This window comes from Delftia acidovorans NBRC 14950 (genome assembly GCF_001598795.1).
Classification (GTDB): domain Bacteria; phylum Pseudomonadota; class Gammaproteobacteria; order Burkholderiales; family Burkholderiaceae_C; genus Comamonas; species Comamonas acidovorans.
On the sequence record NZ_BCZP01000023.1, the window covers coordinates 1 to 54570 of the forward strand.

Sequence of the window (54570 nt, forward strand, 5' to 3'; positions counted from 1 at the left end):
GGCTGCTAGGCCAACCTCTTTGGAAAAAATGGTGGGTGATACATGGATCGAACATGTGACCCCTGCCGTGTGAAGGCAGTGCTCTACCGCTGAGCTAATCACCCGTGAAGCTGGCTGCTAGGCCAACTTCTTTGGAAAAAATGGTGGGTGATACATGGATCGAACATGTGACCCCTGCCGTGTGAAGGCAGTGCTCTACCGCTGAGCTAATCACCCATATGTCGTTACTGCAACAAGACTTAGATTATGTCATAACTTCTAGGACTGATTTTCGAAGCCGCGCCAAATTGTCTTGCCGCCGCTCGATTTGTCCATCTGCACCATCACATCCTCGTGTGCGGCCAGCTCCTGATCATTGGCGTGCACCACGCGCAGCTTGAAGCTGGCCAGATCCACCTGCGCCACGACCAGTCCACCCTCGGACTGGACAGGCTCTTCCGCCATCAACAGAGCCTCCTGGCCCCGCGTGAGGTTGATGTAGACATCGGCCAGCAGCTCCGCATCCAGCAAGGCGCCGTGCAGCGTGCGCCCGGAGTTGTCCACCTCCAGGCGATCGCACAGCGAATCGAGCGAGTTGCGCTTGCCAGGGAACATCTCCTTGGCCATGACCAGGGTGTCGATGACCCCGCTCACGCACTGGCGGATCGGCGGGCGGTTGGCAAGCTCCAGCTCCTTGTTCAGGAACCCCAGGTCAAAGGGCGCGTTGTGGATGATGAGCTCGGCGCCCTGCAGGTACTCCCAGATCTCCTCGACCTTGTGCTCGAAGCGCGGCTTGTCCTTGAGGAATTCGGTGGTGATGCCGTGCACGCGCAGCGCGTCCGGATGGCTGTCGCGCCCCGCATTGAAATACAGATGCAGGTTGTTGCCGGTCAGCTTGCGGTTGACCATCTCCACGCAGCCCAGCTCGATGAGCCGGTCGCCGTTGTCGGCTGACAGGCCAGTGGTTTCAGTGTCGAGAATGATTTGACGCGACATGTGCTGGCCCTCAGTGGTTTTCCTTGGCGTGATTGAGCGAGTACTTGGGAATCTCGATGGTCACGTCCTCGCGTGCCAGGATGGCCTGGCAGGACAGGCGGGACTGCGGCTGCAGACCCCAGGCGCGGTCCAGCAGGTCTTCTTCCTCTTCCTCGGCCTCGTTCAGCGAGTTGTAGCCCGCCTTGACCACTACATGGCAGGTGGTGCATGCGCAGCTCATGTCGCAGGCATGTTCGATCTTGATGTTGTTGTCCAGCAGGGCCTCGCAGATCGAGGTTCCGGCGGGCGCCTCGATTTCAGCACCCTGGGGACAGTATTCGGCGTGGGGAAGTATTTTGATAACGGGCATGACGGATCTGCTGTCGGATCAGAAATCAGGAAAGGGATTGCACGCTCTTGCCGGCCAGGGCCTGCTGGATGCTGCGGTTCATGCGCTCGGCGGCGAAGGACTCCGTGCCCTTGGCCAGCGCTTGTGTCGCCGCCTCGATGACGGCGGCATCCTCGGAGCCCACGCTGGCGCGCAGGGCGTCGATCAGCGCATCGATGGCTGCGCGCTGGTCCGCGGCGAGCACATCGCCATCGGCCTGCAGAGCGCTCTCGCTGGCCATCAGCATGCGATCGGCGTCGACACGTGCCTCCACCAGTGCGCGGGCCTGCATGTCCTGCTGGGCCGTGGCAAAGCCGTCCTGCAGCATGCGGGCAACCTCGTCGTCCGACAGGCCGTACGAAGGCTTGACATGGATATGGGCCTCGACGCCACTGGTCTGCTCCTTGGCGCCTACCGACAGCAGGCCATCGGCATCCACGGTGAAGGTCACACGGATGCGGGCCGCGCCGGCCGCCATGGGCGGGATGCCGCGCAGCTCGAAACGCGCCAGGCTGCGGCAGTCCGCCACCAGGTCGCGCTCGCCCTGCACCACATGGACGGCCAGGGCCGTCTGACCATCCTTGTAGGTGGTGAAATCCTGGGCACGGGCTGTGGGAATGGTCTCGTTGCGGCTGATGATTCGCTCGACAAGGCCGCCCATGGTCTCCACGCCCAGGGACAGAGGAATCACGTCGAGCAGCAGCATGTCGCCGCTGGAGCTGTTGCCAGCGAGCTGGTTAGCCTGGATGGCGGCCCCCAGCGCAACGACTTCGTCGGGGTTGAGATTGATGAGAGGATCGCGGCCAAAGAACTCGGCCACGGCCTCGCGCACCTGGGGCATGCGGGTGGAACCGCCGACCAGCACCACGCCCTGCACTTCGTCGCGCGCCAGCCCTGCGTCCTTGAGCGCGCGGCGCACGGCTGCCAGCGAACGTGCCGTCAGATGGGCCGTGCTCGCATCGAAATCGCTGCGCTTTACATCGAAATGCACAGCGCCGGTAGACAGCTCGGCCGTGAGCGTTGCGACCTGTGCATCCGTCAATGCCTGCTTGCAAAGGCGCGCCGCCATGCGCCAGCGGGCCTTGTCCTCGGCCGTCTGGGGAACCACGCCGGTCTGCTGGGCCACCCACTCGGCCAAAGCCGCATCGTAGTCGTCGCCCCCCAGGGCCGAGTCGCCACCAGTGGAGACGACTTCGAACACACCCTGGGACAGACGCAGGATAGAAATGTCGAAGGTGCCGCCACCCAGGTCATAGACGGCGTAGACGCCTTCGGAGCCGTTGTCCAGGCCGTAGGCAATGGCTGCAGCCGTGGGCTCGTTGATCAGGCGCAGCAGGTTGATGCCGGCGAGCTTTGCCGCATCCTTTGTTGCCTGGCGTTGTGCATCGTCAAAGTAGGCGGGCACGGTGATGACGGCGCCATGGATGTCGTCATTGAAGGTGTCTTCGGCACGGAAACGCAGCGTGGCCAGGATCTCGGCGCTGACCTCCACGGCTGTCTTGGTACCATCGACGGTCTCGATCCCGATCACGCCACGGCCGGCCTCCTGCTCCGCAAAGCGGTAAGGCAGCTTTTCCGGCGCATCGATGTCAGCCAGCGTGCGGCCCATGAAGCGCTTGGCCGAGGCAATGGTGTTGCCCGCATCGGTAGACAGTGCAGCCTGGGCGGCGTGGCCGATCTCACGACGGCCCTGGGGCAGATAGCGCACGACAGAAGGCAGCAGCACTCGGCCCTGGTCATCCGGCAGGCATTCGGCCACGCCATTGCGGACAGCGGCGACCAGCGAATGCGTGGTGCCCAGGTCGATGCCCACGGCAATGCGCCGCTGGTGGGGATCGGGGGACTGACCGGGTTCGGAAATCTGCAAAAGCGCCATGAAAATACTCGGGGAAATTGCAGGTCCGGGCCGGCCGGCCTGCCTTGTGAATGAGGGTCTCTCGTGGGAGGTGCGGATCGCGGGTTATTGTCCCAGTTGATCGCGGCGACGCTCTATGTCCTGCGCAAATCGCGCAACAAACATGAGGGCTCTGACCTGCTGCACAGCCGCCTGCGCATCGTGCAGCTCATCCAGCTGACGACCACATTCAGCCAGCATGCTCTTTCTCGCCTGCAGCACCTCGTCGTCCAGCGCATCCAGAGCGGCCTCGTCCTGCGCCTCTTCCAACGCCTCGCGCCACTCCATTTGCTGCATCAGAAAGGCAGTGGGCATGGACGTGTTGTCCTCGGCACGCACGGGTGCACCCTGCAATTCGCAGAGATACGCTGCGCGCCTGAGTGGCTCTTTCAACCGCTGGTAGGCCTCGTTGATGCGCACCGACCACTGCATGGCCACGCGCTGCGCGGCGGCTCCCTGCGAAGCAAAGCGGTCAGGGTGGGCCTCGCGCTGCAACTCCTTCCAGCGCGCGTCAATGGTGCTGCGCTCCTGCGCAAATTGGCGCGGCAGCGCAAACAGCTCGAAATCGTCCGATTGCAGGTTCATGTCGATAAAAAGCCGCCAGCACCGAAGCGAAGGCGGCCTCTTGAGGGAGTAGAAGAAATCAGGGTCTGCCGGGCATGCCTCCAGGCCACAAAGGCCCGGCCACCCGGCAAATGCCGGTCAGATGCGAAAGCTCTCGCCGCAACCGCAGCGATCACGCTCGTTGGGGTTGTGGAACTTGAAGCCTTCGTTCAAGCCCTCACGCACGAAATCCAGCTCCGTGCCGTCGATATAGGCCAGGCTCTTGGGATCGACCAGCACCTTGATGCCGTGGTCCTCGAAGATCACGTCCTCGGGCAATTGCTCGTCCACATACTCCAGCTTGTAGGCCAGGCCAGAGCAGCCCGTGGTCTTGACCCCGAGGCGCACGCCGATACCCTTGCCGCGCCGCGACAGGTAGCGGCTCACGTGGCGTGCCGCAGAATCGGTCAGCGAGATCGCCATATCAGGCGGCCACCACCGCAGTGCGCTTGGCACGGTAGTCATCGACTGCTGCCTTGATGGCGTCTTCGGCCAGGATGGAGCAGTGCACCTTGACGGGAGGCAGAGCCAGCTCTTCGGCGATCTGGCTGTTCTTCAGCGCAGCCGCCTCATCCAGCGTCTTGCCCTTCACCCACTCGGTCACCAGCGAAGACGAGGCAATCGCGGAACCGCAGCCATAGGTCTTGAAACGCGCATCCTCGATGACGCCGGTTTCGGGGTTGACCTTGATCTGCAGCTTCATCACGTCGCCGCAGGCAGGAGCGCCGACCATGCCGGTGCCCACCGATTCGTCGCTCTTGTCGAACGAGCCCACGTTGCGGGGATTTTCGTAGTGGTCTACCACTTTGTCGGAATAAGCCATGATGTCTACCTCTTCAATACTTGATTCGCGTGCCGACCAATGCTCAGTGAGCCGCCCATTGGATGGTGCTGAGATCGATGCCGTCCTTGAACATCTCCCACAGCGGGCTGAGTTCGCGCAGCTTGACCACATTGGTGCGGATGGTGCTGATCGCGTAGTCGATTTCCTCTTCGGTCGTGAAGCGGCCGATCGTCATGCGCAGGCTGCTGTGCGCCAGTTCGTCGCTGCGGCCAAGTGCACGCAGCACATAGCTGGGCTCCAGGCTGGCCGACGTACAGGCCGATCCCGAGGACACCGCCAGACCCTTGATGCCCATGATGAGCGACTCGCCTTCGACGAAGTTGAAGCTCATGTTCAGGTTCTGCGGCACACGGTGCTCCATGCTGCCGTTGATGAAGACCTGCTCCAGATCCTTCAAGCCGTTGAGCAGACGCTGCTGCAGCGCGTAGGCCTTGGCATTGCTTTCAGCCATTTCTTCCTTGGCAATGCGGAAGGCCTCGCCCATACCGACGATCTGGTGCGTAGGCAGCGTGCCCGAGCGCATGCCGCGCTCATGGCCACCACCGTGGATCTGAGCTTCCAGACGCACACGCGGCTTGCGGCGCACATACAGGGCACCCACGCCCTTGGGGCCATAGGTCTTGTGCGCGGTCATGCTCATCAGGTCCACCGGCAGCTTGGACATGTCGATCTCCACGCGGCCCGTTGCCTGCGCGGCGTCCACATGGAACAGGATGCCCTTCTCACGGCACAGCGCGCCGATGGTGGGAATGTCTTGGATGACGCCGATTTCGTTGTTCACGAAGAGCACGCTGACCAAAATGGTGTCGGGGCGCAGCGCGGCCTTGAATGCCTCGATGTCGAGCAGGCCATCAGGCTGCACGTCCATATAGGTCACCTCAAAGCCCTGGCGCTCGAGTTCACGCATGGTGTCGAGCACGGCCTTGTGCTCAGTCTTGAGCGTGATCAGGTGCTTGCCCTTGCCCTGGTAGAAATGCGCCGCGCCCTTGATGGCCAGGTTGATGGACTCGGTGGCACCGCTGGTCCAGACAATCTCACGGGGATCCGAGCCGATCAGGTCTGCTACCTGGCCGCGGGCCTTCTCGATGGCCTCCTCGGCTTCCCAACCCCAGGCATGACTGCGCGATGCGGCGTTGCCGAAATGCTCACGCAGCCAAGGAATCATGGCGTCCACCACGCGAGGGTCCACGGGGGTGGTCGCGCCATAGTCGAGATAGATGGGGAAATGCGGGGTCATGTCCATGACTGGCTCTTATCAAGGTTCAGGCTGGCAAAAAAACGGGAAGGCGATGAACTCCGGTGAATCCATCCAGGCGGACAACACCGCGCCACACAGCCATGCGCGGCGGTGCCCTGCCCTCAGGGTGTCAAAAGTCGATCAGGACTTGGCGAAGGCGTTGCCCAGCGCGAATACCGAGTTCGGGGCATTCACACGGATGGGCTTGACCACGGGAGCCGTGGAAATCGCGCGACGCACCACGGGCTTGTCCTCGATCTGGATGCCCTTGGCCAGTTGTTCGTCCACAAGCTTTTGCAGCGTCACGGAATCGAGGAACTCGACCATGCGCTGGTTCAGTGCGGCCCACAGCTCATGCGTCATGCAGCGGCCGGCTTCGCCCAGGCAATTTTCCTTGCCGCCACACTGGGTGGCGTCAATGGGTTCGTCCACGGAGACGATGATGTCGGCCACGGTGATGTCGCCAGCCTTGCGGGCGAGCGTGTAGCCGCCGCCGGGTCCACGGGTGGACTCGACGAGTTCATGGCGGCGCAGCTTGCCGAACAGCTGTTCCAGATACGACAGGGAAATCTGTTGCCGCTGGCTGATGGCTGCCAGCGTGACAGGGCCATTGTTCTGGCGCAGGGCCAGATCGATCATGGCAGTGACCGCAAAACGGCCTTTGGTGGTGAGACGCATTACGAGCTCCTTCAGTCAGGCTTGTACGTTACAGAAACACCCGCTCCAGCGATTTGACTGGAGTTGGGCACAGTCTCCGCCCTTACTCCGTCCTGTTCAAAAGGTTCAGAGCCCTTCTTTTCATCGAAGTTTTTGTTGTTGTTGAGTGTTGACCCTTAGTGTACCACATTCCCCATCAATTTTGTCGGGTAACAGGAGCTAACGGGCTTCAGACCAGGCGCCGCCTCAGGAAACCTGCACGGATGAGCCCCCGAACAGTTGCTCCTTGAGCAGCGCCAGCTGATCGCGCACCCGCGCAGCCTGTTCGAACTCCAGGCTGCGCGCATGTTCGAGCATCTGCTTCTCCAGACGCTTGATTTCCTTGGCCACATCTTTTTCGGACATGTCCTCGACACGCGCTCTTTCGAGTTGATTGGCCTGCAGGCGTTCCGCTTCCTTGCCACTTTTTTCGCTGTAGACACCATCAATCAGGTCTTTCACCCGCTTGACAATCTGCTTGGGTTCGATTCCGTTTTCCTCGTTGAAGCTTATTTGCTTGGCACGGCGGCGCTCGGTCTCGCCAATGGCCTTCTTCATGGACTCAGTGACACGGTCCGCATACAGGATGGCCTTGCCATGCAGGTTGCGCGCGGCGCGGCCGATGGTCTGGATGAGACTGCGTTCGGCGCGAAGAAAACCTTCCTTGTCGGCATCGAGGATGGCGACGAGCGAGACTTCGGGGATGTCCAGCCCCTCGCGCAGCAGGTTGATGCCCACGAGCACGTCAAAGACACCCAGGCGCAGGTCACGAATGATCTCCACACGCTCCACCGTTTCCACGTCGGAGTGCAGATAGCGCACCTTGACGCCGTTTTCACTCAGATAGTCGGTGAGTTGCTCGGCCATGCGCTTTGTCAGCGTGGTGATGAGAACGCGCTCCGTGCGTTCGACGCGCAGGCGGATTTCCTGCAGCACGTCGTCCACCTGATTGGTGGCCGGGCGTACTTCGATTTCAGGATCGATGAGACCTGTGGGGCGAACGACCTGGTCCACGACCTGGCCCGAGTGGGTCTTCTCGTAGTCTGCCGGCGTGGCGGAGACAAAGATGACCTGGCGCATGCGCTGCTCGAATTCCTCGAATTTGAGCGGCCGGTTGTCCAGCGCCGAAGGCAACCGAAAGCCGTACTCCACCAGCGTGGTCTTGCGCGAGCGGTCGCCGCTGTACATGGCGTTGAGCTGGCCGATCATCTGGTGACTCTCGTCCAGGAACATGAGGGCGTCGCCGGGCAGGTAGTCGGTCAGGGTGCTGGGCGGCTCGCCGGGTGCGGCGCCTGAGAGGTGGCGGGTGTAGTTCTCGATGCCCTTGCAGTGACCGACCTCGGTGAGCATCTCCAGATCGAAGCGCGTGCGCTGCTCCAGGCGCTGGGCCTCGACCAGCTTGCCGTCTCCCACCAGTTGCTTGAGCCGCTCGGCCAGCTCCAGCTTGATGGTTTCCACGGCGGCCAGCACCTTGTCGCGCGGCGTGACGTAGTGGCTGCTGGGGTAGACCGTGAAGCGCGGAATGCTCTGGCGCACGCGACCCGTCAGCGGATCGAACAGCTGCAGGCTTTCGACCTCGTCGTCGAACAGTTCGATGCGGATGGCCAGCTCGGAATGCTCGGCGGGGAAGACGTCGATGGTGTCGCCGCGCACGCGGAACTTGCCCCGGCTGAAGTCCTGGTCGTTGCGCTGGTACTGCATGCGGATCAGTTGCGCAATGACGTCGCGCTGGTTGATGCGGTCGCCGGTGCGCAGCGTCATGATCATGCGGTGGTAGCTTTCGGGCTCGCCGATGCCGTAGATGGCCGAGACCGTGGCGACGATGACCACGTCGCGCCGCTCCATCAGGCTTTTGGTGCATGACAGCCGCATCTGCTCGATGTGCTCGTTGATGGCGCTGTCCTTTTCGATGAACAGGTCGCGCTGGGGCACATAGGCCTCGGGCTGGTAGTAGTCGTAGTAGCTGACGAAGTATTCGACGGAGTTCTTGGGAAAGAACTCGCGGAATTCGCTGTACAGCTGCGCTGCCAGCGTCTTATTGGGCGCAAAGACAATGGCCGGGCGACCCATGCGGGCGATCACGTTGGCCATGGTGAAGGTCTTGCCAGAGCCCGTCACGCCCAGCAGGGTCTGGAAGGATTCGCCGTCCTGGATGCCTTCGACCAGCTTTTCAATGGCTGCGGGCTGATCGCCGGCCGGCGGATAGGGCTGGAACAGCTCGAAGGGGGAGTCCGCGAAATGCACGAACTGGCCGGAGGCCCCAGGTGCTGGAGAGGAATCAGAGACTTCGTGCATGACGTGGGTTCGCAAAAGTGAGTATCGGCCGGCGAGATCGCTAGAATTCATGGGTTAACCCGAAAGCCTACCGTAGCTTGGGGCTAGCCGCGTTTTTTCCACCTCCCAAGACATCCCAAGGACGCTTCATGTCTCTGTTTACCGCCGTCGAAATGGCCCCCCGCGACCCCATCCTGGGTCTGAACGAGCAGTTCGCTGCCGACACCAACCCCAGCAAGGTGAATCTGGGCGTGGGCGTGTACTTCGACGACAACGGCAAGTTGCCCCTGCTCGAATGCGTGCAGGCCGCCGAGAAGGCGATGATGGACAAGCCCACGGCCCGCGGCTACCTGCCCATCGACGGCATCGCTGCCTATGATGCCGCAGTCAAGGGCCTGGTGTTCGGCGCCGAGTCCGACGTCGTCAAGTCCGGCCGCGTGTCCACGGTGCAGGCCATCGGCGGCACCGGCGGCCTGAAGATCGGCGCCGACTTCCTCAAGAAGATCAGCCCCACCGCCAAGGTGCTGATCTCCGACCCGAGCTGGGAAAACCACAAGGCCATCTTCACCAATGCAGGCTTCGAAGTGGGCACCTATGCCTACTACGACGCGGTCAACCGCAAGGTGAACTTCGAAGGCATGCTGGCCGACCTGAACGCGGCCGCCGCCGGCACCATCGTGGTGCTGCACGCCTGCTGCCACAACCCGACCGGCTATGACATCACGGCCGAGCAGTGGGACCAGGTGATCGCCGCCGTCAAGGCCAAGGGTCTGGTGGCCTTCCTCGACATGGCCTACCAGGGCTTTGGCCACGGCATTGCCGAAGACGGCGCCGTGATCGGCAAGTTCGTGGCCGCCGGCCTGAACATTTTCGTCTCGACCTCGTTCTCCAAGAGCTTCAGCCTGTACGGCGAGCGCGTGGGCGCGCTGTCGGTGGTGGCCAACGACAAGGAAGAAGCGGCCCGCGTGCTGAGCCAGCTCAAGATCGTCATCCGCACCAACTACTCCAACCCGCCCACCCATGGTGGCGCCGTGGTGGCAGCCGTGCTGAACAACCCCGAGTTGCGCGCACTGTGGGAAAAGGAACTGGGCGAGATGCGCGTGCGCATCAAGGCCATGCGCCAGAAGCTGGTTGATGGCCTGAAGGCTGCCGGTGTCCAGCAGGACATGGGCTTCATCACCACCCAGATCGGCATGTTCAGCTACTCCGGCCTGAGCAAGGACCAGATGGTGCGCCTGCGCACCGAGTTCGGCGTCTACGGCACGGATACGGGCCGCATGTGCGTGGCCGCGCTCAACAGCAAGAACATCGACTACGTCTGCCAGTCGATCGCCAAGGTGGTCTGACCCCCACCCCGGCTGCCCGGCCATGCGCCGGGTTTGCAGACATGCCGCCAACGGTGCATTGCCCTGGCGGCATTTTCTTTTTCCGGGCGGCTTTTGCATCCTCACCGTCCGGTATGCGCCAGGCCCTTGGAGGCATGGGTGCGATCATGCGGGCAGTTGAAACACCGAATGCACACTGAGACGCTCGATACCCATGCCCGATCACGCGCCCCTTGACGCTATTGCGCTACCCGCGTCCCTCCCATCTTCCCCCATCAACGGGCTGCCGTTGTCGGGCGTGCGCATCCTGAGTCTGGCCCTGAATCTGCCCGGCCCCGCCGCCCTGATGCGCTGTGCCGCCATGGGCGCGCAGTGCAGCAAGCTGGAGCCTCCGTCTGCACAGCCCGCTGCGGCCGGTGCAGCCGGTGTGGCCGGTGCAGACCCGATGGCGCACTACAGCCCGCAAGCCTATGCCGACATGCACCAGGGCGTTGCGGTCTGGCAGGCACAGCTCAAGAGCGAGGAAGGACAGGCGGCGCTGCACGATGCGTTGGATGCGGCCGATATCCTGCTCACCTCGTTCCGCCCCGCCGCACTGGCCAAGCTGGGGCTGGACTGGGCGTCGCTGCAGCAGCGCCATCCGCAGCTGTCGCTGGTGCGCATCGTCGGCAGCGCGGGAACCCTGGCCGATGTGCCAGGACATGACCTGACCTACCAGGCCGAGGCGGGGCTGGTACAGGGCGGCGCCATGCCACCCAGCCTGTTTGCCGACATGGCCGGTGCGCTGATGGCCAGCGAAGCCGTGCTCAAGGCCTGGCTGCTGCGCCAGCGCAGCGGCCACGGCAGTCTCCAGGAAACAGGCCTGGCCCAGGCCGCGCAGTGGCTGGCTTTGCCCTGGCATTGGGGCCTGACCCGACCCGATGGCGATGTGGGCGGCGCGCACGCAGGCTATCGCATCTACGCCTGCGCCGATGGATCGGTGGCCGTGGCGGCCCTGGAGCCGCATTTCGCGGCCCGCCTGTGCGCCGTGGCGTCGGTGAATGGCGATGGCAGCATCGCCAGCATGCGCAGCCCCGCCATGCATGCAGCCCTGCAAGCCTTCCTGGCCCCCTTGTCCTGCGCCGAGCTGGCAGACCTGGCCGAGCAGCACGATCTGCCCCTGCACCCTCTTCCCGGCCAACCCCAGGCACGGCCTCGCTTGTAGGCGGACACCTAAAAGCACCACCTGCCCGCAACCTACAAGCCGCGCAGGTCATGGCTGGCAGCAGCATGCGGGCACGCTGCGGCCAATGACCCTCTTTACCGTAATAGCCCGCTCCTCTTAAATCGGAGTTGCGCATACAACCGGACAACCCGAACACATCTGGAAACACCCATAATCGGCTTATCTGGAGGCAGCCCCATGGTTCGAGAACATCCATCAACCGCCCGGATATCCGGGACGCGTCAGCCACCCAGCCATTCGGCGCCAGTTCTGCAGCGCATTGGCGCCAGCGCCTGAGCCGCCCACACGGCCAACCCTCCCCTGCTCCGCCCATGCAAAGCCAGCCCCCAGCCCATGTGCCGGTACTGCAGCTGGTGCAGCGCATCTGGCCCCTGGTGCTGGTGGTCGTGGTGCTGGTGGTCATGGCCAGCGGCAGCCTCTACCTTGTGTCTGCGGTGCGCGCCTTCGTGGCCGGGGAAAGCCTGTGGTCCAAGGCACAGAAGGACGCCATCTACGCCCTGAGCCGCTATGTGGACAGCGGCTCGGCGCGCGACATGGCGCGCTTCGAGCAGGCCATGGCCATTCCCGCGGGCGACTGGCAGGCGCGCATGGCGCTGGACGATGTGCCAGCCAGGGTCAAGGATGCGCGTGCCGGCATTCTTCTGGGAGGCAACCACCCTGACGATGCCGAGGCGCTGATCTGGCTCATGCAGACCTTCCGCCATGTCGAGCTTCTGGAAGAGCCTTATCGCTACTGGAAACAAGGCGATCAGTATCTGCAGCAGCTCGACAGGCTGGCCCAGGAGATAGAGCAGCGCCACGCAGTGGGCAGCGTCAGCGCCGAGGACGCCATCACCTGGAAGCGCGAGATCGAGCAGATCAACGCCGGCGTCACACCGGCCACCCAGCAGTTCAGCGCCTCGCTGGGCCGCAGTTCACGGCAGATGGTGATGTGGCTGCAGGGCATCCATCTGGTGCTGGGTGTGGCGCTGATCCTGGTGGCGCTCTGGCATACGCGGCGCATGCTGCAGCAGCGCCAGCAGGTGCAAAACGACCTGCTGACGGAAAAGGAAAGGGCCCAGACCACGCTGGCCTCGCTGGGCGACGCCGTGATCACCACGGACGCCCAGGGCGTGGTGGACTATGCCAACCCCGCCGCGCTGGGCCTGCTGGGCAGCAACGAGCAGCAGATCAAGGGCCAGCACCTGGCCAAGGGCCTGCATTTCAACAGCATTGACGCCACCCAGACCGCGGAAAGCCTGCTGGCCCATTTGCTGTCGGGCCAGCAATTGCGCGAGGAGCACACGCGCTGGCTGCGGCGCCATGACCGCAGCATCGTGCCGGTCAAGCTCATGGGGTCGGCCATCAGCGGCGGTGGGGAGCGCCCGGCCGGTGCGGTGATCGTGCTCAGGGATGTCTCGCGCGAGCAGCAGTATCTGGACCAGCTGTCTTGGCATGCCAGCCACGACGGGCTGACCGGGCTGGAGAACCGCGTCGAGTTCGAGCGCCGGCTGCAGCGCCTGCTCAACCAGGGCCAGCACAGGCTGCGGCCCTCGGCCGTGCTGTACATGGACCTGGACCAGTTCAAGCTCATCAACGAGACCTGCGGCCACCCGGCGGGCGATGAGATGCTGTGCGAGGTCAGCCGCCTGCTGCTGCACAACCTGCGCGAGACCGACACCCTCGCGCGGCTGGGCGGAGATGAATTCGGCGTTCTTCTGGAGAACTGCCCGCCCGAGCCCGCCCTGCGCATTGCCGAGAAGCTGCGCCAGGCGACCGAGGCCCTGCACGTGCACTGGGGCAAGCAGGTGCTGCGCACGGGGCTTAGCATCGGCCTGGTGCACATCGGCGGCGAGGTCCAGTCGGCCCAGGACCTGCTGCGCATGGCCGACATGGCCTGCTACCGCGCCAAGGAGCGTGGCCGCAACCGCATCTACGTCTACCGCAGCGACGATGGCGAGTACACCCGCCACGTCAGCGAGATGGAATGGGTGACACGCATACGTATGGCACTGGAGCAGGAGCGCTTTTGCCTGTACGCCCAAAGCATTGCACCACTGCAGCCCGACGGTCAGCGGGGACTTCATTTCGAGGTGCTGCTGCGGCTGCGCGACGAGCAGGGCCAGATCATCTCGCCAGCCACCTTCATTCCCGCGGCCGAGCGCTACGGCATCATGCCCACGGTGGACCGCTGGGTGATCGCCAGAACGCTGGCCACGCTGGCCCAGCATCCGGCCGCACTGCGCCACATCGACACCTGCGCCATCAACCTGTCAGGCCCCAGCCTGGATGACGACGGGCTACTGGACTTCGTGCAGAAACAGTTGAGCACACACGGCATTGCGCCGCAGTTGCTGTGCTTCGAGATCACGGAGACCAGCGCCATCGCCAGCCTGTCCAGTGCCACCAGGCTGATCCAGGCCCTGCGCACCCTGGGCTGCCGCTTTGCGCTGGACGACTTTGGCGTGGGCATGTCCTCGCTGACCTATCTGAAGCAGCTGCCCGTGGACTATCTGAAGATCGACGGCGGCTTTGTGCGCGACATGCTCCAGGACCCCAGCAACCACGCCATGGTGGAGATGATCAACCGCATAGGCCACATCCTGGGCAAGCGCACCGTGGCCGAGTATGTGGAAACCCGCGAGATCGCCCAGGCCCTTCAGGCCGTGGGCGTGGACTATGCACAGGGTTTTGCTCTGGCACGGCCCGTGCCGCTGGACACGCATTACTTTGAAAGCGGCGCCCAGGCCGCCCGCCGCGAATGGCAGGGCACGCTAGCGCCGGCCGCCAGCTAGAGGCAAAGGCGCGTCAGCGCGGCTTGCGACCGCCCGGCGCCGCCTTGCGGCCCGAACCGGCAGCGCCCGCAGAACGGGAAGGACCACCCACACCGGGGCGCGGCGGCAGGCCCGTGTGCTGGGTCAGCATGCGGCCCGGCTGGGGCTGGCTGGAACGGAAACGCACATCGCCCGCAGGCTCGCGCGACTCTGCCAGCACCTTGCCCGGCCCGGCATTCTTGCCGCCGGCCTTGTTGAGGGCGTAGGCCTTGCCTTGCTGGGATACCACGGCACGTGCGGCCACGCCCGTGCCCTGCGTGCTGTTCTTGCGGCGCGCGCTCTGGTAGCCGCCATCGACCAGGGGCTGGAAGGTGGGGATCAGGTGCTGCTTGCCGTTGCCGATGAGGTCGGCACGGCCCATGGCCTTCAAGGCCTCGCGCAGCAGCGGCCAGTTGTTCGGGTCGTGGTAGCGCAGAAACGCCTTGTGCAGGCGTCGGCGCTTTTCACCGCGCACGATGTCCACCGACTCCTCGTTCACGTCGCGCATCTCGCGGCGCACCTTGGTCAGCGTGTTGCGGCCCGAGTGGTACATGGCCGTGGCCGTGGCCATGGGGCTGGGATAGAAGGTCTGCACCTGGTCGGCGCGGAATCCGTTCTTCTTCAGCCAGATGGCGAGGTTCATCATGTCCTCGTCGCTGGTGCCCGGGTGGGCCGCGATGAAGTACGGAATCAGGTACTGCTTCTTGCCCGCTTCCTCGCTGAACTGCTCGAACATCTGCTTGAAGCGGTCATAGCTGCCGATGCCCGGCTTCATCATCTTGGTCAGCGGCCCGGACTCGGTGTGCTCGGGCGCAATCTTCAGGTAGCCGCCCACATGGTGCTGCACCAGCTCCTTGACGTACTCGGGCGACTTCACGGCCAGGTCGTAGCGCAGGCCCGAGCCGATCAGGATCTTCTTGATGCCCGGCAGATTGCGCGCGCGGCGGTAGATCTTGACCAGCGGGGCGTGGTCGGTGTGCAGGTTCTGGCAGATGCCGGGGAACACGCAGCTGGGCTTGCGGCAGGCGGCCTCGATCTCGGGGCTCTTGCAGCCCAGGCGGTACATGTTGGCCGTGGGGCCGCCCAGGTCGGAGATGGTGCCGGTGAAGCCCTTGACCTTGTCGCGGATGTCCTCGACCTCCTGGATGATGGACTCCTCGGAACGGCTCTGGATGATGCGGCCCTCATGCTCGGTGATGGAGCAGAAGGTGCAGCCGCCGAAGCAGCCGCGCATGATGTTGACCGAGGTGCGGATCATCTCCCAGGCCGGGATCTTGGTCTCGCCTTCATGGCTGCCGCTGGCGTCGGCATAGCTGGGATGGGGGCTGCGCGCATAGGGCAGGCCGAAGACCCAGTCCATCTCGGCCGTGGTCAGCGGAATGGGGGGCGGGTTCAGCCACACATCGCGCGCGGTCACGCCCTCGCCGTGGGCCTGGACCAGGGCACGGGCGTTGCCGGGGTTGGTCTCCAGGTGCAGCACGCGATTGGCGTGTGCGTAGAGGATGGGATCGGCCTTGACCTGCTCGTAGCTGGGCAGGCGCAGCACGGTCTTGTCGCGCGGCGGCTGCTTGCCCTTGCCGCGCAGCGACGGGTTGGGTACGAACTGGATGGTCTGAACGGCGGCGACCGAGGCACCGTCCGGCTTCGCGGCGGCATCACCCTCTTCCTTGGAGCAGGTCTGGCCCTGGGCCTCGGCCTGCTCGCTGGTGGTCATGTAGGGGTTGATGTGGGGCTCGACCACGCCGGGCTCGTCCACCACGGAGGAGTCCAGCTCGAACCAGCCCGCCTCCGACTCGCGGCGGAAGAAGGCCGTGCCGCGCACATCGGTAATGCTTTCCACGGGCTCGCGCGCGGCCAGGCGGTGGGCCACCTCGACCAGGGCGCGTTCGGCGTTGCCGTACAGCAGGATGTCGCACTTGCTGTCCACCACGATGGAGCGGCGCACCTTGTCGCTCCAGTAGTCGTAGTGGGCGATGCGGCGCAGGCTGCCCTCGATGCCGCCGAGCACGATGGGCACGTCCTTGTATGCCTCACGGCAGCGCTGGCTGTAGACAATCGCCGCGCGGTCAGGGCGCTTGCCACCCACGTCGCCCGGCGTGTAGGCATCGTCGGAACGGATCTTGCGATCGGCCGTGTAGCGGTTGATCATCGAATCCATGTTGCCCGCCGTCACGCCCCAGAACAGGTTGGGACGGCCCAGGGCCTTGAAGGCCTCGGCGCTCTGCCAGTCGGGCTGGGCGATGATGCCCACGCGAAAGCCCTGCGCCTCCAGCACCCGGCCGATCACCGACATGCCGAAGCTGGGGTGATCCACATAGGCATCGCCCGTCACCAGGATCACGTCGCAACTGTCCCAGCCAAGCTGGTCCATCTCGGCCCGGCTCATCGGCAGGAACGGGGCCGTGCCGAAGCGCTTGGCCCAGTACGGTCGGTAGCTGGTCAGCGGCTTGGCAGCGCGATGGAAAAAGGAAACGTCAACGGGGGCGTTCATGATGGGCGGTTCGGCTTCTGGGAGCCTGTGCGGAAGGAACCGGCCAGTGTACGTTTCGGCACTCAACCCTGCTGGCTAAGGGTCTTGCTCCAGCCCCCTGATACGGCCTTCCTGCTGCTGCCAGCCCGACCTCTTTGCGGCCTCCTGCGCCAGATAGGCCTTGGGCGTATGCCCGGACCAGCGGCGGAAGGCCCGCGCAAACACCTTGGGAGAGTCGTAGCCCGCGTTCTCTGCGATGCGGGCCGATGACAGCCCGCCGGCCTCCATCTGCTGGGCGGCCAGCGCCATGCGGTGCGCCGTCAGGTAGCCGATGGGGGTGGCGCCCACCAGCTGCTTGAAGCGCATGCTGAAGCGGGTGCGCGACATGCCGGCCTCGGCCGCCAGCGTCTCCACGCTCCAGCTGCGCTGCGGCTCCCGGTGCATGCAGACGATGGCGCGGGCAATGCAGGCATCGCCCAGGCCCCGCAGCCAGCCTTCACCCACGGCGGCCTCGCGCGCCAGATGCTCGCGCAGGATGTTGACCAGCAGCAACTCGCCCATGCGCGCGGCCGACAGGCGCCAGCCCGGACGCCGCGCCAGCGTCTCCAGAGTGAGCGACTGCATGGTGGCGGCCAGGCAATCGGCCAGCGGCAGATCGCTTGCGCGGATATGGATCAGCGGCGGCAGGATGCGGAACACCGAATGCCGGCAATAGGCTGAAAACCACAGCAGGGCCGAAAACATGTCGGTCGCCTCGCCCCCGCCGCCATGGCTGAAGACCAGCGGATTTTCGTCCTGCGGGCCTTCGGCATGGCGGGAGATCAGCCGCGAGAACAGCTCGCAGGCCGTGCCCAGGTCCGAGGCCACCACATGTGCCGCGCCCATGGGCAGCATGATCAGGTCGCCCGGCTCGACCCGCAGCGGCTGCATGCCCTCCACCTGTATCCAGTAAGGCGCGCCGCGCGCCATGCGGATCATGGCGCCCGTGACGCCCGTGGACTTCAGGCTCCACGGCGCGGTCAGCGCAAAACGCGCCGTCACGGCGCGCTCTGACCGGCAAATATCGAGAACTTCGCTCAGCACATCCATGGGGTCGTGGCATCCTTGATTCCGGGCCGATGTTAGCCAGCGCCGGCCACGCAACCACCCGGCAGGGCTAGCGGTTTACCCTAGGCTGAAGATCCTGCCGCGCCGCCTGCACCAGCTCGGAGAACTGCTGGGCGCTGCCCAGCCGCTCGGCCGCCAGCAGCGCCAGCTTGACCAGAAACAGCTCGGACTGCTGCGGGCCTGCCGCGTCAATGGCCGTGGCCAGTTGGTCGTAGACGGCCTCCAGACCGGCGATATCCAGGGTGCCGGGCGATTCAAGCGTGTCGGGCGATGTGTGTGCTTGGCTCATGCCTGGGCTCCTTGCGTGCAGGTGGCGTTGTCGAGTGCGGATTGCAGGCGCCGCGCATCCAGCGCCAGCCAGCGTGCGCAGACATGCTGGTCGGGCCGCAGCAGGTAGGCGGCGCCAGAAGGTGGATCGGCAGGCACGCCATGGCGTTCGCGGCAGCGGCCCTGACTATCGGAAAGGGTCAGGTCAGCGCCCTGAACTGGCTGCGGCTCCGCCTGGCTGGAGATGGCCACGATGCGCAGGCCCACGCCGCGGCCGCGCACCACGCGGGCAACCTCGCTCAAAGCGGGTGGCACGGCCGAGCCATCGGTGAAATACAGCAGGTCGAAGCCGCCGCCCAGGTGATCCAGCAGATAGTCGTCCGGCGCCAGGCACACGTTCTGCGGCGGCGCGCCATGGGCGGGGCCGCCCTTGAACAAATGGTTGTCGTCGTCCCTGCTGTTGAGAGGCGAGCGGGCGTACTCATGGGGGCGAGATGTACGCCAGTGGTACAGCGGGCGCACGAAGGCCTGGGTGAGCGACAGCGACAGCACGGCATCGCGCAGCAGCCGGAAGCCGCGGGAAGGCGGCGCCATGAAGCGCGTGCTCTTGCCGGCCTCTTCGACAATCTCGCGCGCAGCGCCCACGCGCTCGCTGCTGTAGCTGTCCAGCAAGCGGGCCGGCGCCACGCCCCGCGCCACCAGGGCCAGACGCCAGGCCAGGGCCTGCGCATCCTGAAAACCCGTGTTGGCGCCGCGCACGCCGAAGATGGGCAGCATGTGGGCCGCATCGCCCGCGAAGATCACGCGGCCGTGCACATAGTCCGGCAAGGTCAGCGCGCGGGCCGAGTAGACCGAACTCCAGTCCATTTCCCAGGGCGTGCCGCCAAAGCCGATCATCTCCAGTTGCGCGTCGATGCGCGCCTTGAGCGATTCGGGCTGCAGTGCCTGCCGCGGATCTTCGCCTGCTGGCAACTGGTAGTCCACGCGCCAGATGCCGTGCGGCTCGCGGTGCATGAGGATGGTGTTGCCGGGATTCCACACCGGATCGAAGAAGGCCAGGCGCTCGGTGGGCAGCGGCAGGTCGATGCGGATGTCGGCAATCACGAAGCGGCCTTCGTATGACGCCCCTTCCATGACCAGGCCCATGGCCGTGCGTATGCCCGAGCGTGCGCCATCGGCTGCGACCAGCCAGTCGGCTTCCAGCGCATACGGCCCCTCGGGCGTGTCCACCTGCAGCCGCGCTTTTGCAGCGGCGCCTTCGCCAAACTGCTCCACCCGCTCCACGCGGTTGCCCCAACGCAACTCGATCAGCGGATGGGCCAGCACGGCATCGACCAGGTACTCCTCCAGGTACTGCTGCTGCAGGTTGATCATGGGGAAGAAGCGGTCGTCCTCGCTGTGCGGTGCTTCCATGCGAAACACGCGCTGGCCCCGGTAGAAGGAGTTGCCAAAGCGCCATGGCAGCCCGCTGTCGCTGACCCGCCCGGCCACGCCCACCTGCTGGAGGATCTCCATGGAGCGGCGCGTGAAGACGATGGCGCGGCTGCCTTCGGATACCTGCAGCTCGGACTCCAGCAGCACGCATCGCTGCCCGTGGCGCGCCAGCTCCAGTGCCGTGGTCAGGCCTACCGGCCCCGTTCCGACGATGACGACGGGGTGCCGCTGCATCCCCGGATGCTCCGATGGCAGCCAGGGCCGATGCACCTGGTAGCGGTAGTAGATGGACTGCCTGGGCTGGGCATGGGGCTGGTGCATGGGGGTCTCCGTCGTGCGTCTTGTTCAGGGCGCAGTGTAGGCAGCACCGGCCATGGCGATGTCCCCAGATGGGGACAGACTGCGGCGCCCACCTCGGGGGTTCAGGACAGCGCTTCGGGCGCCATCAACAAGGCAAACAGCTCACGCTGCCCCTGCACGCCCAGTTTGGCGCAGACCCGCTTGAGATAGGTTCGCGCGCTGGACACGGTGATGCCCAGGCGCTGCGCCAGCCGCTCGGCATCAAGCCCCTCGATCACGCAGCGCACCACGTCCAGATCCCGCTGCGTGAGATGGGCAAAGCGCCCGGCCAGGCGCGCCAGCACCAGCCCCGCCAGATCGTCCTGCAGCGCCTGGCCCGCATAGTGCAGGCGCATGGCCTGCATGACCAGGGGCGCAAAGGCTTCGATGCGTGCGATGGACTGCGCATCAAGGCAGCCGTGCTCCTCGCCCCGGTACAGGTTCACTGCCAGCCACCGTGCGCCAGGCAGCAGGGTCAGCAGCGAGAGCCGCTCCACCAGGCGCGGCAACTCATAGCAGACATGTCGGTACTCGGGATGGCTGACATCGCAGGGGCGCTGGCGGTGCAGCCAGACGCGCGCGGGAGCCTGGGGGTCGCGCTGCTGCCGCGCCAGTTCGGCCTGCATCACGCGCTGTGCGCCGTCGAGCGGATAGAAGCGCTCGCTGTAGTCCTGCGAAATCATGGGCAGCGCCCCCGTGCGTGCCCGGTCGCCAAAACCCACGATGCGCGGACGTGATCGGCCCTGGAACGAGAAGATGGTGCACTGCGCCAGCGGCACGTGCCGGCCCAGCAAATGCAGCAACTGCCCGGCCACCTCGTCGCTGCTGGCGCTGGAGCGGCCCACCTGCTCCAGCAGCGCCGTCACATCGCCAAGGGGCACGGGCAGGCTGGCGTCGCTGGCGGAGGCAGGCGCCAGCAGCCAATGGCTGCGCCCTGTGTCAGTGCTCATGGTTCCTGCAGGAATGCAAAAAGGCCGGCGCTTCGCGCAGCCGGCCTGGGTGGGTAGGTACGTGGAAATTGGAAATGATAAATCCAGCGCAGCGAGGCAAGAGCCTGCTGCGCCTGGTTCGCGGTCTGTCCGCTTGAGGGTCACCGCCTGTCGGCGGGCCGCTGCACGGTCCAGCCGGACCTGACAGTACTGATGCCGCTGCAGGCCCTTGGCCAGGCGGCACCTGCCATCACCATTCGCCGACGTTGCGGATGCGCTGGTCCAGATCCAGAGGAATGCCGCCGCCAGCGGCTTCATGGTCCTGACCAGCTTGCTCCAGCGCCATGGGCGGGGGACTGAAATGATCGCGGCCAAAGGTGTGTTCGGTGAGAACGGGATCGCGGGAAGGTGGGGTGTTCATGGTTGCGCCTCCTTGACAGAAAGCTTACTGCGAATCTTTCACGATTTCTGTAGGACAAACCTGGATGCAACCCTCTGAAGCTGAAATAACACAAGGTACGCATGCTCACAAATGTGTAGCGCTTCGTAATAAAGGCGTAATGAATCCATGCGCCAAACCCCTGGCCAGGGACGATCGGGTAAGCTTGCCGCCCTCCATGCCACAGACACTCCGCGCGCCTGCGCACAGCGAACTCCTCATCAAGAAAAGCCGTTTCATCGGTTGCGTGCAGCCGATGGCCGACCGCGCCAGCGCCCAGGCGGTGGTCGATGCGCTATGGCGCGAGCACCCCGGCGCCGCCCATGTCTGCTGGGCTCTGCTGGCAGGCGGCCAGTCGGCAGCCGTCGATGACGGCGAGCCCAGCGGCACGGCAGGCCGCCCCATGCTGGACGTGCTGCGCCACCAGGACCTGGAAGGCGTGCTGGCCACCGTGGTGCGCTACTTCGGCGGCGTCAAGCTGGGCGCAGGTGGCCTGGTGCGCGCCTACACCGATGCCGTGGCCCAGGCCCTGCTGACCGCCGAGAAAGTGACACTGCAGCGCATGCAATCACTGCGCTGCGCCGTGCCCTATGCGCTGGAAGGCCTGGTACGCCGCGAGATCGATGCGGCAGGCGCCGAACTGCTCCAGGTCGAGCATGGCTCCCTGGTGCAGTTCGATCTGCGCCTGCCGCAGTCGCAGGCTGAAGGCTTTGTGAGCCGCCTCAACGAGAGCGGTCAAGGACGCGTGGGCTGGATGGAAGTCCACCACGGCGAATGAGATGCGCCGGGCTCAAGCAGTTCAACCGGCCACCAGAAACCGCTGCGCCAGCAGCACCCAATAGGCGGCGCCCACGGCGATGTTGTCGTCGTTGAAGTCATAGCCCGGGTTGTGCACCATGCAGGCGCCTTGCTCGCTTCCCTCGCCATTGCCAATCAGCAGATAGCTGCCTGGCACGCGCTGCAGCATGAAGGCAAAGTCTTCGCTGCCCGGCAAAGGTGGCGCCTGCAGCGTGACATGTTCCGGGCCCAGCAGCTCCAGCGCGATCTGGCGCGCGAAGTCAGTCTCCTTGGGCGTGTTGACCAGCACGGCATAGCCGGGCCGCCACTCGAGTTGCGCCTGCACGCCGAAGCTCTCGGCCTGCGCACTCACCAGGTCGCGAATGCGCTGCTCCAGCAGCCTGCGCACATCGGCATCCAGCGCACGCACGCTCAACTCCAGCACAGCGCTGTGGGCGATCACGTTGTTGGCCTTGCCTGCGTGGATGGCTCCCACGGTCACCACCGCCATCTGCAGCGGATCGATGTTGCGTGAGACGATGGTCTGCAAGGCCATGATGATGCTGGCGGCCGCAACGATGGGGTCGGCCGCGCGGTGCGGCATGGCACCATGCCCGCCCACCCCGGTGAGGGTGAGCGTGGCGTAGTCGGAGGACGCCATGGCTGCGCCCTCGCGCAGCGCCAGCCGCCCCTGGGGCAGGCCCGGCATGTTGTGCATGGCAAAGATGGCGTCGCAGGGATATCGCTCGAAGAGGCCGTCCTCCATCATGCGCAGGGCACCGCCGCCGCCCTCCTCCGCAGGCTGGAAGATCAGCGTCAAAGTCCCGTCAAAAGCGCCGTCATGGGCAAGATGCCGGGCCGCCGCCAGCAGCATGGCTGTATGGCCGTCGTGCCCGCAGGCATGCATCACGCCGTCATGCGTGCTGGCGTGGGCGAAGGCATTGGCCTCGGTGATGGGCAGCGCATCCATGTCGGCGCGCAGGCCCAGGCGCCGGTGGCCGCTGCCGCGCACCAGCCGCCCCACCACGCCGGTGCCGCCCAGCCCGCGCTCCACCTCGTATCCCCATTGCTCCAGTTGCTGCGCGACAAGGGCGCTGGTGCGGTGCTCCTCGAAACCCAGTTCGGGATGCCGGTGAATGTCGCGGCGCACCTCGACGAAGGCTGCGGCCGAGCCGCGCAAAGTGTCCAGAAGGGTGTTCATTTGCGGCGTCTCACTGGGGTTGCAGGCGAATGGAACGGGCAATGCTGCGATAGCGGGCGGTCTCGGCCTCATAGAACTGCGCGGCCTCGGCCAGCGACATGGGCGCTGCGGCCAGCTGCGTCTGCAGGGCCAGTTGCTCGCGCACGCCCGGGTCCTTGAGCATGGCGCCTATCGCCTGGTGCAGCCTTTGCACCACCTCCTGCGGCGTGTCCTTGCGCACCAGGAAACTGGTCCAGGTCTTGTAGGCGAAGTTTTTCAGCTCCCGGCCCTCTCGCACCGTGGGCACATTCTTGAGCAGCTCCGATCGTTGCTCCCCCAGCTGGCCCAGAATCTTGAGCCGGCCCTGCTCGGCCAGCGCGCCCATGGCAGCGCTGTAGACGAGCACAGCGAAATCGACCTGCCCGCTGCCTATGTCCTGCAGCAGCGGCGCATTGCCCTTGTAGGGCGCATGCATGAGTTGTATGCCGGCGTCCTGCTGCACCTTCTCCAGGATCAGGTGGTAGAGCGAGCCAATGCCGACGCTGCCGTACGACAGCGGCCGGCTGGCGCTTTTGCGGGCCAGTGCGATCAGCTCATCCACGTTGCCGGCCTCCAGGTCCTTGCGGGCGACAAACACCATCACGGCCTCGGCCACGGGATGGACCAGGCGGAAATCCTCCGCCTTGAGCCGCACGGCGGCATTGGCCAGCGGCGACAGGATCACTTCGTTGGGCGAGCCCTGGAAGACGTAGTGCCCGTCAGGCGGAGCGGCCAGCACTTTCTGCGCGGCCATGGCGCCGCTGACGCCGCCCAGGTTCTCCACAATGACCTGCTGGCCCAGTGCCTTGGACAGCGGCACGCTGAAGATGCGGGCAATGGCATCCGAAGGGCCGCCGGCCGGATAGGGAACCATCAGGCTCACGGGCCTGGAGGACGGGCTCTGCGCACAGGCCAGGCCCGCGCTCAGCAGCAGGCCGGCGCCCGTCAGCCAAACGCGCTGGAACAAAAATCTCATCATGTCTCCTTGGTGGATGGCTCCGGCTCGGTCGGCCGGATACGCGGCATCCTAGGAGCCGGGTCATCGAACGTCCAATGCATTGTTGGCTGCATTAGCATGAGTTTCATGCAGACTTCAGGGCGCGAAAAATCATGACGCTGGTGCAGCTCAGGCATCTCATATCGGTGGCGCAGACCGGCTCCTTCAGCCGCTCGGCCGAGGCCATGCATCTGACACAGCCGGCCCTCAGCCGCAGCGTGCGCGCGCTGGAGCAGGAGCTGGGCATACCCTTGTTCGACCGCATCGGCCGCCACAGCGAACTCACAGCCTTCGGCCGCGAGATGCTGGGACGGGCGCGCGCCCTGGTGGCCGAGGCCGACGAGCTGCGTGACAGGGGGCGCCAATTGCGCGAGGGTGCGGCCGGCACCGTGCGTGTGGGCCTGGGATCGGGCCCCGGCGCAATATTGATGACGCCGTTCCTGCAGCACATGACCGTGCACCATCCCGGCGTGCGAACCGAGGTGGCGCGCGGCAGCACCGATCTGCTGGTGCACTCGCTACGCGAGCGCCTGCTCGATGCCCTGGTCGTGGACCTGCGCGCGCTGCGGCCCGCACCCGACCTTGCGTTGGACGTCGTGCACGAAATGCGCGCCGCCTTCATGTGCCGCACCGACCATCCACTCGCCCGCCTGCAGCGGGATCTGCGCTTCGAGGATGTGCAGCGCTACCCCGTCGCCTCCACCCCGCTGAGCGACCAGGTGGCCTGGCTGCTGGTGGAGACCTATGGCGCCACGGCCCACCCGGCGCGGTTCGTCACACTGCAGTGCGAGGAGTTGCCCAGCCTTGTGGACGTTGCGCGCAACAGCGACACCGTGCTGCTGGCCGTGCGCGCCGTCGCCCCGGACCTGGCCGAATTGCCCATGGACCCGCCCATGCGCAGCACCGCCCGCTTCGGGCTGGTCACGCTGCGTCAGCGCAGCGAGGCGCCGACGCTGGCAATCCTGCGAGGGCTGATGGGGAAGTTGATGGCCGACGATGCCCCTGCGCCGGAACGGGCGCCCAGCCATGGCGGAAGGCTGGGCCGCATGGCATTGCCAGACTGATTTGATGCTGGTGATCACCCATCGAATACCCTCAATGCAAAATCGCAAGCCGGGACAATGAGTCACGTGAAATTAAATAGTTAGCACAGCCTGTTCTCAAGGCCCGATTAATGAAATTTCCCAAAGGAATACCCCAGGCAATGAGCAACTGCCAGCCCCTCACTTTTCAATAGCAAAACAGCTTCACAAATGACATATTCAACTAAACTATCATTCGCATGCAGGCTGCTATTCTCCAAATTTATTAGACCATCTTCCGAAAAATAAATATTATTCGCATGCAGCGCGGAGGAGGACATTAAAACAACAAATACCACCATAGTGAACAATGATTTTTCATATCGAAATCTCATTTCAACCCCTTTATCTCATCGTTTTTGAATTGATACTGACGACCAGGGAATGCACAGGTTCTGCACAAATGCATGCGTTGCCTGTGGGAGCCTGGAGCGAAAGCTCTCATCGGCCAGTTCGCTGTGGCAAGCCACCATTGCGATATCGCCCCTATTTCCCACAGGTGCATTCATATCGCAAGTATGCTCATACTCTTCTCGCCATCATTAGAAGTGGTAGCAATTTTTCTATATCCAAAGCCATCATGCGATAAAGCAGCTCCTTCGAGTTCGACGAATCGCCCGTTCCCCTGCCCATGATCGGAGACATCATGGAAGTCGAGCCTCCAAAAGCCTGAACTGTATTGGAGGAGGAAAAATTCTCGAATGAAATTCCGTTCGCTTGCACAGCAGGGGCCCAGAGCCCGCACACAACGATTGCCAGTGTGGTTGCAAGTCTTGGATATCGCATCTTCATGGTATTTCCTTTATGCACGTTGTGAGATGAGGCTCCGCCTTCATGGCGTGCACAGGTTCTGCACGAAGGCATGCGAGGCCAATTGCGCGACTTCGCTCCTTCCTGTCATGTAGCAGCCATCCTGGCTCAGTGCCGAGGCCGCACTGTTCTCGCCGCCTGCGAGGGTTCCCTGGTCCACGGTGCCGCCCAAGGGGGTCCAGGTGATGGCGTGCGAACTTCCGTCGGCCAGTTCGCTGTGGCCCGCCACCGTTCCGTTGTCACCGATATCCACCACACGTGCATTCATGCCGCCAGGCAGCGGAGGAATATCGCGGATGACACCGGTCTGGCTGTTCCAGTAATAGGGCATGCTGCGCCCGTCTGCCAACTGGTAGTGCCCAATCACCTCGCCGAGGATGTTGAGATCGACGCCGCTGTTTCGCGCGGGCGGTGACGATATGGACAACACCTGCGGACTGGAGGACGAGTTGAGCCAGACGACGGTGCGTCCACCTTGGGCACCGAAATCGCAGTAGCCCATGATGCGGGTATTGACGACGGTCTTTGCGCGGCAGAAGACGGCATTGAGAGGCAGGTTCAGGGCCGTGGCCATATAGCCGCCCAGAACTGCGGCAGACCAATAGACAGGACGCGGATGCCCGCTGTTGTCGGGACAGTTGCCCACGATGCCCGGCATGTTGCCGCCCACCACGAAATTGTCCACATCGGACGGCACGCAGTTGGTGCTGTTCAGGCCCAGCAGACCCGCCGGCAGCGCGCGTGCCGTGGTTTCATTGTTGCGCCACATGACAGGGCGGGCAGTGTTGCTGCCGCTCAGGCTGACGCCAGCCACATAGCCGCCCTGGTTGTATGCCGTGGGCATGCTGCGCACATCGAGCGTCAGCGGCTGCAGTGTCTGCACCGTGGCTGGCGTGGCCGCATTCCAGAACACGCCCACGGACACCGAATTACCGTCCAGGCAGCTGCCCACCACCTGGCCGCTGTTGGTGATGGCCGCCGCGTTGCAGTTGCGCCCCGGCGACAGGCGCACAAGGTCTGCCGCACTGCCCGGCGCCAGCGACACGAAGCCTGCGGACGAGCCGTCGCTCTCTGCACAGGCGCCCACGACATGGCCGCTGTTGTTGATGTCCAGGCCCACGCATTGCGGACCTGCCGACGTGCCCACGTCCTGCATGGGCAGGGCCTGCGCGGCCGGCAGTGCCAGCAACGCAAGGCACGCAACGGAAAAATTCAAATGCTTTGGCTGAAGGCGCATGAAGGGTTCTCCTGAAAAAGCAAAGAAGTCGTTCATGGAAATCGGGCGCCGAACAGGAAATCCGCATGGGGCTTGGCATATGCGTGCCGGTGCAGACGCTATTTCCGTGATCCGCATCCCGGCCCCACGATAGGCATCGCGGTATGGAGCCGTCCATCCGAGCAGCAATCAAAACAACAAAAACAATCAACAAAATCAAAAGCTTGCAAAAGAATCCCCCATCAATAATTGTCTCATCGGCATCCGGGATTCAGGCCATGCCACAGCGCAGCGCCATATGAATGGGAGCTTTCCATGGCAATCACACACTGCCTGACATCCGACAGCGCATGGCCGAATGGCGCAATTCGCCGCCGCTGGAGTCCCGCAGAACTGCTTGCACTCGAACGCTGGGCCGGCGTCCTGCCCGTGCAGATGATCTGCCGCCGGCTGAACCGCAGCGAGCGCTCCGTTCGCTGCCAGATGCACAGGCGCGGCCTGAGCACCCGGGTCCGCGAGGGCGTCGGGCTGCGGCAGGTCTGCGAGGACCTGCAGCTGTCCGCACGGACGGTGAAGGCTTTCATCCTCGATGGCCGCCTGCGCCTGCACAGCGCACAGGTGCATGGCGGGGTGGTGGCGCAGCTTCATTGGTCCCTGCGCCGCTGGCTGCAGACGGCGCAAAGCCGCTTGTGCCGTGTCAGCCATTTGAGGGTTACCGAGACATCTCTCAGGCGCTTTGCGCGGGAAGCGGATTTCGGCGCATCAGGCAGCCGCACGGACGCGGCATGGCAACACTGGGCATCCGGCTAGGCCCTGAATGTCCAGCAGCGGTTTCGGCCCTTCGCCTACGACTGCCGCGAGCGCCAGCATGCAGACTGGCACGCATGTCCCATGGCAGGCGAGGCAGTCATCTCGACCATCTGTCGGCACTTCAGTCGGCACTTCCGTCGGCACACCTTTCGGCACATCCACCGGCAGCTGAGACCTCCACGGGACCTGGTGCCACAGTCAAAGGAATCAGACAGCATGAAAAACCCACCCACCACCGCCCTCGACGTGATCATCGTCGGTGCCGGCTCGGCCGGACTGTCGGCGCTGCGCGAGGTGCGCAAGCACACGGAGCATTTCGCCATCGTCAACGACGGGCCCTGGGGAACGACCTGCGCGCGGGTGGGATGCATGCCGTCCAAGTTGCTGATCGAGGCGGCCAACGCCTTCCATGCACGCAATCACTTCGATGCCTTCGGCATACGCGGCGCGAGCGGGCTGCAGCTGGACCTGCCCGCCGTTTTGCGCCGCGTGCGCAAGCTGCGCGACGAGTTCGTGGCAAGCACGATCAAGGCCACGGAGGGCCTGGGCTGGCGGGCCATCGATGGGCGTGCCAGGCTGCTGGCAGCCAATCGGATCGAGGTCAATGGCAAGGTGCTGGCTGCGCGCAAGCTCATCCTCGCTCCGGGCTCCAGCCCCGTGGTGCCGGAGGAATGGAAGCGCTTTGGCAAGCGCATCCTGACCACCGACACCTTGTTCGAACGCAAGACGCTGGGCCCGCGCGTGGCCGTCGTCGGCCTGGGTCCGCTGGGCGTGGAGATTGCACAGGCGCTGGCGCGGCTGGGACTGGAGGTCACCGCACTGGGACGCGGCCCGAAGCTTGCCGGCCTGTCCGACCCGAATGTCACCGACGCATTGCGGCATCTGCTTGAGAAAGAGATGGTGGTGATCACCGACCATGAAGTGCAGTTGAGCAAGGGCCCGGACAGCAGCATCGTCGTGCGTGCAGGCGACACCCGCATCGTCGTGGACCATGTGGTGGCCGCCATGGGCCGGCGCCCGCAGCTCGAAGGCCTGGGCCTTGAGACACTGGGGCTTGAGCTGGACGAGCACGGGCAGCCGCCCGTGAGCCGGCAGACACTGCAGGTCGGCGAGCTGCCGCTGTTCCTCGCGGGCGATGCCAATGGCGACCGCCCCTTGTTGCACGAGGCCGTGGATGAAGGCCATATCGCGGGCACCAACGCGATGGCAGAGAACGTGGCCTGCTTCGAGCGGCGCACGCCGCTGTCCATTGTCTTCAGCTCGCCCCAGGCAGCCGTCGTGGGCCAGCCCATGAAGGCGCTGCTGGGTCAGGACTTTGTGGTGGGCCGTGTGGACTTTGCGCACCAGGGACGCGCCCGTGCTGCGCAGCGCAACGCGGGCCTGCTTCACGTCTATGCGGACCCGGCCAGCGGCCTGCTGCTGGGCGCGGAAATGTGCGCACCGGGCGGCGAGCATCTGGCCCATCTGCTGGCCCTGGCCGTGCAGCAGCAACTGACCGTGCACGAGTTGCTGCGTGCGCCCTTCTACCACCCCGTGCTGGAAGAGGGCCTGCGCACCGCCCTGCGCGACGCGGTAAGCCAGTTGCGCGAGCAGCCGCCGTCCGACCTGGGCAACTGTGCTCCCTTGCCCATGGACGATTGATCGCGCGCGGCCCAGGGCCGCACGCGGATCAAGCCCGGGGCGCGCTCTGCGGTGCGCTTCCTTCCGACAGCGTCCACCCGCCATTGCCATCGACCGCCAGCGCGTGGGTATGGAAACCCGCCAGCGTGCTGCGGTGGCCAACGCTCACCAGCATGGTCGAGCGCATCTGCTCGCGCAGCAGGGTGTACAGCGCATGCTCCAGGCCCTCGTCCATGGCCGAGGTGGATTCATCGAGAAAGACGATGGCGGGCCGGTTGAACAGCACGCGGGCAAAGGCCAGGCGCTGCTGCTCGCCAATCGACAGGATGCGGGACCAATCCTGGTTGACATCCAGCTTGTCGGCCAGATGGGCCAGGCTGACCTGGCGCAGCGCCTGCCGCAGCCGCTCGTCGTCCTGCGGCGATGCATCGGCGGGATAGGCAATGGCTGTGCGCAGGTCACCCAGCGGCAGATACGGACGCTGAGACAGGAACAGCGCCTGGTGGCCGCCCGGGCGGCCCACCGTGCCTTCGGCGTGCGGCCACAGGCCGGCAATGGACCGCAGCAAGGTGGTCTTGCCGCTGCCCGAAGGCCCCTTGATCAGCAGCGCCTGGCCGGGAATGAGCTTCAGTTGCAGGCCGCTGATCAGGTGGTGGCCATCAGGGCGGCTGACCTGCAGGCCCTCGATGTCCAGGGCGCCGGGTTGCTCTCTGTGGACGACCTGGGGCAGTTCGCGGGTCTGGGCATTGGCATCCAGAAAGCCGCACAGGCGGTCCAGCGCAGCGCGGTACTGGGCGAAGGTGTCGTAGGAGGTTCGGAAGAAGGACAGCGCATCCTGCACCTGCCCAAAGGCCTGCGAGGTCTGCATCACATCACCGAGCTTGATGGCACCGCTGAAAAAGCGCGGCGCCTGCAGCAGAAAGGGAAAGACCACGGCCACCTGGTTGACGGTGAGGTTGAAGCCGTCGAACTTCAGGCTGCGGTAGACCAGCGCCCAGACATTGGCGATCAACGCCGAGAAGCGCGTCAAAAGCGTGTTGCGCTCGATGGCCGCGCCCTGGTAGAAGGCGATGTTCTCCGCATATTCACGCACGCGCACCAGGGCGTAGCGGAAGTTGGCGGTGAGCCTCTCGTTCAGGAAGTTCAGCCGGATCAGCGGCTGGCCCAGGCGAAAGGCGATCAGCGTGGCGACGATCACATAGACGTAGACCGCAAAGACCATGGCCCGCGGAACCTCCACGCCCGCCACGGCAATGGGCGCGGACAGCCCCCAGAGAATGCCCGTGAACGCCACCAGCGAGACCACGGCGCTGACGGCGCCCAGCGCCAGGGTCAGCGAGTTCGAGACAAAGGTGTTCACATCCAGCTCGATGCGCTGATCGGGGTTGTCCACCGGCTCGTCCAGGAAGTGGCTGCGGTAGTAGGCATCGCCGCGCATCCAGTCGGTGGTCACGCGCTCGTTGAGCCAGACCCGCCAGCGGATGCGGAACGCCTGGTTCACGTAGTAGTTGAACAGCTCGCGCATCACATGGATGGTGGCCAGCACCGCGAAGATGCCCAGGAATCGCCAAAAGCCCTTCTGGTCCAATTCCTGCAGCGCGCTGTAGAAGCCGTTGTACCAAAAGGAGAACAGCACGTTCATGCGCACCGAGACCAGGGCCAGCACCAGCAGCAGCATGAACACCAGCAGCGGCCACCAGCTGTTTCTGGGGTGCAGGAACGGGCCGGCCAGCTGCCAGAACTGCCGACCCCAGCGGGTGAATCGAACCAGCAGCAGCGCCACGGCCGCGAAAGCCACGACGGTGATCACTGAGGCCGCCGCCAGCCAGACCAGGCTTTCCTGCAGCGCCTTGCTCCAATCCATGTCCATGCCGGAGATCCTCGGGTTGTGTGGGTGGAGAGAATCTACTCCTGTTCAGGCAGGCCGGCGGGCAGGCCCGGGTGCATGCCGGCAGCAAGCCATCTGCGCTTGCAATGCCCCCATCGCCGTTGCCGATGGGGCCGCTGCCAACGAGGCCGCTGCGCAGGATTAATATTCCGTGCGTGCCACCCCGAGGCAGGCACGGAGACAGGATCGGCCCGCACGGTTCCACCCCATGACAACAGCGATGCCGTCCCCGGGCCCTGCCCGGGCGGCCCAGACACAAGCCAGAACATGCCCGCATCGCCGCCCCAGGCTTCCCCGCCACACGACACCGCCGATGCGCCTGCCCAGCGCCCCGCCCCCTCCAACCTGCGCGACCTGTTCTGGTCCTTCACCTGGCTGGCCCTGCAGGGCTTTGGCGGCGTGCTGGCCGTGGTGCAGCGCGAGCTGGTCGAGAAAAAGCGCTGGCTGACCAACGACGAGTTCGTGGAGGACTGGGCCGTGGCCCAGATCATGCCCGGGCCCAATGTGGTCAACCTGTCCATCACCATTGGCGAGCGCTACTTCGGCTGGCGTGGTGCCGTGGTCGCCGTGTGCGGGATGCTGTGCTTTCCCATGCTGCTGGTGCTGACGCTGACCGTGATCTATTCGCAGCTGGTCGACCACCCCGCCATGGCCGGGGCGCTGCGCGGCATGGGCGCCGTCGCGGCCGGCCTGGTGGCGGGCATGGGGCTGAAGCTGACGAGCACGCTGAGCCGACACCCGCTGGGGCGCTGGTGCAGCGCGGCCCTGGCGCTGGCCTCGTTCATTGCCATGGCCGTGCTGCGCGTGCCGCTGGCCTGGGTGCTGCTGGTGGTCGGCGGTGCCGGCTGCGTGCTGACCTGGAGAAAGCTCGCCCCATGAACGCCGCCCACCAGATCGCCCTGAACCTGCAGCCCGCCGACTGGCTTCAGTTGCTGCTGTATTTCCTGACGCTGTCGCTGATGGCCGTGGGCGGCGCCATTGCCACGGCGCCCGACATGCACCGCTTTCTGGTCGATGGCCACGGCTGGCTCAGCGAGGCGCAGTTCAGCAGCTCCATCGCCATCGCCCAGGCGGCGCCCGGGCCCAATGTGCTGTTCATCGCCCTGCTGGGCTGGAACCTGGGCCTGAACGCGGGCGGGGGCACCGGGCCGCTGGCATGGACCTTTGGCGCGCTGGGCGTGACCATCTGCATGGTCGGCATCCTGCTGCCCAGCTCCCTGCTGGCCTGGCAGGCCTCGCGCTGGGGCCAGCGCAACAAGAACCGGCGCGGCGTGCGTGCCTTCAAGCAGGGCATGGGGCCGCTGGTCATCGGGCTGCTGCTGGCCACGGGCTGGCTGCTGGGCAGCGCCAGCGGCCGCCCCGCACAGGACTGGCGCCTGTGGCTGCTGACCCTGGCCTGCGCCCTGCTGGTGTGGCGCACGCGCATCCACCTGCTGTGGCTGCTGGGCGCGGGCGCGCTGCTGGGTGCGCTGGGCTGGATCTGAGAGGTCCTGAGGACTACCCTGGTTTTTTCGTCAAAAGGAGCCGTACATGGCGCAAGCCCCTTCCCTTCGTTCCCTGGGCCGCAGCGGCCTGCAGGTCTCGCCGCTGTGCTTTGGCGGCAATGTCTTCGGCTGGACCGTGGACGAGGCCACGTCGTTCTCGCTGCTCGACGCCTGGCTGGATGCCGGCATGAACTTCATCGACACGGCCGACGTGTACTCGCGCTGGGCGCCGGGCCATGCGGGCGGCGAGTCGGAGACCGTGATCGGCAAATGGCTCAAGCGCAGCGGACGGCGCGCCGACATCGTGCTGGCCACCAAGGTCGGCAAGGACATGGGCGAGGGCCGGTTGGGCCTGCGCCCCGAGTACATCCGCCAGGCCGTGGATGCCTCGCTGCAGCGCCTGCAGACGGACTACATCGACCTGTACCAGTCGCATGACGACGACGCCAGCGTGCCGCTGGCCGATACCCTGGGCGCCTTTGCCGACCTGATTGCCGCAGGCAAGGTGCGGGCCATCGGCGCCTCCAACCACAGCGCGCCGCGCCTGGCCGAGGCCCTGCGCACCAGCGCCGAGCTGGGCCTGCCGCGCTACGAGAGCCTGCAGCCGCTGTACAACCTGTACGACCGCGCCGTGCTGGAGCGCGATCTGGCGCCGCTGTGCGCGGCCGAGCAGGTGGGCATCATCAACTTCTATGCGCTGGCAGCGGGTTTTCTGACGGGCAAGTACCGCAGCAGCGAAGACGCAGCCAAGAGTGCGCGCGGCGGCAAGACCGTGGCCACCTACCTGAACCCGCGCGGCCTGCGCATTGTGCAGGCCCTGGACGCCGTGGCTGCGCGCCTGAACAGCCAGCCCGCGTGCGTGGCCCTGGCCTGGCAGATGCAGCGCCCGTTTGTGACCTCGCCCATCGCAAGCGCGACCTCGCTGGCCCAGTTGCAGCAACTGGTGCAGGCCACGCGCCTGCAGCTGTCGGCTCAGGACGTGGCCGAGCTCAACCAGGCCAGTCAGGAAGAAGGCGCAAGGGACTGACCTGCGCAGGCCAGGGTAGCCTGCCCGCCCTGGCCCGGGGCCTCTCAGCCCGCCAGCAGCGCGGGCAGGATCTGGGCCGATGGGCCGCGCAGGCACTGGTGCGCTGCGTCATCCAGCTCGGAAGGCGCCGGGTTGATGACGGCCACGTGCGCGCCTGCCCGGCGCGCGATTCGGGCCAACCCCGCTGCCGGATACACGGCGCCCGAGGTGCCGACCACCAGCAGCACCTCGCAGCGCTGCACGGCAGCCTCGGCGGCCTGCCATACGCCCATGGGCAGGGACTCGCCGAACCAGACCACGCCCGGGCGCACCAGGTTGCCGCAAACAGGGCACTGCGGAGGCTCGCCAGGGTTCAGCCCGGCCAGGTCGCAGCAGGCGCGGGGCCGCTCCAACCAACGGTCGCGCATCAACTCGCCATGCAGGCACAGCACGCCGGGGCTGCCCGCGCGCTGGTGCAGGCCATCCACGTTCTGCGTGACCAGGGTCATGCGGCCCGGGTGCTGCAAGGCCCATTGCGCCAGCGCATGGTGGCCTGCATTGGGCTGCACTGCCGCCACGGCCTCGCGCCGGTGCGCATACCACTGCCACACGCGCTGCGGATGGGCGCGAAAGCCCGCTTCACTGGCCATGTCCTGTGGGTTGAACTGTGCCCAGTAGCTGTTCTTGTCATCGCGGAACGTGGGCACGCCGGACTCGGCACTGACGCCTGCGCCCGTGAGCACGGCGATGTGCGCTGCATGCGCGATGCGCTCGCGCAGCTCGTGGAGCTCACCCTGGCCGGGCAGTTCGGCGGCAGCCGCAGGCAGCGAAGTGGGGGAAGGTTCGTCGGGCATCGGAGGGCGAAGGAAAAAAAGCAGGCCATTGTGCGGCAGCGCCGCCCCATGGCGCATCAAATGCCTTTTTCCACCATCTCCAGCAGGCGCAGAGCCAGCGCCCGACGCTGCACGGGTGTGGCACGGCGCAGCGGGCCGTCGATCACCAGCAAGGCCATGCCGTGAACCGCCGACCAGGCCAGGAACTCGGCCTGGGGACGGCGCTCGGGCGGCAGCACGCCGGCCTCGGCCATGCTGTCCAGCGCGTAGCCCAGCAGCTCGAACGGGTTCAGGCCCATGGCCGCCGCACGCGTGGTGTCGGGCGGCAGGTCCACGTCGTACTCGACGGAGGCAAAGGCCGTGCGGAACCAGCCGGTCTCCGTCTGGGCAAAGCCCAGGTAGCCCCGGCCCACGGCAGCCAGCAAGGCGCGTGAGCGCTGCAGCGCATCGGGCAGGGCACGGGCCTGGACCATTTCGGCCTCGATGGCCGCGGCCAGTGCGCCCAGGGCCGCAGCGCGCACGGCATCAAACAGTGCCTGGCGGTTGGCAAAGTGACGATAGGCCGCATTCGGCGCCACGCCCGCCCGCCGCGTGGCCTCGCGCAGCACGATGGCCTGGGGACCGCCTTCGCGCGCCAGTGCCAGGCCAGCCTCGACCAGGGCCTGGCGCAGGTCGCCATGGTGGTATGACTCACGCCTGACACGTCGCTGCGTCACTGTTTTGATTCCTTTTTTTTCTGCATGACCAAGTCACACATAAGGGACGACAGCCCTGCCCCGCCGATTTACAGCTTGACACCGAAGCTGACAGCGCCTGATGTGGACAGCGTCCATTTTAGTCCCTAGCATATGTGAACGGCGTACACACGCCGGGCAGAAATCGATAAAAAGCCGGCATCGAACGGCAAAAACGGTTTTCACCGTCACCAAGGAGACAAGCATGGCTTTGCACACCGGCCGCATCCAGCCCTGCCTCTGGTTTGACAACCAGGGCGAGCAGGCGGCGCGCTTTTACACAGAAGTCTTTCCCGATTCCCGCATCACGGCCATTGCCCGCTATGGCGAAGCCGGCCACGACATCCACGGCAGGCCGGCCTGCAGCGTGATGACAGTGCAATTCGAGCTGGACGGCCAGCCCTTTCTGGCGCTCAACGGCGGCCCGATGTTCCGCTTCAACGAGGCCGTCTCGCTGATGGTCAGTTGCGAAACGCAGGACGAGATAGATCATTACTGGGGCGCCCTGTCCGAGGGCGGCGACCCGGCGGCGCGTCAATGCGGCTGGCTCAAGGACCGCCATGGCCTGTCTTGGCAAATCGTTCCGGCCCAGATGGCGAGCTGGATGGGGGGGCCCGACATGGCCGCCGCCCAGCGCGTGATGCAGGCCCTGCTGGGCATGCAAAAGCTGGACATCGCCGCTCTTGAGCGGGCGCATGACGGCCGCTGAGGCCTCCTGCGCCCATCCTCCCACTCCTCTCCCCCGCCCCTCGCCACCATCCACTTCAGGAGCGTCCCATGCAATTCATTCCCTATCTGAACTTCAACGGCAACTGCGCCGAGGCCTTTGCCTTCTACGCCAGGCTGTTCGGCGGCACCATCGTGCACCAGAGCACCTTTGGCGAGACACCGGGCATGGAGCAGATGCCCGATTCCGCCAAGGGGCTCATCATGCATGCCCACCTGCAGATCAAGGACCAGGCGCTGATGGCCTCGGACGCCACCGACAACTGCGGTGGCGGTGGATACCAGCAGGCCCAGGGCATGTGGATCTCGATCGGCGTGGACGACGCCACCGAAGGCGGCCGCATCTTCAACGCGCTGGCTGAAGGCGGCAAGGTGACCATGCCCTTTCAGGCCACGTTCTGGTCGCCGGGCTTTGGCATGGTGACGGACCGCTTCAACACACCCTGGATGGTCAACGTCAAGGGCGAGGCCTGAACAAGGCCGGCCGACACATTGCCTCTGTCACCCAAGAAGGAGTCTTCATGAACGCCAACCCAGTCGTCTGGTTCGAGATCCATGTGCAGGACATGGCGCGTGCGCGCCGGTTCTATGAAACCGTCTTCCAGGGCAAGCTGGAGCATCTGCCCGCGCCCGATGGCTCCGACAGCCAGGAGATGCTGTCCTTTCCGATGGACATGACAGGCCCCGGCGCGGGCGGAATGCTGGTGCGGATGGACGGCGCACCTTCCGGCGGCGGCGGCACCCTGGTCTATTTCGGCTGCGAGGACTGCGCCATCGAACAGGGCCGCGTCGAGGCCGCAGGCGGGCGCATCGAGCAGGCCAAATTCTCCATAGGCCCCCACGGGCACTGCGCCGTCGTGGTGGACACCGAGGGCAACCGAATCGGCCTGCATTCCATGCAATGAGGAGCGCCATGACAGCACAAGACCTTCCCGAACACGCCAACGACCTGGTGCTCACGCGCCTGCTGGACATTCCTGCCGACAGGCTCTACCGCTGCTGGACCGAACCCGCGCTGATCCAGCAATGGTTTGCGCCCAGCCCCTGGAGCGTGTCCCGCGTGGACAACGATGTGCGGCCCGGCGGCCACAGCCTCATCGTCATGCGCAGCCCTGAAGGCCAGGAGATGCCCGGCAGCGGCGTCTACCTGGAAGTCATTCCCAACCGCCGCCTGGTCTTCACCGACGCATTCACCCAAGGCTGGGTGCCTGCCGACAAGCCCTTCATGACGGGCATCGTCAGCTTTGACCCCGAAGGCAGCCAGACCCGCTATACCGCCCGGGTGCGCCATTGGAGTGCTGCCGACCGCGCCCAGCACGAAGCCATGGGTTTTCACACCGGCTGGGGCCAGTGCACGGACCAGCTGGCCGAGCTCGCAGCCCGGCTCTGAAGCCGGATTTCACCAGGAGAGAGCCATGCACTACATCGACGGATTCGTGCTGCCCGTTCCCCGGGCCAACCTGCAGGCCTACCGCGAGGTGGCGCAGGCCGCAGGCAAGGTATGGATGGAATACGGCGCGCTGCAGTACTGGGAATGCGCGGGCGATGACGTGCCCATGGGCAAGCTGACCTCGTTTCCCCAGGCCGTGCAGCTCAAGGAAGGCGAGATCGTGTTCTTCTCATGGATCATCTATGCGTCGCGCGCGGAGCGCGATCGCATCAATGCCGCCGTCATGAAGGACCCGCGCATTGCCTCCATGGACCCGGCCACCATGCCCTTCGACGCCAAGCGCATGTTCTGGGGCGGCTTCGAGAGCGTGGTGGAACTGGGCACGGGCGAGGGTGCAAGTGCGGGCGCCAGCGGCGCGCCGGCCTAGATCTGGTCAGCCGGGGCGGCAGACACGGCAGGCGTGGTGCCCTGGCCGCGCTGGCGCAGCGCTTCGTACAGGCACACGCCGCTGGCCACGGACACGTTGAGGCTGGAGACGGCGCCCATCATGGGGATGCCGATCAGCTCGTCGCAGGTCTTGCGCGTGAGCTGGCGCATGCCGTCGCCTTCGGCGCCCAGCACCAGGGCCGTGGGGCCCGTGAGGTCCACCTCGTACAGGGTCTTGGGCGCATCGTCGCTGGTGCCGATGATCCAGATGTCGCGCTCCTTGAGTTCATTGAGCGTGCGCGCCAGGTTGGTGACCATGAAATAGGGCACGGTCTCGGCCGCGCCGCTGGCCACCTTGGCCACGGTGGCGTTCACGCCCACCGCATGGTCCTTGGGCGCAATCACCGCATGGGCGCCGGCGCCATCGGCCACGCGCAGGCAGGCCCCCAGGTTGTGCGGATCGGTCACGCCGTCCAGCACCAGCAGCAGCGGCTTGCTGATGCCGTCAGCCTCCAGCTGCTCCAGCAATTCGTCCAGCGAATGCACCTGGGCCACCGCCTCCACGCGAGCGGCCACGCCCTGGTGGCCATGGCTGCCAGCCAGCTTGGCAAGGCGTTCGCCGTCGGCCTCGATCAGCCGGACGCCGGCCGACTTGGCGCGGTCGAGGAACTGGCGCATGCGCGCATCGCGGCGCGTGGCCTCGTAGTAGACCTCGATGATGGATTGGGGCGCGGTCTTCATGCGCACGCCGACGGCGTGGAAGCCGAAGAGAACTTTGGGGGACGACATGGGGCGCAATTATCCCGCCAATTGAGCGGTGCCCCGGGCCCCGCCTTGCGAAGCCCGTCTGCGCGCAACGGCTCCTGTGGTTTTTACGTAGCCGCTACACTGCGCGGCTTGGCCGCCTTCCAGCAGCCCTGCACATTGCGGCATGCACCGTAGCCACGGGCATGCCGCTTTGCATTTTTCCATCGCTTGAGTTTTTTCCTTTTCTTTGCCAACCATCATGCTCAAAGCCCTCTTCGCCCGGCTTGCCCGCACCAGCCTGGTCGGCCAGATCGCCATCAGCCTGGTCGCTGGCGGCCTGCTGGCCTGGCTCTGGCCCGAGGCCGCCCAGTCCGTGTCCCTGCTGGGCACGCTGTTCATCTCCGCCCTCAAGGCCGTGGCGCCCGTGCTGGTACTGCTGCTGGTGGTCTCGGCCACCAGCAACCACCGGCCTGGCCAGGCCACGCAGATACGGCCCATCCTGTGGCTGTATGTGCTGGGCACCTTTGCGGCGGCCGTGGTCGCCGTGGCGGCCAGCATGGCCTTCCCTTCCACCATCCAGTTCAAGGATGCCGCCCCGGCCCAGGGCGCACCCGGGCGCATTGGCGAAGTGCTGATGGCCCTGGTGCAAAGCGCCTTCGACAACCCCGTGCGTGCGCTGATGAATGCCAACTACATCGGCATCCTCGCCTGGGCCCTGGCCATGGGCATGGCCCTGCGCCATGCCTCGGAGTCCACGCGCACCGTGATGCAGGACCTGGGCCAGGCCATCACCCGCGTGATCCAGGGCGTGATCCGGCTGGCGCCGCTGGGCATCTTTGGCCTGGTGGCGGGCACCTTTGCCCAGTCGGGCCTGGAAAAGCTGCTGGACTACGCGCACCTGCTGGCCGTGCTGCTGGGCTGCATGCTCTTCGTGGCCCTGGTGGTGAACCCGCTCATCGTCTGGACACAGACGCGCCGCAACCCCTATCCGCTGGTGCTGACCTGCCTGCGCGAGAGCGCGGTGACGGCCTTCTTCACGCGCAGCTCGGCCGCCAACATTCCGGTGAACCTGGCGCTGGCCAAGCGCCTGGGCCTGGATGAGGACACCTACAGCGTCTCCATCCCGCTGGGCGCCACCATCAACATGGCCGGCGCCGCCGTCACCATCAGCGTGCTCTCGCTGGCTGCGGCCCACACGCTGGGCATCGAGGTCGATCTGCTGACCGCCATCTTGCTGTGCGTGGTGTCCGCGGTCTGCGCCTGCGGCGCCTCGGGCGTGGCCGGCGGCTCGTTGCTGCTGATTCCGCTGGCCTGCAGCCTGTTCGGCATCTCCAACGATCTGGCCATGCAGGTGGTTGGCGTGGGCTTTGTGATCGGCGTGATCCAGGACTCGGCCGAAACCGCGCTGAACTCCTCGACCGACGTGATCTTCACGGCAGCTGCCTGCGAGGCAGCCGGGCGCCGTGAGGCCGTGGCGGCCTGAGCGCCACCCCTTGCTGGCGTCTGATCAGGCCGCCAGCGCCTGCCCCTCTTCGATGCTGGCGACGCGGCCGGCCTCGATGGTCACGCGGCGTTCGCAGCGCGCGGCGATGGCTCGGTCATGGGTGACCATGACCAGCGTCGTGCCGCGCTCGCGGTTGAGCGCGAACATCAACTCCATGATGGTTTCGCCGGTCGCAAAGTCCAGGCTGCCCGTGGGCTCGTCGGCCAGCAGCACGGCGGGCTCGACCACGAAGGCGCGGGCCAGCGCCACGCGCTGCTGCTCGCCACCCGACAGCAGCTTGGGATAGTGGCCCAGGCGCTGCCCCAGGCCGACGCGCTCCAGCATCTCGGTGGCGCGGCGGCGGGCCTCGCGGCTGCCCGCCAGCTCCAGCGGCAGCATCACGTTCTCCAGCGCCGTCAGATTGCCCAGCAGCTGGAAGCTCTGGAACACAAAGCCGAGCTTTTGCGCGCGCACGGCGGCGCGTGCATCCTCATCCAGCGCGAACATGTCCTGGCCCTGCAGCCGCACAGTGCCGCGCGTGGGCGTATCCAGGCCGGCAAGAATGGACAGCAGCGTGCTCTTGCCCGAGCCCGAGGCACCGACGATGGCCACGGTTTCCCTTGCCGCGAAGCGCAGATCGATATCCCTCAGAATATCCAGTGTTCCGGTCGAATCGCTGACCGACTTGAAGACATGCTCGACTTCGATCAGGGGCTGGGCAGTGCTTTGTGACATGGAGGATGGGAAGACGATGCAAGACAAGCTGCGCGCAATGCGCCGACGCCGCCACTTTATATCGGCCGGCTTGGCCTTCGGCCTGCTGGGTACTTGGACGGCCACGTCCACGTGGGCAGCCGAGACGGGCCCGCTGCTGGTGCTGGGCGACTCGCTGAGTGCCGAATACGGACTGGCCCGTGGCACGGGCTGGGTGGCACTGCTGCAAAAGCGCCTGCAGGAGAGCCCAAAGAATGTGCCGCTGGTCAACGCCAGCGTGAGTGGGGAGACCACCTCGGGCGGCCGCTCTCGCCTGCCTGCCTTGCTCAAGCAGCACAAGCCATCGGTGGTGGTGATCGAATTGGGTGGCAACGATGCGCTGCGGGGTCTGCCGCTGCAAAGCACGCAGGGCAATCTGGACGCCATGGTCCGCGCGGCCCGGGATGCCGGAGCCAAGGTACTGCTGGTGGGCATGCAGGTGCCGCCCAACTATGGCAGCGGCTATACGCGCCAGTTCGAGCAGTTGTTTGCCAAGGTGGCGCAGGAGCAGAAGGTGCCGCTGGTGCCCTTCCTGCTGGCCGGCATCGGCGATGCGGCCGATTCTGCCCAGTGGTTCCAGGCCGACCGCATCCACCCCACGGCCAAGGCCCAGCCGCGCATGCTGGACAACGTCTGGCCCCAGCTCAGCAAGCTGCTGCCCTGAGCTCAGGGCAGGCAGGGTGTCAGCTGCCGCGGCCTTCCTCGCCGGGACGGGCTGCTGCAGGAGATGCCTGCGCACTACCTTCTGAGCCGTCGCCCTCATGGTCGTCGGGTCTTTTTTCGGCCTTGGCCTTCTCCTTCTCTAGCTTCTTCTGCTTCTTGGCCAGTTCGCGCTGGCGTTTTTCATAGGCGTAATTGGGTGTCGCCACAGGTGGACTCCTCTGTTGTTGCAAGCCCCACTGTAGCCGCAAGACGGGGCATGCCAGGAAAACCTCAGGATATGGTGGACGCAGGCACGGCGGAATCGCCCACGCTGCAACGGTATGCATGCCAACTGGCACAGCCCAGCAAAGGCCCCACCAGCAGCAGGCCCGCGCCATGCCACCACAGGGCAACCGCCACCAGCACGGTGATGATCGCGGCCCACTGCAGCATGACGGCCAGGTTCAGGCCGACCACGCGCATGCTGGTGATGCAGGCCGTGAGCGCATCGCTGCCCCGGTCCAGCATGGCCGGGAGCGCCACCACCATGCTGGCGAACACCAGGGCCGCGAATGCGCCGCCGACCAGCAGGTAAATGGCCAGGAATTCCCAGTTCTCGGGCCGCGCCACGGCCTGCAGCATGCCGGCCGTGGTGGGCATGCCGGTATCGAAGAACACGGCAAAGACCACCATGGAGGCGCGCGCCCAGAGCATCTCCAGCACCAGCAGCACCATGACCAGCATGCCCATGCTGCCCATCTGCGTGTCCCAGCAGGTCAGCGAGCTGCTCAGTTGGGGCGGCAAGCCCCGCTCCAGCCTGCTGCTGGTGTCGTACAGGCCCATGGCCAGGAAGGGGCCGATGAGCAGGCAGCCGCTGGCCATGGCCATGCTGTATTCCGGGCTGGCGCGGAACACCCAGCCGATCAGCAGGGCCATGGCCCAGAAGCACAGGCCGTAGAACAGCGCCACGCCGGGCGCACGCCGCAGATCGCGCCAGCCCAGGGCCAGCCAGCGCCAGGGATCGGCCATGCGCAGCAGTTGCACCTGCAGCATGCCGGCCGGGTTGTCGGAAGCTTTCTCGGGAGCGGGGGATGCCTGCATGCCTGGACCTCCTGGATCAGCGAGTCCAAAGTTATCGCAGCCATGGCACTGCTGCCATGGCGGAAACTACCGAGGCCGCCCAGACACCCAGGTCTGTGCCCAAGTCTGCACTCAGGCCTGGACCAGCTTGCCCGGCTGGCCGGGCAGCACCTTCCAGGCCGCATCGCGCGCAGCCTGGTACTGGCGGCTGAACACGGTGTCCACGTAGATCCACTCGGCCTGGCAGGCCTGCGGCGTGGCCGTGACGATCATGTAGCCACGGCGCGAGGTATCGCAGTACTTGAGCGTGGAGATGAATTGCAGCAGCGCGCCACGCAGCTGGGCCGGGTCCTGGCCCGACAGGTATTCCTCGAAACCCGGCGAGCTGACGGACGAGGTGGCGAACTCCACGCCCACGGCCTGCCCGCTGCGGTCACGCAATTCGCTGGCCCAGGCGTTGTGGGTGTCGCCGGCCAGCACGACCAGGTTCTTGCCCAGGCTGCGCGCCGTGGCCAGCACGGTCTCGCGTGCCACGGCATAGCCGTCCCAGGCATCGAGGTTGTAGGGAATGCTGGGCTGGGCCAGGATGGCCTTTTCCGCCGCCGTCAGGCTGGCCGGGTTGGCCTGCGCCTTGGCCAGCAGCGCCGCGTAGGCCGGCAGCGAGACACCGCTGCCGGGGCTGAGGATGTCCATCAGCAAGGGCGCCGGCAGCTCCATGCGCCCCATCAGCACCTGCTGGCCCAGCACCTGCCAGGTGGCCTGCGAGGCTGCCAGCTGCTGGCCCAGCCACTGGGTCTGGGTGGCGCCCATGAGCTGGCGCGCAGGATTGGCCATGTCGGAGGTGAAGCGTGCCGCGTCCAGGCCCTGGGCGGTGAAGTAGTCGGCGTAGTCCAGTTGTTTGTCGCGGCCGATGACGCGCGTGTCCAGCATGTGCAGCGCCAGCAGGTCGCCGAAGGCGAAGCTGCGGTAGATGATCTCGGGCTGCGCGTTGCGCGTGGGCATCCACTCGTGATAGGCCTTGAGCGCGGCCACCTTGCGCAGTTCGAAATCGCCCTCGGTGGCCGGCTGGTGGTTTTCGGCGCCGTGCATCCAGGTGTCGTTGGAGACTTCGTGATCGTCCCAGACGGCAATCATGGGAGCCGCCGCATGCAGGGCCTGCAGGTCGGCATCGCTCTTGTACTGGGCATGGCGCTGGCGGTAGTCGGCCAGGCTGACGATTTCGTTGGCCGGCAGGCTCTGGCGTTGCATGGCTTCGGCCTTGCCATTGGCATAGCCTCCGCGTGCGTATTCATAGATGTAGTCGCCCAGGTGCACGGTGGCATCCAGGTCGCCCTGGCGCGCGGCATGCGCGTAGACGTTGAAGTAGCCCGCCGGGTAGTTGGCGCAGGAGAACACGGCCAGCTTGACCTGCTGCACGGCGCCCACGGGCAGGGTGCGCGTGCGGCCCGTGGCGCTGGTCATGCCCTGGCAGCGAAAGCGGTAGTGGTAGCGCGTGGCCGGCTTGAGGCCCGTGGCGTCGGCCTTGAAGGTGAAGTCCTGGGTGGCGCGCGCCATGGCCTTGCCCGACACCACGATGGTCTTGAAGTCGGCGTCCGAGGCCAGTTCCCACTCCACCTCGATGTCGCTGGAATGGCCCTGGGGCGGCGTCACGCGGGTCCAGAGGATGACGCGGTCGCTCAACGGGTCGCCGCTGGCCACGCCGTGGCGGAACTCGACGGGAATGCTGCTGTCGCCATCGGAGCCGCCGCAGCCGGCCAGTGGCAGCGCCAGGGCCGATGCGCCCATGCCGCGCACGAAATGGCGGCGGCTGGCCACGATGCCGGACCCATTGGACGCGGTCTTCGCGTGCTGCAGGATATTGGTGATGCTCTCTTTGTGCTTCATGCTGGACCAGGGGCTGGAGGCCCCCGTGGGATGGTATGAAGCCAACGAGCATCGGTGCTGCCGGTGACAGGCGCATGTCACCGGCGCCTGGCGCTCAACTATGCGAACGCAGCGGCCAGAGCCTGCTCCAGGTCGGCACGCAGGTCCTGCACGGCCTCCAGGCCGATGGCAAAGCGCACCACGGTGCCGCTGCGCAGCTGGGGCGTGGGGCAGCTGCGCATGGACGGCAGCTCATAGGGCACGACCAGGCTGATGGGGCCGCCCCAGCTGTAGCCGATCTTGAACAGGCGCAGGCTGTCGCAGAAGCGGTCCACGGCCTGCTGGCCGTGGCGCGGGTCGATGACCACGCTGAACAGGCCGGCCGCCACGCCCTCGCCGCCACCGGCTGCGCCGCACAGGGCCTTCCAGTTCTCGTGGCCTGGAGCGCCTTCCAGCGCGGGATGCAGCACCTGGACCACGGCCGGCTGCTGCTGCAGCCAGCGCGCCAGCTCGCGCGCGGCGCGGTCCTGTGCGTGGTAGCGCAGCGCAATGCTGGGCAGCGAGCGCAGCACGGCCTCGGTGTCGTTGCCGCCCACGCCCAGGCCCAGGCGCATATGGGCCAGCTTGATACGCATGTGCAGCGCCTGGTCGCGCGTGATGATGCTGCCCATGAGCACATCGCCACCGCCGCTGGGGTACTTGGTCAGCGCATGGACGGTGGCGTCCACGCCCAGGCTGTGCGAGCCGTCGCCCAGCAGGTCGAAGGGATTGAAGGCCAGGCCCGCGCCCCAGGTGTTGTCCAGCACGGTGGTGATGCCGCGCGCGCGGCACAGGCGCACCATGGCGATGAGGTCAGGAAACTCCATGGTCACCGAGCCCGGCGCCTCCAGCCAGACCAAACGCGTCTTGGGCGTGATTTTGGCTTCGAGGTCGGCAACATCCATGGCGTCGTAGCACTGGTGGCGCACGCCGAAATGGGCCAGCTCGCCCTCGCTCAGGGTCTTGTTGGGACCGTAGGCGTTGTCGGGCAGCAGCATCTCGTCGCCGGTGCGCAGCAGGGCCAGGGAGGTGGTGGCGATGGCCGCCAGGCCGCTGGGCACCAGCAGGCATTGCAGGCCGCCTTCCAGCGCGCTCAGGCGCTCTTCCAGCAAGAAGGTGGTGGGCGTGCCGTGCAGGCCGTAGGTGTAGCTGCTCTTGTCCAGCCACTGGCGGCGGCGCATGGCCGCCACGTTCTCGAAGATCACCGTCGAGGCCTTGTGCACCGGCGGCTGCGGCGCGACAAAGCCTTCGGGCGGCTGGTAGGGATGGTGGATGAGATGGGTGCTGATCTGCAGGTCGGGTGTGCTCATGCAGCGCATCTTATGCGCTGGGCAACGGCGTTCAGGCATAAAAAAACCAGGCGGACAAAGCGCCTGGTTTTCATTGGGGGAGCAAAGCCGGTGGCTGCGATCAGCTGGCCTTGATCTCCAGCATGTTGCTGACGTTGTTCACGCCCTTGACGGCCTTGGCAATGTCGCCGGCGCGCATCTTGAGCGCATCGCTGGGCACCGAGCCGGTCAGCGTGACGGCGCCGGCCTTGGTGTCCACGTCGATCTTGAGAGCGGAGATATCGGGTTCCTTGATCAGGTCGGCCTTGATCTGGGCGGTGATGCCTGCATCGTCGAGCGCGGCGCCTGCCTGGCTCATGGCGTTGGTGGTGGCCGTTTCGGCCTTCATCGCGCCTTCCTCGATCTTGGTGCCGGCGCTGCTCATGGCGTTGTCGATCTTCTGGCCTGCGCTTTGCGCGGCCTGCTGGGACTGCTGGACGGCGGAGTCGAGCTTCTGACCGGCAGTGTCTTCGGTCTTGCCGCATGCGGCGAGGCCGAAGGCCAGGGCGGACACGGCGAGGATGTGGCAGCAGCGTTGGGTGATGAAAGTCATGCGGTTACTCCTTGAATAGTTGTGAGGCGGTCAACACAGGCCTCGACTTTATTTATGGCCCAGGGACAAACCCATACGACGCCGACGCAAGCGCCTGTAGGACAAGCCCGAACATCCCGGCACCATCCAGTTAGCATGACAATAGCGGCCATGCATTCCCTGGCGCGCTGGTTTCCCTTCCTGGCATGGCCCAAACCCTCGGCAGCCGTGCTGCGCGGGGAGTTCTGGGCAGGTCTCACCGTTGGTCTGATGCTTCTGCCCCAGGGCGTGGCCTATGCAGCGCTTGCCGGCATGCCGCTGATCACCGGCATTTACGCCTCCATCGTCCCTGCCCTGGTGGCCGTGATGTTCAGCGGCTCGCCGCGCCTGGGCGTGGGACCCACGGCCTTGAGTGCTCTGTTGATCGGCGCCTCCCTCACGGGCCTGGCCGAACCCGGCTCCGCGCACTGGGTGGCCCTGGCCGCCTGGATGGCGATTTTGTCGGGCCTGGTGCAGTGGTCGCTGGGCCTGATGCGCGCCGGCTGGCTGCTCAACCTGGTGACCTCGCCCGTGCTCACGGGTTTCACCCAGGCCGCAGCGCTGCTGATCCTGGCCTCGCAGTTGCCCACCTTGCTGGGACTGCGTTCGACCTGGAGCGCGGTCTGGAACACGCCTTCGCTGCAGCTTTTCGACTGGCAGTCCATCCTCTACGGCATTGCCAGCATTGCGCTGCTGGTGCTGGCCAAGCGCTGGCGCGCGGCCTTTCCCTCGGCCATCTTCATCATTGCGCTGACCGGCGTGATCAGCTGGGCCACGGACTTTGCCGATGACGGTGGCGCCGTGGTCGGCCACCTGCCGGCAGGCCTGCCCAGCTTCCAGTTGCCGGGATTGCTGAGCTGGGACGAATTCGGCGCCCTGGTGATGCCGGTGCTGGTGATCTCGCTGGTGAGCTTTCTGGAGACGGCCTCCAGCGCCCAGGTGGAGCACCAGCAGGCCGGCACGCGCTGGAACGAGAACCAGGATCTGGTCGCCCAGGGGCTGTCCAAGATCAGTGCGGGCCTGTTCGGCAGCTTTGCCACCAGCGCCTCGTTCTCGCGCTCGGCCGTGAACCTGCTGGCCGGCGCCAAGACGGGCTGGTCCAACGTGTTCTCCATCCTGCTGGTGGTCATCGTGGTGCTGTGGTTCATCCCGGCGCTGTACCACGTGCCCAAGGCGGCGCTGGCGGCCATCGTGATCACGGCCGTGGTCAACCTGGTCAAGCCGCGCGTGCTGCTGCAGTTGTTCAAGGTGTCGCGCGTGGAGGGCAGCATTGCGCTGGCCACGCTGCTGCTGACCATCGTCACGGCGCCGCGCATGTACTGGGGCGTGTTCGCGGGCATTGTGCTGAGCCTGGGCTACTTCCTCTACCAGCGCCTGCATCCGCGCATCATCGAAGTGGGCCAGCATCCCGACGGCAGCCTGCGCGACCGCAACCTCTGGCAACTGCCGCCGCTGGCGCCGGGCCTGCTGGCCCTGCGCATGGATGCCGAGCTGGACTTCGGCTCGGCCTCTGCCCTGGAGCGTCGTATCGGTGACGAATGGGCGCTGCGCCCGGAGACACACCATCTGTGCCTGCTGGCCCAGCCCATCAACCGCATCGACGTGACGGGCGTGGAGACCTTCGTGCGCCTGCAACTGCTGGCGGCCAAGCGCAGCGGCGTGCTGCATGTGGTGGGCCTGAAGCTGCCGGCCGAACAGGTGCTGCTGCGGGCGGGCGCCCTGCACCGCGGAACGCACCTGCGGCTGTACCGCACCGATGCGGAATTCCTCGCCTCCCTTGCCCTGCCGCCGTTCGTGCCTCCACCAGGATCAACATCTGTTACCACCGATGGTGCAAAAGTCGATGCCGGCGCGGCGACAATCGAGCCTACACACTGATACACTTCACTGGCTTTTCATTCAGCCCTCCGTGACTGCCCCCGCATCCCACCAATCCGTATACCTGCGCGACCTGCGCCTGGCCACAGCCCACGCGCTGGTTACCCACGCTGGTGGGGCGGTCCATCTGCCCACGGATTCGCCGACGCGATATCTGCAGGCGCTGATCGATGAACTGTGCTCGCTGTCGCTGCGCGACCCGCTCACGGGGCTGGCCAACCGCCGCCATTTCCGCACCATTGCCGAGCGCGAGATCGACCGCGTGGCGCGGTCTGGCGAAGCGGCCCTGATGCTGATGCTGGACATCGACCATTTCAAGCAGATCAACGACCAGCACGGCCATATCGTGGGCGACCGGGTTCTGCAGTCGGTGGCCCGTACCCTGACCAATTGCGTGCGCCCCATGGACACGCTGGCCCGCTACGGAGGAGAGGAATTCGCCATCGTGCTGCCCGCCTGCCCTGCGACCTTCGGTGTCTCCGTGGCCGAACGCATACGCAGCGCCATCGAGCGCATGCCGGTCGTCATCTCACCCACGCTGACACTGCAGATCACCATCAGCATCGGCGGCGCCTATGCGCTGCAGTGGATACGCAGCACCACAACCCTGTGGACCGAGCGTGCCGACAAACAGTTGTACCTGGCCAAATCCGCCGGCCGCAACCGCGTGCACATTGAAGAACAACCTGACAGTACGGTAAGCGCGGAGGAAAAAAGCCTGCTTTTCGGACCTTTGTATGCCCCGTCCCCGTTTGACAATGGGCTGAATCCAGATATTGCAACCGATGTGGACCCCGAAGATGGACTCCGCTGATAGCCAGGTGGTAAGCGACAACGCCATTCCCCACCCCTCCCTGCCCGCTGCCGTTCCGATGAGCGATGCCGTGCGCGCCAAGCCGCGCGGACACATCATCGCCGTGACCAGCGGCAAGGGCGGCGTGGGCAAGACCTTCGTTTCGGCCAATCTGGCCGCAGCGCTGACACGCCATGGCCTCAAGGTCCTGGTGCTTGACGCCGACCTGGGTCTGGCCAACCTGGATGTGGTGCTCAACCTCTACCCCAAGGTCACGCTGCACGATGTATTCACCGGCCGTTCCTCGCTGGAGGAAGCCATCCTGCCCGCGCCTGGCGGCTACTCGGTGCTGCTGGCCGGCTCCGGGATGATCGAGTACTCGCGGCTCACGCCCGAGATCCGCCAGCAGTTCACGCACACCATCGAGACACTGGCCCCGCGCTACGACATCGTGCTGCTGGACACCGGCGCAGGCATCTCGGACGTGGTGCTGTTCTCCGTGTCCATGGCCACCGAGGTGCTGGTCATCGCCACGCCCGAGCCCACCTCGCTGACCGATGCCTATGCGGCCATCAAGGTGCTGGCCATCCAGCAAAAGCGCCAGCAGATCCGCCTGGCCATCAACCAGGCGGCACGCCCCGGAGATGGCCGCGCCATCACGGGTCAGCTGCAGCAGGTGCTCAACCGCTTTGTCAACACGGCCTCCGGCGAGCCATTGCGGCTCACGCACCTGGGCGATATTCCGTCCGACCCGGCCGTGCGCGAGGCGGTGATGCGCCGCCAGTTGCTGCTGCAGTCCATGCCCGGCGCACCGGCTTCGCTGGCAGTGGCCCAGCTGGCCAATAAAATCAAGGCCCTGCTGGTGTCGGGCGGCTGATCGGGTCGCCTCTCGCCGGCGCCCCGATCCAACCCGCGGCCTGTGCCGCACCCGCCTGCCTGCCCGTGTCCGACATCCTCAATATTTCCTGCTACAAATTCACGCCGCTGCCCGATGCAGCGGCGCTGCGCGACACCCTGGCCGAACGCGCCCAGGCCCTGGCGCTCAAGGGCACCATCCTCCTGGCCGAGGAAGGCATCAACTTCTTCCTGGCCGGCCCCGCCCAGGCGGTGCACAGCTTCGTTGACCAGTTGCGCGCCGATGAGCGCTTTGCCGACCTGGCCCCCAAGGAAAGCTGGTCCGACACCGTGCCGTTTCGCAAGATGCTGGTCAAGGTCAAGCGCGAGATCATCCGCATGGACCACCCCACCATCCGCCCGGCAGAGGGCCGTGCGCCATCGGTCAGCCCCGCCACGCTGCGCCGCTGGCTGGAACAGGGCCACGATGACGAGGGCCGCGAGGTGGTGACGCTGGACACGCGCAACGACTTCGAGGTCGATGCCGGCGCCTTCAAGGACACCATCGACTGGCGCATCACCAAGTTCACCGAGTTCCCGCCCGCGCTGCGCGCCCACAAGGCCGATCTGGCCGACAAGACCGTGGTCAGCTACTGCACGGGCGGCATACGCTGCGAGAAGGCCGCCATCCTGATGCGGGACGAGGGCCTGGAGCATGTCTACCAGCTGGAAGGCGGCATCCTCAAGTACTTCGAGGAAACCGACGGCGCCTTCTATGACGGCGGCTGCTTCGTCTTTGACGAGCGCCGGGCCGTGGACGCGGACCTGTCGGCCGCACCCCAGCTGGAGCATCCGCAGGCCCAGGAGACTCCGTCTCCATAGACTGCTCCCCCAGCCCTGACTTGAAGCCCCTGGGCATGCACGCCACGCTTGCGGCGTGCGACAACAATGCGGCCGTACCGGCTGCAGCATCGGCCGCTGTTCAACCCAGGGCACGCACCGAGTTGCTGAGCGAGCGGGCGCAGGCCAGCAGCCCTGGGCCCAGGCGGGCTTGCGCTTCCTCCACCGTCCATCGGCTGGTCGGCGCGACGATGTGCACGGCAGCCACGGGGCGGCCATGGCTGCCGATGACGGGCGCGCCCAGCGTCATGTCGCCCAGAAAGAGTTCCTCCCGGTTGACGGCATAGCCGCGCCGACGCGCCTGGGCCAGTTCATCGAGGATGGCGGCCTCGTCCGTGATGGTGAAACGTGTGTGCGCGGTCCGCTCGCTCTGGCGCAGCAGGGCCAGGGCTTCTTCATCGGGCAGTGCGCTCAGCCAGGCACGCCCCGAGGCAGTGCAGTACATGGGGATGCGGCTTCCAATGGGCATGTGCACCGGCACAAACTGGGCGCTGATGAAGCGTGCCACGTAGACCATCTCCAGCCCGTCGGGCTCGGTCAGACAGGTGGTCTCGGTCGTGATTTTGGTCAGCTCCGAAAGATACGGATTGGCCAGGTCGATCACCGGATTGGCCGCCAGGTAGTTGTAGCCCACGCGCATGACGCGCGGCGCGAGCTGGTAGCGCCGGGTTTGCGGATGCTTGCGGACATAGCCCAACTGCTCCAGCGTGAACACCATGCGTTGCGCCGAGCTTTTGTTGATGCCCGCAGCGGCGGCCACATCGGCCAGCGTCATGCTCCGGTGCTGAGCGCTGAAAGCGCAGAGCACGGCCAGGCCTTTCTCCAGCGACTGGTTGAACAGGGGGTTGGTGTCGTCATCCATCGGTGACGAAGCGGGTTGAGGCGTTGCTTGCATGGCGGCAAGTATAGGCATTCACCTCCAAAGAATCGCATATCGATTTCTTTGAATTGCTTAGTGGTTTTCTCTTATTTCTTAAAGATTCATCCACATTGATCATTGGCGCGGTTCCGAGAATTCTCCGCTGCAGGCGAGGGGCTGCCCCCAAAGGTGACCTGTCCCTGCTGTTTCCTTCCGCCGTTCACGCCAAGGAGTCAGGCAATGCCAGGTTTTGTCCACCGCGTCCTCCAACTCGCCCTGGGCATGTGTGCCGCCGGCGCCGTCGCGCTGGCTGCAGCGCAAGGCGGCAGCGCCCCGGCCAGCTACAACGTGGGCGCCACGCCCACAGGCATTCCGTTCACCTTTCTGGATGTCAAGAGCAACAGCATCCAGGGCATGATGATCGACACCATGCAGGCCGTGGCCAAGGCCGGAGGCTTCCAGGCCCATGTGCAGCAGACCAGCTTTGCGGCGCTGATCCCCTCGCTCACATCCAGCAAGATCGACATCATCTCGGCCGCCATGCTCAAGACCGCCGCACGCCAGCAGGTGGTGGATTTCAGCGATGCGGTCTACTCCTACGGCGAGGGCCTGATCGTCAAGGCTGACGATGCCAAGGCCTATGTATCACTGGACGATCTCAAGGGCGAGGTCGTCGGTGCCCAGGTGGGCACGGTGTTCTACGACCTGCTGCAGAAAAAGGGCATCTTCAGGGAAGTGCGCAGTTACGACTCGGTAGCCGACATGACGCGCGATCTGGCGCTTGGCCGCATCAAGGCAGGGCTGGGTGACCAGCCCATCATTGCCTACCAGATCCGCCAGCACAGCTTCCAGGGCGTGAAGCTGGCCGAAAGCCACAAGCCCTCCAACGTGGGGGATGTGTGCCTGGTGGTGCGCAAGGGTGACACCGAAACCCTGGCCCGCCTGAACAAGGCCATCGCCACCATCAAGGCAGACGGCACCCTGGCCCAGATCGTCAAGAAGTGGGGCATCTGAGGACATCGGACGCCCGCCGGGTCGCCTCGCGCCTCGCCTCCCCCCTTGCCGCGCAATGCACGGCAATGACACCTTCGAGGAAAGTACGCCATGCAAGCATTTGTGCAGCACGCGCGAGAGTTCCTGCCCATCCTGCTGCAAGGAGCGGTGGTCACGGTGCAGGTCACCGCGCTGTCGTTCCTGTTGTCCAGCGCGATCGGACTTGTGCTGGCGCTGTGCAAGCTCTCACCCGTGCGCGCCGTCTCGTGGGCCGCTTCGACCGTGGTCAATGTGATACGGGGCCTGCCCATCATCGTGCAGCTGTTCTACATCTACTTCGTGCTGCCCGAGGTCGGTATCCAGCTCACCGCATTCCAGGCCGGCGTGATCGGCCTGGGCATTGCCTATTCGGCCTATCAGGCAGAGAACTTCCGCGCCGGCATCGAGGCGGTGGACCCAGGCCAGCGGGAAGCCGCATTGGCCATGGGCATGCGACCCGCCCTGCTCATGCGCCGCGTGGTGCTGCCGCAGGCATTCCGCATTGCGCTGCCGCCCTACGGCAACACCCTGGTGATGATGCTCAAGGACTCGTCCCTGGTCTCCACCATCACCGTGGCCGAGATGACGCGCCAGGGCCAGTTGATCGCAGCGTCCACCTTCCAGAACATGACGGTCTACACCCTCGTCGCCCTGCTCTACCTGGCCATGAGCCTGCCGCTGGTATGGGGGCTCAGGCGTCTGGAGAAGCGCTTTGGAGCGGGGAGGAAGTCACCATGATCGAGATTGACCACCTGGAAAAGGCCTACGGCGAGCATCGCGTGCTGCGGGGCGTCAACCTGCACGTGGCACGTGGAGAAGTGGTGTGCCTGATCGGCCCTTCGGGATCAGGCAAGTCCACTGTGCTGCGCTGCATCAACGGCCTGGAGTCGTACCAGGGCGGCGAGGTGCGCGCATTCGGGGAGTGCGTGGACACCCGCGCGCCCTCCATCCACGCGCTGCGCAGCCGCATGGGCATGGTGTTCCAGCGCTTCAACCTCTTCCCGCACCGCACCGTGGTGCAGAACGTGATGGAAGGCCCCATCCATGTGAAGGGCCAGGCTCCCGGCCAGGCCCATGCCGAGGCATTGGAGCTGCTGCGCAAGGTAGGCCTGGCAGACAAGGCACAGGCCTGGCCCGCACAGCTGTCGGGCGGACAGCAGCAGCGGGTGGCCATTGCCCGCGCCCTGGCCATGAAGCCCGAGGCCATGCTGTTCGACGAACCCACTTCGGCCCTGGACCCCGAACTGGTGGGCGACGTGCTGGGCGTGATGCGCCAGCTGGCCGAAGAAGGCATGACGATGATCGTGGTCACGCACGAGATGGCCTTTGCTCGCGAGGTGGCCGACCGCGTGTGCTTTCTGCATGGCGGCACCATCGTGGAGGAAGGCCCTTCGGCCCAGGTGCTGGGCGCACCGCGCCATGCACGCACGCAGGACTTCCTGCGGCGCGTGCTGCAGCAGCACTGTGCGCCATCAGGAGGTGCGGCATGACGATGGCAGCTACCGCCTCCTTCGCATCGTCTTCGTCGGTACG

General features: G+C 65.7%; 55 protein-coding genes and 2 tRNA genes (1 of these 57 only partly in view). 25 read left to right on the forward strand and 32 right to left on the reverse strand.

Features of this window, described 5'->3' with window-relative positions; genetic code table 11:
* Positions 1-29: 29 nt before the first annotated feature.
* The 11 genes from DA1_RS23030 to uvrB form a co-directional block, all read right to left on the reverse strand.
* A tRNA-Val gene (locus DA1_RS23030) sits at positions 30-104 on the reverse strand.
* Between the two features lie 37 nt (positions 105-141).
* Positions 142-216 (reverse strand) — tRNA-Val (locus DA1_RS23035).
* A 42-nt stretch (positions 217-258) separates the two neighbouring features.
* Positions 259-975: a DNA polymerase III subunit epsilon gene (gene dnaQ, locus DA1_RS23040; protein ID WP_034394212.1), complete on the reverse strand. Its 717-nt coding sequence runs from the start codon at positions 973-975 to the stop codon at positions 259-261.
* A gap of 10 nt (positions 976-985) precedes the next feature.
* On the reverse strand, positions 986-1324 hold the full coding sequence (fdx, locus tag DA1_RS23045) for an ISC system 2Fe-2S type ferredoxin (RefSeq protein ID WP_013802212.1): 339 nt from the start codon (positions 1322-1324) through the stop codon (positions 986-988).
* Between the two features lie 25 nt (positions 1325-1349).
* The gene (hscA, locus tag DA1_RS23050) at positions 1350-3218 is read right to left on the reverse strand and encodes a Fe-S protein assembly chaperone HscA (protein ID WP_034394215.1); all 1869 of its coding nucleotides are present in this window, start codon (positions 3216-3218) and stop codon (positions 1350-1352) included.
* 84 nt (positions 3219-3302) lie between these two features.
* The gene (gene hscB / locus DA1_RS23055; protein WP_034394218.1) at positions 3303-3821 is read right to left on the reverse strand and encodes a Fe-S protein assembly co-chaperone HscB; all 519 of its coding nucleotides are present in this window, start codon (positions 3819-3821) and stop codon (positions 3303-3305) included.
* A 117-nt stretch (positions 3822-3938) separates the two neighbouring features.
* Positions 3939-4262, reverse strand: a complete 324-nt coding sequence (gene iscA / locus DA1_RS23060) for an iron-sulfur cluster assembly protein IscA (RefSeq protein WP_012205822.1) — start codon at positions 4260-4262, stop codon at positions 3939-3941.
* A gap of 1 nt (position 4263) precedes the next feature.
* Positions 4264-4662, reverse strand: coding sequence for a Fe-S cluster assembly scaffold IscU (gene iscU, locus DA1_RS23065; RefSeq protein ID WP_016447123.1), 399 nt, complete (start codon positions 4660-4662; stop codon positions 4264-4266).
* 43 nt (positions 4663-4705) lie between these two features.
* Positions 4706-5926, reverse strand: a complete 1221-nt coding sequence (locus tag DA1_RS23070; protein ID WP_034394221.1) for an IscS subfamily cysteine desulfurase — start codon at positions 5924-5926, stop codon at positions 4706-4708.
* A 135-nt stretch (positions 5927-6061) separates the two neighbouring features.
* Positions 6062-6598 (reverse strand): Fe-S cluster assembly transcriptional regulator IscR, encoded by a 537-nt coding sequence (gene iscR, locus DA1_RS23075; RefSeq protein ID WP_012205825.1) that lies wholly within the window; start codon positions 6596-6598, stop codon positions 6062-6064.
* A 225-nt stretch (positions 6599-6823) separates the two neighbouring features.
* Positions 6824-8911 carry an excinuclease ABC subunit UvrB gene (gene uvrB, locus DA1_RS23080; protein ID WP_034394224.1) on the reverse strand — a complete coding sequence of 696 codons (2088 nt, stop codon included), beginning with the start codon at positions 8909-8911 and terminating at the stop codon, positions 6824-6826.
* 128 nt (positions 8912-9039) lie between these two features.
* Here uvrB and DA1_RS23085 point away from each other — a divergent pair, with 128 nt between their 5' ends.
* The 3 genes from DA1_RS23085 to DA1_RS23095 all read left to right on the forward strand — a co-directional run bounded on the left by DA1_RS23085 (position 9040) and on the right by DA1_RS23095 (position 14214).
* Complete coding sequence (locus DA1_RS23085; RefSeq protein ID WP_034394227.1) at positions 9040-10236, forward strand: amino acid aminotransferase; 1197 nt, start codon at positions 9040-9042, stop codon at positions 10234-10236.
* A gap of 193 nt (positions 10237-10429) precedes the next feature.
* Complete coding sequence (locus tag DA1_RS23090; RefSeq protein ID WP_034394230.1) at positions 10430-11419, forward strand: CoA transferase; 990 nt, start codon at positions 10430-10432, stop codon at positions 11417-11419.
* Between the two features lie 332 nt (positions 11420-11751).
* On the forward strand, positions 11752-14214 hold the full coding sequence (locus DA1_RS23095) for an EAL domain-containing protein (protein WP_034394233.1): 2463 nt from the start codon (positions 11752-11754) through the stop codon (positions 14212-14214).
* Between the two features lie 13 nt (positions 14215-14227).
* Here DA1_RS23095 and DA1_RS23100 read toward each other — a convergent pair whose 3' ends face one another.
* From DA1_RS23100 to DA1_RS31075, 6 genes are all read right to left on the reverse strand, one after another.
* A complete protein-coding gene (locus DA1_RS23100) occupies positions 14228-16723 on the reverse strand; it encodes a YgiQ family radical SAM protein (protein WP_034394236.1) in 2496 nt (831 codons plus the stop codon).
* Between the two features lie 75 nt (positions 16724-16798).
* Positions 16799-17791, reverse strand: a complete 993-nt coding sequence (locus tag DA1_RS23105) for an AraC family transcriptional regulator (RefSeq protein WP_034394239.1) — start codon at positions 17789-17791, stop codon at positions 16799-16801.
* Between the two features lie 67 nt (positions 17792-17858).
* Positions 17859-18098, reverse strand: a complete 240-nt coding sequence (locus DA1_RS23110; protein ID WP_034394242.1) for a hypothetical protein — start codon at positions 18096-18098, stop codon at positions 17859-17861.
* Positions 18095-19831, reverse strand: a complete 1737-nt coding sequence (locus DA1_RS23115; protein WP_034394245.1) for an FAD-dependent monooxygenase — start codon at positions 19829-19831, stop codon at positions 18095-18097. The genes DA1_RS23110 and DA1_RS23115 overlap by 4 nt, the downstream gene beginning before the upstream one ends.
* A gap of 101 nt (positions 19832-19932) precedes the next feature.
* Positions 19933-20799 (reverse strand): helix-turn-helix transcriptional regulator, encoded by an 867-nt coding sequence (locus tag DA1_RS23120; RefSeq protein WP_034394246.1) that lies wholly within the window; start codon positions 20797-20799, stop codon positions 19933-19935.
* 229 nt (positions 20800-21028) lie between these two features.
* Positions 21029-21199 carry a hypothetical protein gene (locus DA1_RS31075; RefSeq protein WP_012205835.1) on the reverse strand — a complete coding sequence of 57 codons (171 nt, stop codon included), beginning with the start codon at positions 21197-21199 and terminating at the stop codon, positions 21029-21031.
* Between the two features lie 196 nt (positions 21200-21395).
* On the opposite strand from DA1_RS31075, the gene DA1_RS23125 reads away from it, so the two are divergent.
* Positions 21396-21995, forward strand: a complete 600-nt coding sequence (locus DA1_RS23125) for an IMPACT family protein (protein ID WP_034394250.1) — start codon at positions 21396-21398, stop codon at positions 21993-21995.
* A 21-nt stretch (positions 21996-22016) separates the two neighbouring features.
* Here the strand turns inward: DA1_RS23125 and DA1_RS23130 are convergent, their stop codons facing one another.
* Both DA1_RS23130 and DA1_RS23135 read right to left on the reverse strand, forming a co-directional pair.
* On the reverse strand, positions 22017-23195 hold the full coding sequence (locus DA1_RS23130) for a M20 aminoacylase family protein (protein ID WP_034394253.1): 1179 nt from the start codon (positions 23193-23195) through the stop codon (positions 22017-22019).
* Positions 23196-23205: 10 nt separating this feature from the next.
* Entirely contained in the window at positions 23206-24189 is a 984-nt protein-coding gene (locus DA1_RS23135; protein WP_013802199.1) for a tripartite tricarboxylate transporter substrate binding protein, read from the reverse strand.
* 134 nt (positions 24190-24323) lie between these two features.
* Here DA1_RS23135 and DA1_RS23140 point away from each other — a divergent pair, with 134 nt between their 5' ends.
* On the forward strand, positions 24324-25274 hold the full coding sequence (locus tag DA1_RS23140; protein ID WP_012205839.1) for a LysR family transcriptional regulator: 951 nt from the start codon (positions 24324-24326) through the stop codon (positions 25272-25274).
* Positions 25275-25814: 540 nt separating this feature from the next.
* On the opposite strand, the gene DA1_RS30630 is transcribed toward DA1_RS23140, so the two are convergent.
* A complete protein-coding gene (locus DA1_RS30630; protein WP_143343410.1) occupies positions 25815-26084 on the reverse strand; it encodes a hypothetical protein in 270 nt (89 codons plus the stop codon).
* A 40-nt stretch (positions 26085-26124) separates the two neighbouring features.
* The gene (locus tag DA1_RS23145; protein WP_034398645.1) at positions 26125-27339 is read right to left on the reverse strand and encodes an HAF family protein; all 1215 of its coding nucleotides are present in this window, start codon (positions 27337-27339) and stop codon (positions 26125-26127) included.
* Positions 27340-27633: 294 nt separating this feature from the next.
* Between DA1_RS23145 and DA1_RS23150 the strand changes: the two genes are divergently transcribed.
* A complete protein-coding gene (locus DA1_RS23150; protein WP_034394256.1) occupies positions 27634-28128 on the forward strand; it encodes a hypothetical protein in 495 nt (164 codons plus the stop codon).
* Between the two features lie 216 nt (positions 28129-28344).
* Positions 28345-29769, forward strand: a complete 1425-nt coding sequence (locus DA1_RS23155; protein ID WP_034394258.1) for a dihydrolipoyl dehydrogenase — start codon at positions 28345-28347, stop codon at positions 29767-29769.
* Between the two features lie 28 nt (positions 29770-29797).
* Here the strand turns inward: DA1_RS23155 and DA1_RS23160 are convergent, their stop codons facing one another.
* Positions 29798-31618, reverse strand: coding sequence for an ABC transporter ATP-binding protein/permease (locus DA1_RS23160; RefSeq protein WP_034394260.1), 1821 nt, complete (start codon positions 31616-31618; stop codon positions 29798-29800).
* Positions 31619-31903: 285 nt separating this feature from the next.
* Here DA1_RS23160 and DA1_RS23165 point away from each other — a divergent pair, with 285 nt between their 5' ends.
* The 3 genes from DA1_RS23165 to DA1_RS23175 are packed head-to-tail and all read left to right on the forward strand — an operon-like array spanning position 31904 to position 34147.
* The gene (locus DA1_RS23165; protein WP_034394264.1) at positions 31904-32515 is read left to right on the forward strand and encodes a chromate transporter; all 612 of its coding nucleotides are present in this window, start codon (positions 31904-31906) and stop codon (positions 32513-32515) included.
* Positions 32512-33120 carry a chromate transporter gene (locus tag DA1_RS23170; RefSeq protein WP_013802192.1) on the forward strand — a complete coding sequence of 203 codons (609 nt, stop codon included), beginning with the start codon at positions 32512-32514 and terminating at the stop codon, positions 33118-33120. The genes DA1_RS23165 and DA1_RS23170 overlap by 4 nt, the downstream gene beginning before the upstream one ends.
* A 46-nt stretch (positions 33121-33166) precedes the next feature.
* Complete coding sequence (locus DA1_RS23175; protein ID WP_034394267.1) at positions 33167-34147, forward strand: aldo/keto reductase; 981 nt, start codon at positions 33167-33169, stop codon at positions 34145-34147.
* Between the two features lie 44 nt (positions 34148-34191).
* Here the strand turns inward: DA1_RS23175 and DA1_RS23180 are convergent, their stop codons facing one another.
* Positions 34192-35037, reverse strand: coding sequence for an SIR2 family NAD-dependent protein deacylase (locus DA1_RS23180; RefSeq protein WP_034394271.1), 846 nt, complete (start codon positions 35035-35037; stop codon positions 34192-34194).
* Complete coding sequence (locus DA1_RS23185; protein ID WP_034394275.1) at positions 35037-35675, reverse strand: TetR/AcrR family transcriptional regulator; 639 nt, start codon at positions 35673-35675, stop codon at positions 35037-35039. Before DA1_RS23185 ends, DA1_RS23180 begins: the two co-directional genes overlap by 1 nt.
* A 223-nt stretch (positions 35676-35898) precedes the next feature.
* On the opposite strand from DA1_RS23185, the gene DA1_RS23190 reads away from it, so the two are divergent.
* The 5 genes from DA1_RS23190 to DA1_RS23210 all read left to right on the forward strand — a co-directional run bounded on the left by DA1_RS23190 (position 35899) and on the right by DA1_RS23210 (position 38236).
* On the forward strand, positions 35899-36402 hold the full coding sequence (locus tag DA1_RS23190; RefSeq protein WP_034394278.1) for a VOC family protein: 504 nt from the start codon (positions 35899-35901) through the stop codon (positions 36400-36402).
* A 68-nt stretch (positions 36403-36470) separates the two neighbouring features.
* On the forward strand, positions 36471-36893 hold the full coding sequence (locus tag DA1_RS23195; protein ID WP_034394280.1) for a VOC family protein: 423 nt from the start codon (positions 36471-36473) through the stop codon (positions 36891-36893).
* A gap of 47 nt (positions 36894-36940) precedes the next feature.
* A complete protein-coding gene (locus tag DA1_RS23200) occupies positions 36941-37324 on the forward strand; it encodes a VOC family protein (protein WP_013802186.1) in 384 nt (127 codons plus the stop codon).
* Positions 37325-37332: 8 nt separating this feature from the next.
* On the forward strand, positions 37333-37809 hold the full coding sequence (locus DA1_RS23205; protein ID WP_034394293.1) for an SRPBCC family protein: 477 nt from the start codon (positions 37333-37335) through the stop codon (positions 37807-37809).
* 25 nt (positions 37810-37834) lie between these two features.
* Complete coding sequence (locus DA1_RS23210; protein WP_034394298.1) at positions 37835-38236, forward strand: DUF1428 domain-containing protein; 402 nt, start codon at positions 37835-37837, stop codon at positions 38234-38236.
* Here the strand turns inward: DA1_RS23210 and rlmB are convergent.
* The gene (rlmB, locus tag DA1_RS23215) at positions 38233-39024 is read right to left on the reverse strand and encodes a 23S rRNA (guanosine(2251)-2'-O)-methyltransferase RlmB (RefSeq protein ID WP_012205857.1); all 792 of its coding nucleotides are present in this window, start codon (positions 39022-39024) and stop codon (positions 38233-38235) included. The two genes, DA1_RS23210 and rlmB, sit on opposite strands and share 4 nt — an antisense overlap.
* A gap of 217 nt (positions 39025-39241) precedes the next feature.
* Between rlmB and sstT the strand changes: the two genes are divergently transcribed.
* Entirely contained in the window at positions 39242-40465 is a 1224-nt protein-coding gene (gene sstT / locus DA1_RS23220) for a serine/threonine transporter SstT (protein WP_013802183.1), read from the forward strand.
* A gap of 24 nt (positions 40466-40489) precedes the next feature.
* Here sstT and DA1_RS23225 read toward each other — a convergent pair whose 3' ends face one another.
* On the reverse strand, positions 40490-41200 hold the full coding sequence (locus DA1_RS23225; protein ID WP_013802182.1) for an ABC transporter ATP-binding protein: 711 nt from the start codon (positions 41198-41200) through the stop codon (positions 40490-40492).
* 16 nt (positions 41201-41216) lie between these two features.
* Between DA1_RS23225 and DA1_RS23230 the strand changes: the two genes are divergently transcribed.
* Positions 41217-41882, forward strand: a complete 666-nt coding sequence (locus tag DA1_RS23230) for an arylesterase (protein WP_034398647.1) — start codon at positions 41217-41219, stop codon at positions 41880-41882.
* A 19-nt stretch (positions 41883-41901) separates the two neighbouring features.
* Here DA1_RS23230 and DA1_RS23235 read toward each other — a convergent pair whose 3' ends face one another.
* From DA1_RS23235 to DA1_RS23255, 5 genes are all read right to left on the reverse strand, one after another.
* A complete protein-coding gene (locus DA1_RS23235) occupies positions 41902-42087 on the reverse strand; it encodes a hypothetical protein (RefSeq protein WP_034394318.1) in 186 nt (61 codons plus the stop codon).
* Positions 42088-42151: 64 nt separating this feature from the next.
* The gene (locus tag DA1_RS23240) at positions 42152-42961 is read right to left on the reverse strand and encodes a DUF2189 domain-containing protein (protein WP_034394321.1); all 810 of its coding nucleotides are present in this window, start codon (positions 42959-42961) and stop codon (positions 42152-42154) included.
* Positions 42962-43072: 111 nt separating this feature from the next.
* The gene (locus DA1_RS23245; RefSeq protein ID WP_034394324.1) at positions 43073-44824 is read right to left on the reverse strand and encodes an alkaline phosphatase D family protein; all 1752 of its coding nucleotides are present in this window, start codon (positions 44822-44824) and stop codon (positions 43073-43075) included.
* A gap of 98 nt (positions 44825-44922) precedes the next feature.
* Positions 44923-46152 carry a PLP-dependent transferase gene (locus tag DA1_RS23250; RefSeq protein WP_013802177.1) on the reverse strand — a complete coding sequence of 410 codons (1230 nt, stop codon included), beginning with the start codon at positions 46150-46152 and terminating at the stop codon, positions 44923-44925.
* A gap of 100 nt (positions 46153-46252) precedes the next feature.
* Positions 46253-46723: a BON domain-containing protein gene (locus tag DA1_RS23255; protein WP_034394327.1), complete on the reverse strand. Its 471-nt coding sequence runs from the start codon at positions 46721-46723 to the stop codon at positions 46253-46255.
* A gap of 150 nt (positions 46724-46873) precedes the next feature.
* Here DA1_RS23255 and DA1_RS23260 point away from each other — a divergent pair, with 150 nt between their 5' ends.
* The 4 genes from DA1_RS23260 (at position 46874) to DA1_RS23275 (ending at position 51128) form a co-directional block, all read left to right on the forward strand.
* Complete coding sequence (locus tag DA1_RS23260) at positions 46874-48619, forward strand: SulP family inorganic anion transporter (protein ID WP_034394330.1); 1746 nt, start codon at positions 46874-46876, stop codon at positions 48617-48619.
* Positions 48570-49433 carry a GGDEF domain-containing protein gene (locus DA1_RS23265; RefSeq protein WP_013802174.1) on the forward strand — a complete coding sequence of 288 codons (864 nt, stop codon included), beginning with the start codon at positions 48570-48572 and terminating at the stop codon, positions 49431-49433. The genes DA1_RS23260 and DA1_RS23265 overlap by 50 nt, the downstream gene beginning before the upstream one ends.
* Positions 49420-50289 (forward strand): MinD/ParA family protein, encoded by an 870-nt coding sequence (locus DA1_RS23270; protein ID WP_013802173.1) that lies wholly within the window; start codon positions 49420-49422, stop codon positions 50287-50289. Before DA1_RS23265 ends, DA1_RS23270 begins: the two co-directional genes overlap by 14 nt.
* Before the next feature lie 65 nt (positions 50290-50354).
* Positions 50355-51128, forward strand: coding sequence for a sulfurtransferase (locus tag DA1_RS23275; RefSeq protein ID WP_034394337.1), 774 nt, complete (start codon positions 50355-50357; stop codon positions 51126-51128).
* Between the two features lie 100 nt (positions 51129-51228).
* Here DA1_RS23275 and DA1_RS23280 read toward each other — a convergent pair whose 3' ends face one another.
* Complete coding sequence (locus DA1_RS23280) at positions 51229-52008, reverse strand: IclR family transcriptional regulator (RefSeq protein ID WP_034365152.1); 780 nt, start codon at positions 52006-52008, stop codon at positions 51229-51231.
* Positions 52009-52245: 237 nt separating this feature from the next.
* On the opposite strand from DA1_RS23280, the gene DA1_RS23285 reads away from it, so the two are divergent.
* From DA1_RS23285 to DA1_RS23300, 4 genes are all read left to right on the forward strand, one after another.
* Entirely contained in the window at positions 52246-53019 is a 774-nt protein-coding gene (locus DA1_RS23285; protein ID WP_034394340.1) for an ABC transporter substrate-binding protein, read from the forward strand.
* Between the two features lie 90 nt (positions 53020-53109).
* On the forward strand, positions 53110-53775 hold the full coding sequence (gene ehuD / locus DA1_RS23290; RefSeq protein WP_034394345.1) for an ectoine/hydroxyectoine ABC transporter permease subunit EhuD: 666 nt from the start codon (positions 53110-53112) through the stop codon (positions 53773-53775).
* Complete coding sequence (locus tag DA1_RS23295) at positions 53772-54527, forward strand: amino acid ABC transporter ATP-binding protein (RefSeq protein WP_034394348.1); 756 nt, start codon at positions 53772-53774, stop codon at positions 54525-54527. The genes ehuD and DA1_RS23295 overlap by 4 nt, the downstream gene beginning before the upstream one ends.
* A gap of 2 nt (positions 54528-54529) precedes the next feature.
* A protein-coding gene (locus DA1_RS23300; protein ID WP_034394351.1) for an NAD(P)/FAD-dependent oxidoreductase crosses the window boundary here: on the forward strand, positions 54530-54570 show its beginning. 1294 nt of this gene lie beyond the right edge of the window; only the first 41 of its 1335 coding nucleotides appear in the window; it begins with the start codon at positions 54530-54532; its stop codon lies off the right edge, out of view.

What these genes read in the sequence shown, in the direction of transcription:
- DA1_RS23070 (WP_034394221.1), bottom strand. Translation starts at nt 5,926, where the DNA reads ATGGACATGACCCCGCATTTCCCCATCTATCTCGACTATGGCGCGACC.
- dnaQ (WP_034394212.1), bottom strand. Translation starts at nt 975, where the DNA reads ATGTCGCGTCAAATCATTCTCGACACTGAAACCACTGGCCTGTCAGCC.
- DA1_RS23280 (WP_034365152.1), bottom strand. Translation starts at nt 52,008, where the DNA reads ATGGATGACGACACCAACCCCCTGTTCAACCAGTCGCTGGAGAAAGGC.
- sstT (WP_013802183.1), top strand. Translation starts at nt 39,242, where the DNA reads ATGCTCAAAGCCCTCTTCGCCCGGCTTGCCCGCACCAGCCTGGTCGGC.
- DA1_RS23150 (WP_034394256.1), top strand. Translation starts at nt 27,634, where the DNA reads ATGGCAATCACACACTGCCTGACATCCGACAGCGCATGGCCGAATGGC.
- DA1_RS23250 (WP_013802177.1), bottom strand. Translation starts at nt 46,152, where the DNA reads ATGAGCACACCCGACCTGCAGATCAGCACCCATCTCATCCACCATCCC.
- DA1_RS23270 (WP_013802173.1), top strand. Translation starts at nt 49,420, where the DNA reads ATGGACTCCGCTGATAGCCAGGTGGTAAGCGACAACGCCATTCCCCAC.
- DA1_RS23090 (WP_034394230.1), top strand. Translation starts at nt 10,430, where the DNA reads ATGCCCGATCACGCGCCCCTTGACGCTATTGCGCTACCCGCGTCCCTC.
- DA1_RS23255 (WP_034394327.1), bottom strand. Translation starts at nt 46,723, where the DNA reads ATGACTTTCATCACCCAACGCTGCTGCCACATCCTCGCCGTGTCCGCC.
- DA1_RS23155 (WP_034394258.1), top strand. Translation starts at nt 28,345, where the DNA reads ATGAAAAACCCACCCACCACCGCCCTCGACGTGATCATCGTCGGTGCC.
- DA1_RS23110 (WP_034394242.1), bottom strand. Translation starts at nt 18,098, where the DNA reads ATGAGCCAAGCACACACATCGCCCGACACGCTTGAATCGCCCGGCACC.
- DA1_RS23190 (WP_034394278.1), top strand. Translation starts at nt 35,899, where the DNA reads ATGGCTTTGCACACCGGCCGCATCCAGCCCTGCCTCTGGTTTGACAAC.
- DA1_RS30630 (WP_143343410.1), bottom strand. Translation starts at nt 26,084, where the DNA reads ATGAAGATGCGATATCCAAGACTTGCAACCACACTGGCAATCGTTGTG.
- DA1_RS23140 (WP_012205839.1), top strand. Translation starts at nt 24,324, where the DNA reads ATGACGCTGGTGCAGCTCAGGCATCTCATATCGGTGGCGCAGACCGGC.
- ehuD (WP_034394345.1), top strand. Translation starts at nt 53,110, where the DNA reads ATGCAAGCATTTGTGCAGCACGCGCGAGAGTTCCTGCCCATCCTGCTG.
- iscA (WP_012205822.1), bottom strand. Translation starts at nt 4,262, where the DNA reads ATGGCGATCTCGCTGACCGATTCTGCGGCACGCCACGTGAGCCGCTAC.
- DA1_RS23260 (WP_034394330.1), top strand. Translation starts at nt 46,874, where the DNA reads ATGCATTCCCTGGCGCGCTGGTTTCCCTTCCTGGCATGGCCCAAACCC.
- DA1_RS23245 (WP_034394324.1), bottom strand. Translation starts at nt 44,824, where the DNA reads ATGAAGCACAAAGAGAGCATCACCAATATCCTGCAGCACGCGAAGACC.
- DA1_RS23210 (WP_034394298.1), top strand. Translation starts at nt 37,835, where the DNA reads ATGCACTACATCGACGGATTCGTGCTGCCCGTTCCCCGGGCCAACCTG.
- hscA (WP_034394215.1), bottom strand. Translation starts at nt 3,218, where the DNA reads ATGGCGCTTTTGCAGATTTCCGAACCCGGTCAGTCCCCCGATCCCCAC.
- DA1_RS23265 (WP_013802174.1), top strand. Translation starts at nt 48,570, where the DNA reads ATGGTGCAAAAGTCGATGCCGGCGCGGCGACAATCGAGCCTACACACT.
- iscU (WP_016447123.1), bottom strand. Translation starts at nt 4,662, where the DNA reads ATGGCTTATTCCGACAAAGTGGTAGACCACTACGAAAATCCCCGCAAC.
- DA1_RS23230 (WP_034398647.1), top strand. Translation starts at nt 41,217, where the DNA reads ATGCAAGACAAGCTGCGCGCAATGCGCCGACGCCGCCACTTTATATCG.
- DA1_RS23100 (WP_034394236.1), bottom strand. Translation starts at nt 16,723, where the DNA reads ATGAACGCCCCCGTTGACGTTTCCTTTTTCCATCGCGCTGCCAAGCCG.
- DA1_RS23135 (WP_013802199.1), bottom strand. Translation starts at nt 24,189, where the DNA reads ATGAGATTTTTGTTCCAGCGCGTTTGGCTGACGGGCGCCGGCCTGCTG.
- DA1_RS23180 (WP_034394271.1), bottom strand. Translation starts at nt 35,037, where the DNA reads ATGCGCCATGGGGCGGCGCTGCCGCACAATGGCCTGCTTTTTTTCCTT.
- DA1_RS23105 (WP_034394239.1), bottom strand. Translation starts at nt 17,791, where the DNA reads ATGGATGTGCTGAGCGAAGTTCTCGATATTTGCCGGTCAGAGCGCGCC.
- uvrB (WP_034394224.1), bottom strand. Translation starts at nt 8,911, where the DNA reads ATGCACGAAGTCTCTGATTCCTCTCCAGCACCTGGGGCCTCCGGCCAG.
- DA1_RS23085 (WP_034394227.1), top strand. Translation starts at nt 9,040, where the DNA reads ATGTCTCTGTTTACCGCCGTCGAAATGGCCCCCCGCGACCCCATCCTG.
- rlmB (WP_012205857.1), bottom strand. Translation starts at nt 39,024, where the DNA reads ATGTCGTCCCCCAAAGTTCTCTTCGGCTTCCACGCCGTCGGCGTGCGC.
- DA1_RS23130 (WP_034394253.1), bottom strand. Translation starts at nt 23,195, where the DNA reads ATGAACACCCTTCTGGACACTTTGCGCGGCTCGGCCGCAGCCTTCGTC.
- DA1_RS23115 (WP_034394245.1), bottom strand. Translation starts at nt 19,831, where the DNA reads ATGCACCAGCCCCATGCCCAGCCCAGGCAGTCCATCTACTACCGCTAC.
- DA1_RS23295 (WP_034394348.1), top strand. Translation starts at nt 53,772, where the DNA reads ATGATCGAGATTGACCACCTGGAAAAGGCCTACGGCGAGCATCGCGTG.
- DA1_RS23125 (WP_034394250.1), top strand. Translation starts at nt 21,396, where the DNA reads ATGCCACAGACACTCCGCGCGCCTGCGCACAGCGAACTCCTCATCAAG.
- DA1_RS23160 (WP_034394260.1), bottom strand. Translation starts at nt 31,618, where the DNA reads ATGGACATGGATTGGAGCAAGGCGCTGCAGGAAAGCCTGGTCTGGCTG.
- hscB (WP_034394218.1), bottom strand. Translation starts at nt 3,821, where the DNA reads ATGAACCTGCAATCGGACGATTTCGAGCTGTTTGCGCTGCCGCGCCAA.
- fdx (WP_013802212.1), bottom strand. Translation starts at nt 1,324, where the DNA reads ATGCCCGTTATCAAAATACTTCCCCACGCCGAATACTGTCCCCAGGGT.
- DA1_RS23095 (WP_034394233.1), top strand. Translation starts at nt 11,752, where the DNA reads ATGCAAAGCCAGCCCCCAGCCCATGTGCCGGTACTGCAGCTGGTGCAG.
- DA1_RS23195 (WP_034394280.1), top strand. Translation starts at nt 36,471, where the DNA reads ATGCAATTCATTCCCTATCTGAACTTCAACGGCAACTGCGCCGAGGCC.
- DA1_RS23170 (WP_013802192.1), top strand. Translation starts at nt 32,512, where the DNA reads ATGAACGCCGCCCACCAGATCGCCCTGAACCTGCAGCCCGCCGACTGG.
- DA1_RS23175 (WP_034394267.1), top strand. Translation starts at nt 33,167, where the DNA reads ATGGCGCAAGCCCCTTCCCTTCGTTCCCTGGGCCGCAGCGGCCTGCAG.
- DA1_RS23240 (WP_034394321.1), bottom strand. Translation starts at nt 42,961, where the DNA reads ATGCAGGCATCCCCCGCTCCCGAGAAAGCTTCCGACAACCCGGCCGGC.
- DA1_RS23205 (WP_034394293.1), top strand. Translation starts at nt 37,333, where the DNA reads ATGACAGCACAAGACCTTCCCGAACACGCCAACGACCTGGTGCTCACG.
- iscR (WP_012205825.1), bottom strand. Translation starts at nt 6,598, where the DNA reads ATGCGTCTCACCACCAAAGGCCGTTTTGCGGTCACTGCCATGATCGAT.
- DA1_RS23285 (WP_034394340.1), top strand. Translation starts at nt 52,246, where the DNA reads ATGCCAGGTTTTGTCCACCGCGTCCTCCAACTCGCCCTGGGCATGTGT.
- DA1_RS23145 (WP_034398645.1), bottom strand. Translation starts at nt 27,339, where the DNA reads ATGCGCCTTCAGCCAAAGCATTTGAATTTTTCCGTTGCGTGCCTTGCG.
- DA1_RS31075 (WP_012205835.1), bottom strand. Translation starts at nt 21,199, where the DNA reads ATGAACACCCCACCTTCCCGCGATCCCGTTCTCACCGAACACACCTTT.
- DA1_RS23120 (WP_034394246.1), bottom strand. Translation starts at nt 20,799, where the DNA reads ATGAGCACTGACACAGGGCGCAGCCATTGGCTGCTGGCGCCTGCCTCC.
- DA1_RS23165 (WP_034394264.1), top strand. Translation starts at nt 31,904, where the DNA reads ATGCCCGCATCGCCGCCCCAGGCTTCCCCGCCACACGACACCGCCGAT.
- DA1_RS23200 (WP_013802186.1), top strand. Translation starts at nt 36,941, where the DNA reads ATGAACGCCAACCCAGTCGTCTGGTTCGAGATCCATGTGCAGGACATG.
- DA1_RS23225 (WP_013802182.1), bottom strand. Translation starts at nt 41,200, where the DNA reads ATGTCACAAAGCACTGCCCAGCCCCTGATCGAAGTCGAGCATGTCTTC.